Genomic DNA, 45,535 nt, shown 5'->3' with positions numbered 1-45,535 from the left:
CGCCCTTCAGGGGCGCGGGGAACTGCGCGAGCAACCACGACGGCGCCGCACTGGCTCACGACGGTGGCGCGCCCCTCGGGGGCGCGGGGAGCTGTGCGGGCAACCACGACGGCGCCGCAGCGGGTCATGGACGGCGGCGCGCCCCTCAGGGGCGCGGGGAACTGCGCGAAAGCCCACGACGGTGCCGCGCTCGCCCACGGCCGTCAGCCCCACCGTGCCCGGGCTCGACGCCCCCCGGCAGCGAGAAGGGCCGACCCGTCACCGAGTCGGCCCTCCTGAGCGGCACGCTCAGTCCGTGCCGAGTTCCATCGCCGCCCGGTCCAGCAACTCGTCCGCGTCCGGTGCGGCCTCCCCCCGGGAGGCAATCGCCTCGGCGCCCCCCTCCGGCATGCTGCCGATCAGCCCGGTCGCCGCCGCCTGCGCCGCACCGATCGCCGGGTTGGTGGAACCGATCAGCCCCAGCCCCGCGTACTGCTCCAGCTTGGCCCGCGAGTCCGCGATGTCGAGGTTGCGCATCGTGAGCTGGCCGATCCGGTCCACCGGACCGAACGCCGCGTCCTCGGTCCGCTCCATCGACAGCTTGTCGGGGTGGTAGCTGAACGCCGGCCCGGTCGTGTCGAGGATCGAGTAGTCCTCGCCGCGCCGCAGCCGCAGCGTCACCTCACCGGTGACCGCCGCGCCGACCCACCGCTGGAGCGACTCGCGGATCATCAGCGCCTGCGGGTCCAGCCACCGGCCCTCGTACATGAGCCGGCCGAGCCGCCGCCCCTCGTTGTGGTACTGCGCGACCGTGTCCTCGTTGTGGATCGCGTTGACCAGCCGCTCGTACGCGGCGTGCAGCAGCGCCATGCCCGGCGCCTCGTAGATGCCCCGGCTCTTCGCCTCGATGATCCGGTTCTCGATCTGGTCGGACATGCCGAGCCCGTGCCGGCCGCCGATCGCGTTGGCCTCCATGACCAGCTCGACGGCGGTCTCGAAGGTCTTGCCGTTGATCGTGACAGGGCGGCCCTGGTCGAAGCCGATCGTCACGTCCTCGGGGAGGATCTCGACCTCGGGGTCCCAGAACCGGACGCCCATGATCGGCTCGACGGTCTCGATGCCGTTGTCCAGGTGCTCCAGGGTCTTCGCCTCGTGCGTCGCGCCCCAGATGTTGGCGTCGGTCGAGTACGCCTTCTCGGTGCTGTCCCGGTACGGCAGCCCGTGGGCCACCAGCCACTCGGACATCTCCTTGCGGCCGCCGAGCTCGGTCACGAAGTCCGCGTCCAGCCAGGGCTTGTAGATCCGCAGGTGCGGGTTGGCGAGCAGGCCGTAGCGGTAGAACCGCTCGATGTCGTTGCCCTTGAAGGTCGAGCCGTCGCCCCAGATCTGGACGTCGTCCTCCAGCATGGCCCGCACCAGCAGCGTGCCGGTGACGGCACGGCCGAGCGGGGTGGTGTTGAAGTACGCCCGCCCGCCCGAGCGGATGTGGAACGCACCGCAGGTGAGCGCGGCCAGGCCCTCCTCGACCAGCGCGGCCCGGCAGTCGACCAGGCGCGCGATCTCGGCACCGTAGGTGTGCGCACGGCCCGGCACCGAGGCGATGTCGGGCTCGTCGTACTGGCCGATGTCGGCGGTGTAGGTGCACGGGACGGCGCCCTTGTCGCGCATCCACGCGACCGCGACCGAGGTGTCGAGGCCGCCGGAGAAGGCGATGCCGACGCGCTCGCCGGCGGGAAGGGAGGTGAGGACCTTGGACATAGGAAGATTATGCATGAGAACGCATGGTCATGCAACGCCCCTGTTGGACCCACCCCGATCCGGTGCGGCGCACAGGGCGTGGTCGATCAGGGCGCTGGCCGCGTTCTCCTGGCCCAGGATGTGCTCCAGGGTGTCGCCGCGTGCCTCGGACATGGAGACCACGGCGCTGCGTTCGCCGTCGTCGGTGACGCCGTTGAGCGTGATGTAGCCGCCGTCCCCGCCCTCGTGGCTCCAGTAGGTGCCGCCGCAGCTCAGCGGGCGTTCGGCGAGACCGAGCCCGTACCGGCCGCCGGGCCACAGCTGCTGCACCTCCGCGCTCACCGGGACGGTCTGCTTCATCTCGGCCAGCTGCCGGGCCGGCAGCAGGCGGCCCGCGAGCAGCGCGCGCAGGAAGCCGTTCTCGTCCCGGGTGGTCGTGACCCACGAGAGGTTCTCGTGGTCGACCGGTATCTGGTCGGTGACGTCCACCACGGAACCGGGGCCGAAGAGCTGGTAGGCCTCGGCGTGCGGTCGGGGCAGGGCGGGCGAGGTGCCGATCCACCGGGTCCGGTCGAGGCCGAGCGGACGCAGCACGCGGTCCTCGATCGCCCGGTGGGCGGGTTGGCCGGTGGCCTTCTGGATGATCATGTCGAGCAGGACGTAGCCGGTGTTGGAGTACTGCCAGCCCTCGCCGGGCGGGAAGTCCGGCGCGTGGGCCATGGCCCGGGCCACCAGTTCCTCGGAACCGTGGACGTCGTGGCGCTGCTGGTAGTACTCCTCCGGCGTGGTGTATCCGGGCAGGTCGTCGTGGATGCCGCTGGTGTGCCGGAGGAGCTGGCGGAGGGTGATCCGGCTCCCGTCGTTGCCGTTGCCCCGCACCACTCCGGGCAGCCAGTGGTCGACCGTGTCGTCCAGGGACAGCCTGCCCTCGGCCTCCAGTTGGAGGACCACGGTGGCGACCAGCGTCTTGGAGGTGCTGGCCATGCGGAAGTAGCCGTCGGGAGGGACCGGGCGGCCGGTGTCCAGGTCGGCGGTACCGCTGGTGGCGACCGACTGCCGGCCGTCGGGCCCGATCACGCGGGCCTGCACACCGCTGATGCCGAGGGCCTGGATCGCCGCGGTGTCCCGGCGCAACTGCTCCGCGGGGGAGAGGTGGGCGGGCTGGGCTACGGCGGTGGCCGTCTCGGCGGCGAGCAGCGTGGTGACCGCGAGTGCCATGGCGAGATGCTTGCGCAGTGTCGGCAGTGTCGAAGGCATGGCCGAACGCTAGTTTTCGCCCTCGACCGGGCGCGATCCGACGTACCCCAGGATCGGGAAGGGGGATATCCCCAGCGCGGGCTCCGGCGTCGAGCCCGTTGAACCCGGGCCGACAGGGTCATGCGGGCCGTTCCGCCGTGGTGCGGCGTGGGGTCAGCAGTGCGGTGGCCGCCGAGACGGCGACGCAGAGGGCGGCGAGGTCCGCGGTGATGCCGATGCCCGCCCGCTGGCCCAGGGCCGCGCCACCGAGCATCCCCGCCAGCGTGGCTGCCGCCTGGAGCATGCCGTAGGCGGAGCTGACGCGGCCGAGCAGGGCGTCCGGGGTGCGGCGGGCCAGGCAGGTGTCGACGGTGACCAGGAAGCACACGCCCGGCGGCCCGATGAGAACGAAGAGGACGACGGCCCAGGCCATGTCGTGGGTGTTGAAGGTGACGGCGAAGACCGCGCTCAGCCCGGCCAGGCTGCTGATCATGACAGTCCGGTCGGACAGGTGTGCGGCGGCGGCCCGGCTCAGCGGGGCTCCGGCCAGGTAGCCGGCGCCCAGTGCGGCGAACAGCAGGCCCAGCGTGCCGGATCCGGCATGCAGGACCGTGCCGGTGTAGGGCACGAGCAGCGCGGTCAGGGCCGCGTTGCCGAAGAGGAACACCGAGGCCGTGGCGAACACGGCGGGCAGGCCCGGGGTCGCCCGGAGATGCGCGGCGCCGGCTCGCAGATCGCCCGTGAACCGGCTCACCACCGTGCTTCCGTCGCGTTGCGCAGGCGCAGGCGCAGGCTCGGGGCGGTGCCGGACCGCGGTGATCAGGATGGCCGAGACGAGGTAGCTGGCGACGTCGAGAGCCACGACCGGGCCGAAGCCGGCCAGCGCATAGAGGGCGCCTCCGGCGGGACCGCCGACCAGCCGGACGGTACCGGAGACCAGGGCCGCCACGGAGTTCGCCGCGGCCAGGCGCGGACCGCGCCCGACCAGCGCCGGGACGAGGGCTCGCCGCGCGGGACCGAAGAACTGGCCGAGGCCGGACTCGCCGATCAACGCGGCGTAGATCAGCCAGACCTGGCCCTGATGGTGGACGAGGAGCATGAGCGCGACGGTCGCGGCCCGTAGGACGTCGATGGCGAGCATCGTGCGGCGACGGTCCCAGCGGTCGGCGAACACCCCGGCCACCGGGCCGAGGAGGAGCGCGGGAACCGTCTCGGCCGCCAACGTCAGACCGGTGGCCAGCGTGGATCCCGTCAGACGGAGCACGAAGTAGGGCGCGGCGACCAGCAGCAGCCAGTCTCCCAGGCTGGACAGCAGATCCGCGGCCGTCACCAGACGGAAGTCGCGCACGCGCAGGACGTCGAACACGGCAGTCCCTCCCGCCCCCTGGCGCCCTGGACTCTGCGGTGAAAGAGCAGCTCAGCGGCGCACCTGTTGGCACTCTCCATGCGAGAGTGCCAACAGGTGCTTATCAATCGCCCTTGTCGTCACGCAAGACCCGCGCCGCTGTCCTGTCTCGCGATCGCCTCTGCCACGGCCTGCGATCGGGGCGACATCACTCCATCGACTCCAGAATGCGGTCGAGTGTCCGGCGCCCCATTCCGCTCATCGCCGGATTGGTCTCGACGTAGTACCAGACAAGACCCAGCGCCTGTTCGAACGCCCATGCCTTGCCGCGCTCCCACTCCAGATCGTCACTGACCAGTGTCCGCCGGAGCACTTCCCGCGGGCCCGGCTGCAACAGGTGCCAGGCGCTGACCAGATCCAGCGCGGGGTCGGCCGGGCCGAAGCCTCCGGTGTCGAGTACGCCGCTGAGCCGGTCTCCCGCGACCAGTACATTGCCGGGAATCAGGTCACCATGGCTCATCACGTCGGCACCCGTGCGTGGCAACTCGCGGAAATGGCTCCACGCCTGGCGCAGCCGGGGCACGTCGAGCAGTCCCTTGCTCTCCTCGAAGCACTTCGCCATCCAATCGTCGTGGTCAGCGAGATCGCCGCCGCGATTTTCGCCGCTGAAGAGCCGCCCCCGCGTTTCGGCGTCCCGCAGGGCTGCGATGAAGGCCGCGAGGTCCTCGGCGAAAGCGTCCGATCCACTCGGGTCGGCATCAGAGGCGACCGTTCCCGGCAGCCATGTCTGGACCGACCACGGCATGGGGTAACCCGCTCCGGGCTTTCCCAACGCGACGGGTTCCGGGGCGGGGAACCGAGACACCTGTGCCAGCTCCGCGCTCGCCTGGGCTTCCTGTTCCAGAACCGCCAGCGCCTCGGCGGCATCGGCCAGACGCAGTGGGAAACGCGCGGAGAGGTCGTTCCCGATGCGGAAGACGGCGTTGACCGTCCCGGTCGACGACAGGAGCCGGATCGCCTTGCCGCTCCACTGAGGGAACTGCTCCTGGATCAAGGCCGCAACGATCTCGGTGGTCACGTCCACTTGGTCATCGTGCATGGTCATCTCTCGCAGGCTCTTCCACTAGTCGCATTCGAAACGCCGGAGGCAGACCAGATCAACTGAGACGACAGCCAGTATTCATGCGCCAGAGTCGAGATCAACTGAGATTTTTCGGCCACCCAGGTGTCTCAACCTCAACCGTTCCATCGCGGGTGATCCGGTCCGCCGATGACGCGGCGCGGCGCGGCCTGTCACCAGGAGCTCGACAGGTCATTGCGATTCGACGGCGAATGCCCGACTCCGGCCTCGCCCCGAGGCCCGCAAGCGGTAGTCGCCAGGGGTTTCGCCGGTGTGGTGCTTGAAGAACTTCGAGAACGTGGTCGGGGTGGGAAAGCCGAGGCGCTCGCCGACCGCCGAGATCGGCAGTTCGGTGTGGAAGAGGAAGCGCCTGGCTTCCAGGACTATCCGTTCATCCAGATACTGCTTCGCGGTGGCCCCCGTCGCCGCGATGCAGGCGCGGGTGAGCGTCCGCGGGCTGTACCCGAGCGCCCGGGCGTAGTCGGCGACCGTGTGACTCTCGGCGTAGTCGCGCTCGATCGCTGCGTGGAACGCGCGGAACGCCTCCCTGGCCTCGCCCTCGCCCCGCCCGCGTACGTACAGGTGTGAGAGCCGCAGCACCAGGGCCGACAGCAGATGCCGGATGAGTTCGATCTGCGCGTCCAGCCGCAGTGCGCCCGTCTCCTTGTACGCCTCCATGAGGAGTTCGAGCGTCCGCTCGATCGGCTCGGCCTCCTCCCGGGAGGGCAGCAGCGCGCCCCACGGAAAGGGGGGATCGACGCTCGCCGCGGCGACGGTGGCCGGGTCGAGCAGGCCGGACTGGAAGAGGATCAGCGTGCCCTGCGCATGCTCCAGCCCCTCGTCGAAGCGGTACACCTGTTCGGGCCGGATCCACAACCAGGCACTGGGCGGCACCGGCAGCGATTCCCCGTCCACGGTGAGCCGGACGATCCCTTCCTTGGCCGTCAGCAGGTGGTGGAAGTCGGCCCGCGCAGGCTTACGCGGATCCAACCCGTGCCCGGCGGCCCGTCGTGCGAGCCGGGACAGCGGCAGTACCTCCAGGCCGGGCAGCGCCCCGGCCGCCGGACGGAACGGAACCTCGGCAATCCCCAGCTGACCGATTTTGCACACCTCCTGTCCAGATGCTACCGCTGTTGACCTGCGAACGCGCCCTAGCGTGAAGAGCGGGACGAAATCCGCCTGACGTATGAAGGAGGGCAGCCATGCGGCTCATCGTGGGGATGACCGGGGCGACCGGGGCGCCGTTCGGAGTGCGGCTGCTGCAAGCACTGAAGCAGCTGCCGGAGGTGGAGACGCACCTGGTGCTGTCGCGTTGGGCGCGTACCACCATCGAGTTGGAGACCGGCTTCTCGGCCCGTCAGGTGGGCGCGCTCGCCGATGTGGTGCACGGCCCGGAGGACCAGGCCGCGACGATCTCCTCGGGCTCGTTCCGCACCGACGGCATGGTGATCGTGCCCTGCTCGATGAAGACGCTGGCCGGCATCCGGGCGGGCTACGCCGACGGGCTGGTGGGGCGCGCCGCGGACGTGGTCCTCAAGGAGCGCCGCAAGCTGGTGCTGGTGCCCCGGGAGACCCCGCTGAGCGAGATCCACCTGGACAACATGCTCGCCCTGGCCCGCCTCGGGGTGCAGATGGTGCCTCCGATGCCCGCTTTCTACAACCACCCGCAATCGGTCGACGACATCGTCGACCACGTCACCGCGCGCGTCCTCGACCAGTTCGGACTGCCCTTTCCGGCCGCCAGGCGCTGGGAGGGGATGCGCTCCGCACATGCACTCGCGTCCGATGCGGCTTCCGTTCCCGACGGCGTCGAAGCTTCCTGACATACCCGTCACCATCCTGGAGGAGAACAGACATGGCCTACGACGACCTTCGCAGCTTCCTTGACGCCCTGGACAAGGAGGGCCAACTGCTGCGCATCACCGAGGAGGTGATGCCGGAGCCGGACGTCGCCGCCGCCGCGAACGCCGCCGGCCGCATGGGTGAGGCGGCCCCGGCACTGTACTTCGACAACGTCGCCGGCTTCACCAACGCCCGGATCGCCATGAACGTCCACGGCTCCTGGGCCAACCACGCCCTGGCCCTGGAGCTGCCCAAGACCACCGGCACCAGGGAGCAGGTGGACGAGTTCATCAACCGGTGGGCGAAGTTCCCGGTCAGGCCGGAGTGGAGGGACAACCCGCTGTGGGCGCAGAACTCCGTCGAGGGCGACGACGTCAACATCTTCGACATCCTCCCCCTGGTCCGGCTCAACGACGGCGACGGCGGCTTCTACATCGACAAGGCCGGCATCGTCTCCAAGGACCCCGACGACCCGGAGAACTCCGGCAAGCAGAACGTCGGCATCTACCGCATCGAGGTCAAGGGCCCGCGCAAGCTCGCCATCCAGCCCGGCCCGGTGCACGACATCGGCCTGCACCTGCGCAAGGCCGAGGAGCGCGGCGAGGACCTGCCGATCGCCATCACGCTGGGCAACGATCCGGTGATCTCGATCGTGGCCTCCACGCCGATGGAGTACGACCAGAACGAGTACGAGATGGCAGGCGCCCTGCGCGGCGCCCCGGCCCCGATCGCCGAGGCGCCACTGACCGGCCTGCCGGTGCCGTGGGGCTCCGAAATCGTCATCGAGGGTGTGATCGAGGGCCGCAAGCGCGAGATCGAGGGCCCGTTCGGCGAGTTCACCGGGCACTACTCCGGCGGCCGCAACATGCCGGTGATCCGGATCGACAGGATCTCCTACCGCACCGACCCGATCTTCGAGCACCTCTACCTCGGGATGCCGTGGACCGAGATCGACTACCTGATGGCCCCCAACACCTGCGTCCCGCTGTACGAGCAGCTGAAGAAGGACTTCCCCGAGGTCCAGGCCGTCAACGCGATGTACACCCACGGGCTGGTCATCATCGTCTCCACCGAGAAGCGCTACGGCGGTTTCGCGAAGGCGGTCGGCATGCGGGTGCTGACCACCCCGCACGGCCTCGGCTACGCGGCGACGGTGATCGTGGTGGACGAGGACGTCGACCCGTTCAACCTCCCCCAGGTGATGTGGGCGCTGTCCACCAAGATGAACCCCAGCGACGACCTCATCGTCGTGCCGCACCTGTCGCTGATGGAGCTCGCTCCCCAGTCGGACAACCCCGGCACCGGCGCCAAGCTCATCATCGACGCCACCACCCCGGCCAGGCCGGACAACCGCGGCAACTACGGCAACCAGGTACACGACCTGCCCGAGACGGGCGAGTGGCTCACCAAGCTGCAGCAGCTCGCCAAGCAGTGACCACCCGCCGACCCCTCTGAAAGGAGACCCCATCGCCATGGCCACCGAGACCCCGCAGAACGCAACACCCGCCGAGTGCCCGCGCTGCGGCCACGACAAGCTGGACCAGATCCACGCCTCCCCCGTGGCAGGGGTCTGGGAGATCTACCACTGCCGGCAGTGCATGTACAGCTGGCGCACCTCCGAACCGGACCGCCGCACCCGGCGCGACGCCTACCCGGACAGCTTCAAGATGACCATCGACGACATCCGCAACGCGGTCGAGCTTCCCGTCATCCCCCCGCTCCGGCAGCCCTGAACACACCCTCGCGATTGACGGGCCGAGGTGTCACAAATAGACTTCCATGGAAGCTAACTTCTATGGAAGTCCGTGCCGGAGTCTGGTCAAGGAGAGTGGTTCTCGTGGTGCTGCGATCGGACAAGCATTCCCCGGCCGAGACGTCGGAGCTGGGCGAGATCGCTTACACCTGGACACGCGAACTGCCCGGTCTCGATCTCACGTCTTTTCTGGTTTCCGCCGGAATCCTGCGCCTCGCACAGCATGTCGAGCGAGCCTTCACGGATATTGCGCGAGACAGCGGCATCGGACCCGGTGATCTACGCGTACTCCTGGCGCTCCGCAGGTCGGGGCCGGGCTGTGCGATGAGTCCGACGGCACTGTTCAAGCGGCTGATGATCACCTCGGGAGCGGTCAGCAAGCAGGTCGACCGCCTCGCCGAGCTGGGGCTGGTCGAACGTGTGGCGGATCCCCAGGTTCTTCGCGGGGTGCTCATCGCCCTGCGGCCGAGCGGGCGCGCGATCGCGGAGGGCGCGATGCATCAGATTGCGACGTCCTTCTGCGGCCTGGAGAGCCTGAGCGCCGCCGACGCGGACCAGGCACTCGACCTGCTCCGCAGATTGCAGCGGACGATGGATGCGGCCGAAGCCGCGAAGCAGAGATGACGGGCGAGAGGCGGAGGTCATGATGTCACTCGCCGTTCCCTATGCCGTCAACGCGACCTCGATGCCGCACTCGAGCGTCTGGGAGGACATCGCGAACGTGGCCGCGACCGGCACCCGGGGCCTGGGGCTCTGGGAGCGCAAGCTGGCCGGCGTCCCGGACGAAGAGGTCGCGCGGGAGATGCGTGCGGCAGGGCTGACCGCAACCTTCTGCGTACCGACCGTGAACTGCATCCTTCCCTCCCAGATCGACCCTCCCGGCGCGCCCCAGGACATCCGGGACAGACGTGACCTCATCTGCGCGAGTATCGAGCGGCTCGCCGCATTCGCGCCGGAGGTGGTCACCATCGCTCCTGGCGCGTCCGGAGACCCCGATATGCCGGCGGGCCCGCTGGACGCCGTTCTCGATGTCCTGCCCGACATCGCGGACACCGCGGCCGCCTGCGGCGTCCGTATCGGGCTGGAGTTGCTGGCGCGGCGCCGAGGCTCGGCGGTGCCGTCGATGCGCCAGTTGATCGACGTCCTCGACGCCGTGGGCCGGGACAACGTGGGGATCATGTTCAGCGTCTTCCACAGCTGGTCCGATGCCGGGCTGCACGAGGACCTGCGCAAGTACGCCTCGCGGATCAACAGCGTCCAGGTGTGCGACATCCGCGATCCGGAGCGCTGCGCATTCGATCGTGAGCTTCCGGGACGGGGGCGAGGAGTCGCGCCGGAGATCATGGCCACTCTCATCGAGGCCGGGTATCGCGGATGGTGGGAGCTGGAGATCTTCTCGGACGACGGAACCTACGGCACGGCACTCCCGGACTCGTACTGGGCCATGCCGCCGGACCGGTTTCTGCGGAGGGCGCGAGAAGCCTTCGACCTGGCCCACGCCGCGGCGCTCGACATCGTGGCGACCCGAGCAGCACGGTGAGCACGATGGGCATGACGGAGGACGGTCCCGCACGGTCGCTGCCACGCCGTATCTTCGGTCTGCTCGACATCGTCGGTACGGCTTCGCGGCCTCTGACGCTGAGCGAGATCGCGCGCAGCGCCGGTCTCCCGGTCTCCACGGCGCACCGCCTGCTGAGCGAACTGCTTCGGTGTGACGCGCTGGTTCGCACCGCGTCCGGCCGGTACCAGCTCGGCGAGCACATCTGGCGCCTCGGTGCCGCTGCGCCCTGGGAGCGGGAGCTGCGCCGGGCCGCGGCGGTGCACCTGCACGCCTTGGCACGGAACGCCGGCGCCGGGGTGGCCCTGGCCGCCCTCAGCGGCGACCGCCTGGTGTGCCTGGACACCATTGCCGCGCCCGGGGCCGACCTGAAGCTCGCCGTTTCCGGAGACGAACTCCCCCTGACGGCCACGAGCGCCGGGAAAATGCTCCTGGCGACCACGGCACGGGACCGGCTGACGACCGTACTGAGCAGACCACTGCCGCGCCTCACTCCTTTCACCCTCGTGGCGCCGCACCTGCTTGCGGCACAGGTCGAACGCACCCGTCAGCACGGCTACGCGACGGCGTACGACGAAGCAGCTGTCGGCCAGGCCTCCATCTCGGTCGCGGTGGGTACCGAACCGGGGCGCACGCCCATGGCGCTGACCGCGTTGTCGCCCGTGCCTCACCGCGACCTCACGCGGATGCTGCCCGCCCTTCGCTCGGCCGCCACCGCCATCTCGACTGCCGTGGCGGCTCTGCGTCCCCAGGCATGACACGGACGGCCGCTCTGAGCGCCGTGCGGGCCGCACCCCCGTAGTGGATCTGCGGCACCGCCCTACTGGAACCGCCGTTGGCAGGGGTCGCTGGGAAGCCAGGGGCGCCACGGGTTCCCGGCAGTCGCCGGGGAGCCGGTGTGGAGGAAACGGGACCATGCCTGCTGCAACGCGGACGACAAGTCCGGCGCCCGGGCGTCGAGTCCGTAGAGCGCAGCGAATTCGGAAGCGGCGAAGGTTCCGAAGAGCAGGGGGATGTCGATGGTGTGCGTCGCGCCGAGCCGGCCTTCCCAGGCAGGGCTGGGATGTGCGTACTGGGCGCGGAACACCGCCGAACCAGCCGCTGCTGCCCGCCCGGCCCACTGGTCGGCCGGGCGGGTGTACAGCTGCTCGGTGATCGCCGCCGCCGCGGCAGTCGGTGCGTCCGCGGGCAGGACCGCCTCCGCATGCCGCTTTGCGGCACCCGGTCCCAGCATCGCGGTGAGCACGGAGACCGCCTTGTCGCGGCTGACGTCCTGGGGCCAAGCGTCATCCACGAAGAAGAAGGTTCCCTCGTCGGCCGTGGCCGAGATCAGAGTCGGCCGTACGGGTGCGACCGACTGCAGGCTGGCGAGCGGGCTCGCCAGCCGTCCGGTGGCGGTCGGCCAGAAGCGGTGGTGTGGGGCGATGTCCCGGGTCGCGGAGACGATGAGCGCGCCCGGCACGGATTGCAGCTCGGGTACCCGGACGCCGAGACGGGCCGCCAGCGCCTCGACCGCCTGCCCCGAAGCCTCCGGTGACTGCAGGGACGGCACCCCGCTGTGCAGCGCCACCTGGGCAAAAAGGTGCCGGTGGGCGGACGGCAGGGACAGCAGGGCGACGCACATCGCTCCCGCGGATTCACCGGCCAGCGTGACCCGCCCGGGATCGCCGCCGAACGCCGCGACGTTCTCGTGCACCCATTCGAGCGCGGCCACGAGATCGTGCAGGCCGAGGTTGGCCGCGTGGCGGCCCAGCCCGTCGTGGCAGGCGAAGCCCAGCGCTCCCAACCGGTAGTTGACGGTCACCACCACGGCCGACGCCGCTTCCGCGAGCAGTCCGCCGCGCAGCGCGGGTACGGAACCCGCTCCGTTCGTGAACGCGCCGCCGTGCACCCAGACCAGTACCGGAAGGCCGGACGGAGCGTCCGCAGGTGTCCACACGTTGAGGCTCAGGCAGTCCTCACCGGTGGCTCCGGGGTCGCCTTGGAGCAGGCGAGCTCGGGCGCTCCCGGGCTGGAGGGACGCCGCGCCGAATCGGGTGGCATCACGCACGCCGTCCCAGGCGGGGGCGGGCTCCGGCGGCCGAAACCTGCGCTGTCCGACGGGCGCCGCCGCATAGGGGACACCGAGGAACTCGGCGCCGGCTTTCGTACGACGGCCTCGCAGACGACCGGCCCGCACTGCGACCTCGATCGAATCCCCGGGCGCAACTTTCATGTCTCGACCCTCGACCGACGCCGAGCGGCACGACCGGCCACCACTCCTCCTCGAACAGACCGTCCGGTGTTCCGGCAGCCAGCCAACGCCTCGCCCTTCGGGCTTGGCAAGCAATGTTTTCCGCCTCACGGAAAGGAGCTGGAATTTCTTGCACCCGTTGACATCAGCCGCTTCCAATTCTAACTTCCAAGGAAGTCGACTTCCGTGGAAGTCCTCGTAATGGCCGTCAGAACTAGATGTTCATGACGAAAGGATCCCCGCATGCTCACCAAAGAGGAGAACGAGATCCTCACCCGTGTCGGACCCGACACCCCCATGGGCCGCATGATGCGCCGGTTCTGGTTCCCGATCTGCACCTCTGCCCAGCTCCCCGCACCCGACAGCGATCCCCTGCGTACCAGCCTGCTCGGCGAGGCGCTCGTCGTCTTCCGCGACACCGACGGCCAGGTGGGTGTACTCGAGGAGCTGTGCATGCACCGGGGCGTCTCACTGGCGCTCGGCAGGGTCGAGAAGGGCGGCATCCGCTGCCTCTACCACGGCTGGAAATTCGCCGCCGACGGCACCATCCTCGACACCCCCAACCATTGCAACGCCCGCTTCCGCCAGCGCATGAAGGCCCCCGCCCATCCCGTGCGCGAGGCCGGCGGACTGGTGTGGACCTACATCGGCCCCAAGGACCGGCAACCGCCCTTCCCCCGCTACGCGTTCATGGACGGCGCCGCCGAGCACCGCGCCGTGATCCGCCTCAACACCCCCGCCAACTACCTCCAGCTGTTCGAAGGCGGCGTCGACAGCTCACACGTCGGCATCCTGCACAGCAACCAGGCCAATCCGACCTGGATGGACGACCAGTTCACCGCCCGCGACGACGAGGATTTCAACCCCGGCGCCCTTGCCAGCGGCGACAACGCGCCCACCCTGGACGTCGAGGACACCGAGTTCGGCTTCCACTACGCGGCCAAGCGGCAAGGTCCCCCCGCCGCTGACGGCAGCCCCACCCACAGCATCCGCGTCACCCCGGCGATCCTGCCCGTCACCCGCGTCATCCCCGCCCCCGCCTTCCAGTTCTTCGTCTTCGAGGTCCCGCAGAGCGACACGGTCACCAGCACCTACATCATCGCGCACGGTGCCAAACCCATCGACCGCGACGAGATCATCCGCATCATGGGCCTGAAGGAGCCGTTCTGGAACGACAAGGACTGCGACTTCCGTGCCAGTTGGGCGAACGGACTCGGCCAGGACCGCTCCCGGATGACCACCAGCTGGACCGGCTTCGACGGCATCGAGCAGGAGGACGCCGTCCTCGCGATCAGCATGGGCCCGATCCTCGACCGCAGCAAGGAACACATGGTCGCCGCCGACCGCGCCGTCATCCACCTCCGCGCCCGCCTCCTCGAGTCCGTCCGCCGCCACGAAGAAGGCCAGGACCCGGTCGCCCACGGCATGGATCTCACCGACGTCCAATCCCTGCCGGACACCCTGATCGCCCACGAACAGCGCTGGCAGGACCTGGTGCCGGGCAACACCCGGCCTGGCACGACCGCCGTGGTGGAGGAGGCGCGCCCGTGATCGAGACCGTCGTAAGGGCCGCACGCCCGGTGGCCGCATCCGTGCGGCTCCTCGAACTGGCAGCCGTCGACGGCGGCCCGCTTCCCCGGTTCGCCGCCGGCGACCACATCGACCTCACGCTCGCCCCTGGGCTGACCCGCAGCTACTCCCTGGTCGGTGCCCCCGAACCCGAACCGTCGTCCTATCAGATCGCGGTGGCACTCGACGCGGCGAGCAGGGGAGGCTCACGCACCGTCCACGAATCCGTCCACCCCGGCTCCCACCTGGTGATCAGCGAACCGGTCAGCGACTTCCCCCTCACCGAAACCGCCCCGCACACCGTCCTGATCGCCGGCGGTATCGGCATCACCCCCATCCTGAGCATGGCCCGCCGCCTGACGCAGCTCGGGGCGTCCTGGGAGGTGCACTACGCGGCCGGCTCGCACCACGCCGCCGCCTTCCTCACCGAGTTGTCAGCCCTCGCCGACGCCGGCACCGGCCTCCTGCACACCTACCTCGCCGACGAGGACGGCCCACGCTCGCTCAAGATCGCCTCGATGCTGGCCGACGCCCCCGGCACAGCCCACTTCTACTGCTGCGGACCGGCATCGATGCTGGCCGACTTCGAGGAGGCGACCCGGGGACTCGACCCGGAACACGTGCACCTGGAACGGTTCCGTGGAGATCCACCGGCCGCCCTCGGGGGCCAGGGCTTCACCGTCGAGCTGGCGCGCTCCGGCAGGACCCTCCACGTGGCCCCGGAAGAGACCATCCTCGACGCCGTGCTCGACGCGGGTGTCGACACCGACTTCTCCTGCATGGAGGGCATCTGCGGCTCGTGCCGCACCGCCGTGCTCTCCGGCGAACCCGAGCACCACGACGCGGTCCTGACACCACAAGAACGCGCGGCCGCCGACACCATGATGATCTGCTGCTCCGGCACCAGAGGCACTCACCTCGTCCTCGACCTCTGACTCACCACCACTCCAGACAGCCACCGCGAGACAAGGGGAGCAGATGAACACCGACGGATGGATCTGCTCGGTACTCGACCACGCCAGCGCCCGACTGCTCGCCCTCGAGAACGACGGTTGCCACCCCGCTGAACTCCGCGTCAGCAGCCCCGTCTACCGCAGCTTCGTACAGCTGCGTCACCGCGAACTGACCGACGGCATCCCGCTCCTTGTGCTGGGCACGCCGGTCACCGAAGACCCCCGACTCGCCGCCGACGACTTCCTGATCCGGCCTTGAGCGGTCACTCCGGCATCTGAAAGAGCTGACGGCGGACAGGCTGAGGGCAGCAGTCTCCCCGGCGCCGAGCGAGGAGCCCGTCAGCCGGCGATCGCGCCCTCGTCCGTCGAGGGGCTTGTCATGCGAACGCTTCCGATATATCGTTGAGGCATCGCGAAAGATACGCGACAGATCAACGATGGAGTGGAGTGATTGTGATGCGTTCCCACGGATTCGAGCGTGGACATGGTCAGGGCGGCCCTCACCCGCACGGGCGGGGCGGCTTCGGTGGACGTGAAGGTCGGCGTGCGGCGTTCGGGCCCTTCGGTCCTGGTGGCCCCGGCTTCGGTCCCGGTGGGCCCGGTTTCGGACCGGGGCACTGGGGGCCGCGAGGGCGCGGTGGTCCCAGGGGGAGGGCGCGGCGCGGTGACGTACGGGCCTCGATCCTGGCCCTGCTGAAGGACCGTCCGATGCACGGTTACGAGATGATCCAGGAGATCGCCGAGCGCAGCGGCGGTGCGTGGAAGCCCAGCCCCGGCTCGGTCTACCCCACCCTCCAGCTGCTGGAGGACGAGGGCCTGATCGCCAGCGAGACCGAGGGCGGCAAGAAGCTGTTCTCCCTCACCGACAGCGGCCGCACCGCCGCCGACGAGGGACCGGACGCCCCCTGGGAAGAGGCTTCCCGCGGGGTCGACTTCGAGGCCCTGAGCGAGATCCGTCAGGCGGGCTTCGGCCTGATGGAGGCCTTCGGGCAGGTCTGGAAGACCGGCAGCAAGGAGCAGCGCGCGAAGGCGCTGGCCGTCATCAACGAGACCCGTAAGAAGCTGTACCTCATCCTCGCCGACGAGGACTGATCCTCGGACACGAGATGAGACCGGGCGCCCCGCGGAACACTCCGCGGGGCGCCCTTCCGCGTCCACCCCGCCGGGGAGCCGGACGGTGTCGCGGCCCGCGCGGTTCAGGCCACCAGCCCGCCCAGCTTGCGCAGCGACTCGTTCAGGGCCGCCGTCGCCGAGTCCTTGAGCTTGCCCGCCATCAGCGACACGGCCGCGCCCGTGAACTCGCCGTCGATCCGCACCTCCGTCGCCTCCCCGTCCGGGGCCGGGGTGAGCGTGTAGCGCGTGGCGACGGTCACCGCCATCGGGCCCTTGCCGCGGATCGCCAGCACCCGGGCCGGCTCCAGTTCCTCGATGGTCCACTCGACCTCCGCCGGGAAGCCCATCAGCTTCATGTTCTCCTGGAAGGTGCCGCCCACCGCCAGGTTCTCGGGGCCGCCCTTGGGAAAGTTGGTGTGGGTCGCGTTCCACTCGCCGTACGCCGACCAGTCGGTGAGCTGTGCCCACACCTTCTCGGCCGGTGCCTGGATGCGTGCCTCCGCGCTGACTTCGGCCATCGGGCCACCCCTTCGTGTCGGGCTACGGTGTCGCGGAACGTAGCCGCAGGGCCTCGAACATTCAATACTGATGAACCGTCAGGAAATGTGCGGATCCGGAGCCGCGACGGCCGTCCCGGCCGCTCAGCCGACCCGCCGTATCAGTGCCGCGTCGAACAGGTCCCACGCGCGCGGGAACGCGCTCTCGTCGTGGCAGTGCCAGGCGTCCCAGAACAGGTCCGCGAGCAGCGCGTCCGCCGGGGCGTACACCCGGTACACGTACTGCCTGCCGTCCACCGCCGGCAGGGCGACCAGCCAGCAACAGGACGCGCTCTCCACGTCACTGAGGGACGTACGACGGGTGCGCGACGGTTGCGCGTGGGGCGCGCGGCAAGTCGGCGCGCGCCGCGGTGGCCGGAATCGGTCTGATCTCATCCGTAAGGAGGAGATTCCGGCCATCCGCGTCCACTCTGCGTGGGACGCGAAAATGCTCCCCCTCGCCGATGACTCGGGGCCCTGGGGTTGATGAGGTAGAGGGTGTGCAACCCCGTATTCCCCGCCAGCCGGCCCAGGACCAGGGCAGTATCCACGCGGACGACGATGCCGGGCTCGGCGCCGAGTCGGCAGCGGTGGTCGCCGGTGCCCGCCGCCGGGCCGTACGGGACGGGGACCGCCAGGTCGACACCGCCCATCTGCTGCACTCGCTGATCGAGTACGACCCCGAGGTGCGCGCCGCCCTCGGTGACGCCCCCCAACTCGCCCGCCTGCTCGGCTACCTCGTGCAGCGCAGCATCGGTTACGGCCTGCGCTGGCAGGGCGGGGTCGAGGACTCCGGCGCGCTGCCCGCGCTTCCGCAGGCGGCGGGAAGAGCCGAGGGCAGGGGTGACGGCGCCTGGTCGCCGGTGGCCGCGGCCGCCCTGGAGTACGCCCGCAGCCGCGCCCGGCGCCGCGGCCGGCCGCACGCCGACGGCATCGACCTGCTCGCCGGCCTGGTCCTCGACCCTCAGTCGCGGGCCGTGGAGGTGCTGGAGCGGGCCGGGGTGGCCGCCCGTGAGCTGGCCGTGCGGATAGACGGGGACGGGGCGGTCGGCGCGGTTCGGGAGGCCGAGGAGGAGCGCCGCACGTCCGGCCGCTGAGACAGGTGCCATAGGGGGTGAAGCTCATGTCACCTCCTGGCATCATGTCCCGGTGCACACCACTGACAGCAGCCATGGAAAGGGCCTCGGGCTCTCCCTCGCCATAGGGTCGGCGCTCGCCTTCGGCGGCTCCGGCGTCGCGGCCAAACCCCTGATCGAGGCCGGGCTCGAGCCGCTGCACGTGGTGTGGCTGAGGGTGGCGGGCGCCGCCCTGGTGATGCTTCCGCTCGCCGTCCGCCATCGCGACCTGCCGCGCCGCCGTCCGGCGCTGCTCGCCGGGTTCGGGCTGCTCGCCGTGGCCGGCGTCCAGGCCTGCTACTTCGCCGCCATCTCCCGGATACCGGTGGGGGTGGCGCTGCTCGTGGAGTACCTCGCTCCCGCACTGGTGCTCGGCTGGGTCCGGTTCGTGCAGCGACGGCCGGTCACCCGCGCCGCCGCGCTCGGTGTGGTCCTCGCGGCGGGCGGCCTCGCGTGTGTGGTGGAGGTGTGGTCGGGGCTGCGGTTCGACGCGCTCGGGCTGCTGCTGGCGCTCGCCGCGGCCTGCTGCCAGGTGGGGTACTTCGTGCTCGCCGACCACGGCGGGGGCGAGGGGGCGGATCCGCTGGGCGTGATCGCCTACGGGCTGCTGGTCGGGGCGGGCCTGCTCACCGTGGTGGCCCGGCCGTGGGAGATGGACTGGTCGGTGCTGGCCGGCTCCGCGCGGATGAACGGGGTGGCCGTGCCGGCGCTGGTCCTGCTGGGGTGGATCGTGCTGGTCGCGACGGTCGTCGCGTACGTCACCGGTGTGGTGTCGGTACGGCGGCTGTCTCCGCAGGTGGCGGGCGTGGTGGCCTGCCTGGAGGCGGTGGTGGCGACCGTGCTGGCGTGGGTGCTGCTGGGGGAGCGGCTGGGGGTGCCGCAGGTGGTCGGTGGGGTCGTCGTACTGGCCGGGGCGTTCATCGCGCAGTCATCTGCGCCTGCCAAGGGCTCCGCCGAGCCCTTGGCGCGTGGTGAGGGTGTCGTGCGGGAACCGGCAGTCTGAGCGTCGTCGGCCGTCGGCCAGGGGTGGCCGGCCGCGCCCGCGTGGCGGAGCCGCACATCGGATACGGCCCCGCCCCCCGAGGGGGCGCTGCACATCAGCGGGTCTTCATGTACTGCGGCACCGCGACGTCCGCCGCCAGGTCACCGTTGGCGATCGGAGTGTCGTACCCCTTCCGCAGCGGCAGCACGCCCGCCCAGTACGGGAGGTCCATGTCCTCGGGTTCGTCGTTCGCGTCGCCCGTGCGGGTCTTGGCGGAGACCTCGGTGAGGTCGAGGCGGATCACCGCGGTCGCGGCCAGTTCCTTCTTGCTGGCGGGGCGGGAGTCGGCGGCCCGGCCCGGTACCACGTGGTCGACCAGGGCGTCCAGCGCGCGGCACTTCTCCTCGGGGTCGGTGACCTGGTGGGCGATGCCGTGCACCACCACGGAGCGGTAGTTGACCGAGTGGTGGAACGCCGAGCGGGCCAGCACGAGGCCGTCGACATGGGTGACCGTCACGCACACCGCGAGCCCGGGATCGGCCTGACCGGTCATCCGCAGCGGCCGCGAGCCCGTCGAGCCGTGCAGGTACAGGACCTCGCCGACCCGGCCGTACAGCGTCGGCAGCACCACGGGCGCGCCGTCGCGCACGAAGCCGAGGTGGCAGAGGTAGCCCTCGTCGAGGATGGCGTGCACCAGTTCCTTGTCGTACGACGCCCGCTCGGCGGAGCGGGTGGGGACCGTGCGTCCGGTCTTTTCGTACGCGGCGGGCTGGGCCGGCACGGTTCCCTGTACGGCTGTCTCCATTGCATTCCTCCATTGCACTAGTGCATAATGCTGTTTGTGCTAGGAGAATATCCGATCGAAGGTCGCGGCGCAGCAGAGATTGCGGCCAGCGTCGAGCGCGCGGTGGGTTCCGGGGAGCTGGAGCCGGGGCAACTGCTTCCCCCGATGCGGGAGTTGGCGAGCCGGCTCGGGGTGAATCCCAATACCGTCGCGGCCGCGTACCGCACCCTGCGCGAGCGCGGGGTCATCGAGACCGCCGGCCGGCGGGGCAGCCGGGTCCGGCCGAAGCCGGCCACCACCGGGCGGGAGAGCATCTGCGTCGACGTCCCGGCCGGGGTGCGTGACCTGTCCTCCGGCAACCCCGATCCCGCACTGCTCCCCGCCCTCGCGCCGGCCCTGGCGGCGGTGGCCGCCGAGTGCGACCGGGATCCGGTCCTCTACGGCGTGGACCCCGTCGAGCCGGACCTGGAGCGGATTGCGCGCACCGAGCTGGCCGCCGACGGCGTTCCCGACGGGCCGCTCACCGTCACCTCGGGCTCCCTGGACGCCGCCGAACGCGTCCTGCTGGCGCACCTCAAGCCCGGCGACGCGGTCGCCGTCGAGGACCCCGGCTGGAGCCGCACCCTCGACCTGATCCCCGCGCTGGGGCTGCGCACGGTTCCGGTGGCCGTCGACGACGAGGGGCCGCGTGCCGACGCCCTGCGCCGGGCGCTGGAGTCGGGGGCGCGCGCCGTGATCGTCACGGCCCGGGCGCACAACCCCACCGGCGCCGCGGTGAGCGCCGCACGCGCGCGTGCCCTGCGGGCCGTCCTGCGCGCCCACCCGCACACCCTGCTGATCGAGGACGACCACGGCCACGGCATCGTCGACCTCCCCCTGCACTCCTTGGCGGGCGTCACCCGCCAGTGGGCCTTCGTCCGCTCGGTCGCCAAGGCCTACGGCCCCGACCTGCGCCTGGCCACCCTGACCGGCGACGAGGTCACGGTCGACCGGGTGCGGGGGCGCCAGCGCCTGGGCCCGGGCTGGGTGAGCCGCCTGCTCCAGCGCACGGTGGTCCGGATGTGGGCCGACGGCACGGTGAACGGCCCGGAGGTGGCGGCGGCCTACCGGGCCCGCCGTGACCTCCTCGCCGACGCGCTGGCGGACCACGGCATCGAGGCCCACGGCCGCAGCGGCATGAACATCTGGGTCCCGGTCCCGGACGAGACGGGTGCGGTCTCCCGGCTGCTGCACGCGGGGTGGGCGGTGGCCCCGGGCGCCCGCTACCGCCTGGCGACCCCACCGGGCATCCGCATCACCGTCTCGACGCTCACGCCACAGGAGGCCGGTCCGTTGGCGGAGGCGGTGGCGACGGCGGTGACACCGGCGAAGGGCCGGATCCAGGCCTGAGCGCTCCGCCGGTCATGCCGTTCCTTCACCGCGGGCCGGTGGGGGCTGGTCGCGCAGTTCCCCGCGCCCCTTCGGGGGCGCTTGACTGTCCCCGGGCCGCGCCCTCCCGGGGGCGAGGCTTCGCCTGGGTGAGCGCTGCTCCCGCGAGGACGATCACCGCTCCCACCGGCGTGCTCCAGCGCAGCGACTCGCCCAGTACCGCGACCCCGGCCGCGGCGGCGATGACCGGGATGAAGTACGTGACCATCTGGGCGGTGGTCGGCCCGACCTCCGCCACCAGCCCGTACTGGATGAGTACCGCCAGTCCCGTCCCCAGGGTGCCCAGCGCGGCGACCGCCAGCAGCGGGACCAGTGCGAAGTGCGCCGGGAAGGACGTGAACAACGGTGTCACCACGGCCAGTTGCACCGTCGCCAGCAGCAACTGCGCCCCGGTCATCGCCAGGTGCGGGTCACCCGTCCCGGCCAGCGTCCGCCGGACGTAGATCCACCCGATCGGATAGCTCAGCGAAGCCAGCAGCGCCATCGCGGTCCCCGTGACGTCCAGGCCGTGGAACCCCTGCCAGGCCCCCAGCACCGTCAGCACCCCGATGAACCCCAGGCCGAGCCCGGCGAACCGCACCCGCGTCGGCCGGTCCTCCGACAGCGCCACCAGCGACAGCACCATCCCCCACAGCGGTGAGGTCGCGTTGCAGATCCCGGCCAGCGTGGACGGAATCGTCAGCTCCGAGTAGGCGAAGAGGGAGAACGGCAGCGCGTTGAGCAGGAACGCGGCGACCGTCAGATGCCCCCAGGTGCGGGCCCCGCGCGGCAGCCGCTGCCGCTTCACGGCCATCGCCGCCGCCAGGACCGCCGTACCGAACGCCAGCCTGCCCAGGGTGATCTGGAACGGGGCGTAGCCCTCCGTCCCCACCTTGATGAAAAGGAAGCTGAACCCCCAGATCAGCGACAGGGCGCCGAAGCGCAGGCGCCAGTCGAGGCGGGGGCGGGAGGGGGCGGCGGCAAGCGTCGGCTCGCCGGTCGCAGCAGTGGTCACGGTGCTCATGGCCTCCACCATGAGGGAGCCCACTTCGTAGCACAATCGAGATTTGTCACCTGGCACCTCTTAGAATCGCTTACATGTTGAATCTGGAGCGCCTGCGCACCCTGGACGCCCTCGCCCGGCACGGCTCGGTCAGCGGGGCCGCCGAGGCCCTGCACGTCACGACGTCCGCGGTCTCGCAGCAGATGGGCAAACTGGAGCGCGAGGTGGACCAGCAGCTCCTCGCGAAGAACGGCCGGGGCATCCGGCTCACCGACGCCGGACGGCTGCTCGCCGAGCACGCGGCCCGGATCCTCTCCCAGGTCGAGCTGGCCCAGTCCGACCTGGAGGCACACCGGGGCCAGGTCGTCGGCGAACTCCGGCTGTCCGCCTTCCCGACGGCCGCCCGCGGCCTGTTCCCGGCCGCACTGTCCGCCCTGCGCACCCGGCACCCGGCACTGCGCGTCCGCTCCAGCGAACTGGAACCGGAGAACGGCATCGCCGGGGTCGTCCGCGGCGACCTCGATCTCGCCGTCGTCCTGGACTGGTACAACAAGCCGATGCCACTGCCCGACGGGCTGGTCAAGGCACCCCTGCTGGACGACCCCGCCGAGGTGGCCCTGCCGGTCGGGCACCGGCTCGCCGACCGCGAGGAGGTCGACCTGGGGGAGTTCGCCGAGGACGAGTGGATCACCTGGGGCGAGGGCGAGTTCTGCCACGAATGGCTGATGTTCACGCTGCGCTCGCGCGGCATCGAGCCCATCGTCGGGCACCGCGCGGCCGAGACGCACACGCAACTCAACCTGGTCGCGGCCGGGTTGGGAGTCTGCATCGCCCCGCTGCTGGGGCGGCACCCGGTACCGGAGGGCGTTCTCATGGTGCCGCTGAAACAGCGGGTGCGCCGCCATGTGTACGTGGTCTGGCGGGCCGACGCCGACCGCCGCCCCTCGATCAGGGCGGCGGTGCAGGCCCTGCGCGGCGCGGCCGAGGCGATCGCCTGAGCCGGCCGCCCCGAACTGCCTTACGCCGAACCCAGCTTGCGGAAGTCCCAGGAGGCGGTCTTCGCCGGGGTCAGCCGCGCCCAGGCGTGCCGGCCGTCGTGCGGCATCTCGTCCAGGCCGAAGTTCTTGCGGGCGAACACCGTCTCGATGTAGTCGAGTTCGGCGACCAGTTCGCCGGTGCGCGGGACCTCGCCCACGAACTCGACGGTCCCTCTCAGCTCGACGCCGCGCAACTGGTCGTACTCCTCACCGGAGTCGACGACGACCGCCACGCGCGGGTCGCGGGTGAGGTCCTTCCAGCGCTGGCTGCGCACCACCGAGTAGAGCCACAGCGACGTGCCGTCCCAGGCGAACCACAGGGCGCTGACGTGTGGAGCGCCGGACGCCGAGACGGTCGCGACCCGGCAGGTGCGCTGTGTGGTGAGGAACTCGTCCAGCTCACCGGGCGTCATCATGATCTTCCGGCCCCGGCGCTGAGTGACGGTCATGCGGCCCCCCTCTTGTCTTCTTCCGTTCCCGCGCGATGGCGGTTAGTGTCACCCGCCCCGCACCAAGGCGGAAGGGGGCGTCATGCCGTCGTCGTACGAACGGCTCATGGAACTCATCGACCCGGTGAGCACCGTGCTGCTCACCGTCGAGTGCCAGCAGGGCGTGGTGGGCCCGGAGAGCGCGCTGCCCGAACTCGCCCATGAGGCACGGGCGTCCGGGGCTCTCGACAACATCGCCCGCCTGGTCGCCGCCGCGCACGACACCGGTGTCCAGGTGATCCACGCGATCGCCGAACGCCGCCCGGACGGCCGCGGCGCGAACCGCAACGCCCGCCTGTTCCGCGCCGCCGAACGGCTCCCCGTCCAGCAGCTCTCCGGCACGGCGGCGGTCCGCGTCGCGCCCCCCGTCGAGGTCTCGGAGGAGGACCTCGTCGTACGACGGCTGCACGGCCTGTCGCCGATCCAGGGCACCGACGTCGACGCACTGCTGCGCAATCTCGGCTGCCGCACCCTGGTCGTCACCGGTGTCTCGGCCAACGTGGCCATTCCGAACACGGTGTTCGACGCGGTCAACCGGGGCTACACGGTCGTCGTCCCGGCCGACGCCGTCGCGGGAGTGCCCTCCGAATACACCCCCGCGATGGTCCGCAACACCCTCGCCTTGGTCGCCACGGTCGCGACCACGGACGAGGTGCTCGGCTGCCTCAAACGACCGCGCCGGCGGTCCTGAGGATCAGGCCAGCGATATCTGGTCGCCGGCGACCGTGATGTTCGCGGCCGTCAGACCGGTGGTCGCCGGACCCTGCTTCACGCTGCCGTCCGCGATGGCGAACTTGCTGCCGTGACAGGGGCAGACGATCTCGCCGTTGGCGATGCTCGTCACCGCGCAGCCGGCGTGCGGGCACTTCGTCGAGAACGCCTTGTACGTGCCCGACGTCGGCTGGGTGACGACCACGGACTGGTCCTTGTAGATCGTGCCACCGCCCTCGGGGATGTCCGTGGTCTTGGCGAGCGCGGTGCCACCGGCCGCTGCGGTGGAGCCGCCGGCCGAGCCGTTGCTGTCCTGGGTGGTGGAGCCACCCGCCGCGTTGCTGTTCGTGGTGGTGGTGCTCGACGAGTCGTCGGACGACCCGCAGGCGGTCAGCGCGGCGGCGAGCCCCGCCGCTCCGGCCGCCGCCATCACGGTGCGGCGAGCCGGGTTGGCCGAGGGGTTGAGCGGTGCGCTGGTCATGTGAGGGGTTCCCTTCCGCGGAGCTTCTCGTTGATCCGTCCAGGGGTACGGTCTTCGGGCACCACCTGTTCAGACGGCATCCAGATAGTGGCCCCCTAAACATGAGGCTTCGGTAAAACAGCGCTGTCGGTTCGCTGTCGGCTTGGACGTGCCTGGTCAGGACGGGTGCGTGGGCGCCGCGGGATCCCCAGTAACCTGGGGCGATGCTCAAGGAAGTCACCGCGACCCGCTACATCACGCCCCTGCGTGAGGGGGGCTCGCTGCCGGGGCTCGTCGAGGCCGACGACTTCGGGATGTACGTCATGAAGTTCACGGGCGCGGGGCAGGGCCGCAAGACACTGGTCGCCGAGGTCGTCTGCGGGGAACTCGCGCGCCGGCTCGGGTTCCGGATGCCCGGGCTGGTCACCGTCGAACTGGACCCGGTGCTGGGGCTCGGCGAACCCGAGCAGCAGGTGCAGGACCTGCTGCGGGGCAGCGGCGGCACCAACCTCGGCATGGACTTCCTGTCCGGTGCCCTCGGCTTCGACCCGCTGGCCTTCCCGGTGAGCCCCGAGGAGGCCGGGCGGATCGTCTGGTTCGACGCGCTGGTCAACAACGTCGACCGCTCCTGGCGCAACCCCAACCTGCTGGTCCACCACGGCGACCTGTGGCTCATCGACCACGGCGCCACGATGATCTGGCAGCACAACTGGCCGTCGGCAGAAACGTCCGCCGCCCGCCCGTACGACGCCGCCGACCACGCGCTGAGCGGGTTCCGCCCCGATGTCCGGGCGGCCGCAGCCGAGTTGGCGCCCCGGGTCACCGAGGACCTGCTCGCCGAGGTCACCGCCGGGATCCCGGACGTCTGGCTCGCGGACGAGCCCGGCTTCGACACCCCCGACGACCTGCGGCGCACCTACGCACGGCCGCTGCTCGCCCGGGCCGCCGTCATCCACGAGCGCATCACCGGCATCGAGGGGGCCAAGTGAGCGAGACCCACATCAACGTGGCCGGACAGATGACCGAGCGCCACATCACCCGGGCCGGTCAGGGCGGCGACCGGGACGTCTTCGAATACGCCCTGCTGCGCGTCGTACCCCGGGTGGAGCGCGGCGAGTGCATCAACGCCGGCGTGCTCGTGTACTGCCGGGCCAAGGCCTACGTCGGCGCCCGTACCCACCTGGACGAGGCCCGGCTGCTGGCCCTGGACCCGGACGCCGACCCGGCCGGGGTGCGGGCCGCGCTCGCGGCGGTGGAGGGCGTCTGCGCGGGCGGGGCGGCGGCGGGGCGCGCGGCCGGCGACGATCCGGGGCGGCGCTTCCGCTGGCTGGTCGCGCCCCGCTCCGCCGTCGTGCAGCCGGGCCCCGTGCACACCGGGCTCACCCTCGACCCGGCCGCCGAGACGGAGCGGTTGCTGGACCTCCTGGTGAGGTAATGGATCACACCGCGCTGTGTGACGTTGACACCGCGTGCCAGGGCTTCTAGCGTCACGTCTGTCGAAGGTACTAAGCGGTCGCTCACTGTCCGGCCGGGTTCTCGATCAGGTGTTCTCAAGGGCGAGGAGAAACAGCAATGTCCAGCACTGAGCAGCGGGTAGCCGTCGTCACCGGTGCCGCGCGCGGTATCGGCGCCGCCACCGCCGTACGACTGGCCGCCGAGGGCCGTGCGGTCGCCGTGATCGACCTCGACGAGGCCGCCTGCAAGGACACCGTCGAGAAGATCACCGCGGCCGGCGGCAAGGCGATCGCGGTCGGCGCCGACGTCTCCGACGAGGCCCAGGTCGCCGCCGCGATCGCGCGGGTCGTCGAGGAGCTGGGTGCCCCGACCATCCTGGTCAACAACGCCGGCGTGCTCCGCGACAACCTGCTGTTCAAGATGTCCGCGTCCGACTGGGACACGGTCCTCAACGTGCACCTGCGCGGCTCCTTCCTGATGACCAAGGCCGTCCAGCAGCACATGGTCGAGGCCGGCTGGGGACGCGTGGTCAACCTGTCCTCCTCCTCGGCGCTCGGCAACCGCGGCCAGGCCAACTACTCCGCCGCCAAGGCCGGTCTCCAGGGCTTCACCAAGACCCTCGCCATCGAGCTCGGCAAGTTCGGCATCACCGCCAACGCCGTCGCCCCCGGCTTCATCGCCACCGAGATGACCAAGGCCACCGCCGAGCGGGTCAAGATGGGCTTCGAGGAGTTCAAGGCCGCCGCGGCCACCCAGATCCCCGTGCAGCGCGTCGGCGAGCCCGAGGACATCGCCAACGCCATCGCCTTCTTCACCGACGAGGCCGCGGGCTTCGTCTCCGGCCAGGTGCTGTACGTGGCCGGCGGACCGCTCGACTAGATGACCACCGGGGAACCTGGGGAACACTGACATGACTGAACTGCCCGAGCTGTCCGGCAAGGTCGCCGTCATCACCGGCGCGAGCCGCGGCATCGGCTACGGCGTCGCCGAGGCGCTGGTCGCCCGCGGTGACCGCGTCGCCATCACCGGCCGCAACGAGGACGCCCTCAAGGCGGCCGTCGAGAGCCTCGGCGCCGAGCGCGTCATCGGCATCGCCGGCAAGGCGCACGACCTGGCCCACCAGAGCGAGGTCGTCGAGCGCACCATGGCGGCCTTCGGCCGCGTCGACTACCTGGTCAACAACGCCGGCACCAACCCGGTGTTCGGCCCGATCGCCGACGTCGACCTGGACGTGGCCCGCAAGGTGTTCGAGACCAACGTGGTCTCGGCCCTCGGCTTCGCCCAGAAGACCTGGCACGCCTGGCAGAAGGACAACGGCGGCGCCATCGTCAACATCGCCTCCGTCGCCGGCCTGTCGGCCTCGCCGTTCATCGGCGCGTACGGCATCAGCAAGGCCGCGATGATCAACCTGACCCAGCAGCTGGCGCACGAGTTCGCCCCCGGCGTCCGGGTCAACGCGATCGCCCCCGCGGTCGTCAAGACCAAGTTCGCCGAGGCCCTGTACGAGGGCCGGGAGGCCGAGGCCGCCGCGGGCTACCCGCTCAAGCGGCTCGGCGTGCCCTCCGACATCGGCGGCGCCGCCGCGTTCCTCACCTCGGAGCAGTCCGACTGGATCACCGGCCAGACGCTCGTCGTCGACGGCGGCGTCTTCCTGAACGCCGGGATGGCCTGACGGACCGTCGGGCGTCGTTTTCGTCACAGATATTTGCCGCAAGTGTGAGGAAATCGGCGCCCGGACGGTCGTACAGGATCTGCACAGCCACATGACAACGTCGTCATAGCACATTCGATCAACGCCCGTGTTTCCGGGGTGCTTCAAGGCGCGCAACGCTGCGGTAAGGTCTGCCGCCGACCCCTGGTATGGCGGATCGAGGAGTGCGCGCGTGTTCAACCGGAACCGAGGCCTGCGAAGAGTCGCCGCGGTCGCGTCCATATCCCTGGTGGCCGGGTGCGGTGTGTTCTCCAGCAGCAGCGAGGCCAACAGCGGGCCGATCGTCGTCGGGACGACCAGCGCCCCCAGCACCCTTGACCCGGCGGGCTCGTGGGACGGCTCCTGGGAGCTGTTCCGGAACATCTACCAGACGCTGCTCGCCTACCCCGACGGCGCCACCACCCCGCAGCCCGACGCCGCGCAGAACTGCGCCTTCACGGGCTCCGGCGACCGCACCTACCGCTGCGTACTGCGCTCAGGACTGAAGTTCGCCGACGGCGACAAGCTCGACGCCCAGGCAGTCAAGTACTCCATCGACCGGATCCGGACCATCAACGCGCCCAGCGGCCCCGCCGGACTGCTCGGCAGCCTCGACCGGGTGCAGGCCATCGGCGACCGCGAGGTGGTCTTCCACCTCAACAAGGCCGACACCACCTTCCCGTTCGTGCTCGCCACCCCGGCCATGTCGATCGTCGACCCCGACGACTACCCCGCCCACGCGCTGCGCAAGGACGACTCCGTGCAGGGCTCGGGGCCGTACACCCTCAAGTCCTACGACGAGGGCAAGCGGGCCGAGCTGGTCCGCAACGACAACTACCTGGGCTTCGCCAAACGGCAGAACGACGCGGTGACCATCCGCTACTTCCAGGACTCGGCCACCATGGTCAAGGCCCTGCGGTCCGGGGACATCGACGTCACCTACCGCGGCCTCGCCGCCTCCGACATCGTCGCCCTGCAGGCGCACTCCAGCACGGACCTGCAGCTGATCGACGGCACCGGCACCGACATCAGTTACCTGGTGTTCAACCCCAAGGACCCGTGGGCCAAGCTGCCCGCCGTGCGCAAGGCCGTCGCCCAGCTCGTCGACCGTGCCGCGATCGCCCACACGGTCTACAAGGACACCGTCGACCCGCTGTACTCCATGGTCCCGGCGGGCCTGACCGGCCACACCACCGGCTTCTTCGACGACTACGGCGACCCCAGCACCTCCAGGGCCCACCAGATCCTCGCCGACGCCGGCATCACCCAGCGCGTCCCGCTCACCTTCTGGTACACCACCGACCGCTACGGCTCCGAGACCGCTCAGATGTTCAAGGAGCTCAAGCAACAACTCGACGACTCGGGGCTGTTCTCCATCACCCTCAGGAGCCGGCCCTGGAAGACGTACGTCGTCGGCTACCAGAAGGGCGAGTACCCGGTGTTCGGCCGCGGCTGGTTCCCGGACTTCCCCGACGCCGACAACTTCATCGCCCCCTTCGTCGGTGAGCAGAACGCCCTCGGCACGCCCTACCCGTCACCCGTGATCACCGGCAAGCTGCTGCCCGAGACGCGCAGCGAGAGCGACCGCAGCGAGGCCGTCAAGGACTTCGAGGAGGCCCAGCAGATCCTCGTCAACGACGCCCGGCTGATCCCGCTGTGGCAGGGGCGGCAGTACATCGCGGCCAGCGACGACATCTCCGGCGGCGAACAGGCTCTCGACCCGTCGACGATCATGATGATGTGGGAGCTGCACCGCAAGACCAGCTGGTGAAACCGCCGTCCGGCACCGGTTGTCAGTGGTCGCCTGTAGGTTTTTCGGTATCAGCAGGATCTGCAAGTGACCGCAATTCGTGAGGACGTTGACGTGACCGACATCGCCATGCTGCCCGAGTCCTGGCGCGGGGTTCTGGGTGACGAGCTTCAGCAGCCCTACTTCAAGGAGCTGACCGAGTTCGTCGAGGAGGAGCGGGCGAAGGGCCCCGTCTATCCGCCGCGCGAGGAGGTCTTCGCCGCGCTGGAGGCGACGCCGTACGACCAGGTCAAGGTGTTCATCCTCGGTCAGGACCCGTACCACGGCGAGGGCCAGGGCCACGGCCTGTGCTTCTCCGTGCGTCCCGGGGTGCGGATCCCGCCGTCCCTGCGGAACATCTACAAGGAGATGCGCGAGGAACTGGGCTGGGAGAAGGCGCCGGACAACGGCTACCTGATGCCGTGGGCCCGGCAGGGCGTGCTGCTGCTCAACGCGGTCCTGACGGTCCGCGCCGGTGAGGCCAACTCGCACAAGAACAAGGGCTGGGAGAAGTTCACGGACGCGGTGATCCGGGCCGTCGCCGAGCGGTCCGACCCGGCGGTCTTCGTCCTCTGGGGCGGCTACGCGCAGAAGAAGGCCCGGCTGATCGACGAGACCCGGCACGTGGTGATCCAGAGCGCGCACCCGTCCCCGCTCTCCGCCGCGAAGTTCTTCGGCACCCGCCCGTTCACCAAGATCAACGAGGCGGTCGCGGCCCAGGGCCATGAGGCGATCGACTGGCGGATTCCCGACCTGGGCTGAGCAAGTACAGAGGGCGCCTCGAAGCCGACCGGGGGACAACCCCTTGGGGGCGCGGGGCTGTGCCGATGTGCGGCTCCGCCGCGTGGGCGCGACCAGCCACCGCCGGCCCGCGGTCCCACGGCGCCGCCTGACGATGAAAACAGGCGGCGCCGTCTAGCGTCGGCAGCACACAACGGCTTACAGCCCGGAGGGCCCCGTGGCGGAGCGACAGGAGCGTACGGCACCCGATGCCGTGCTCACGCGGATCGGGCAGGTCGTGATGCTGCACCACGCCGGGGACCGGGAGGAGGCCCGCCGGCGCCTGCTCGACCTGTGGACGGAGATCGGCGCGCACGGCCAGCCGCTGCACCGCTGCACCCTGGCCCACTACCTGGCCGACACCCAGGACGACCCGTCCGACGAACTCGCCTGGGACCTGCGGGCGTTGTCGGCGGCGGACGAGGCGGAGGGAGCCGTGGGGCTGCGCGGCTTCTACCCCTCCCTGCACCTGAACCTCGCCGCCGACTACGTGAAGCTCGGCCGCACCGAGGCCGCCCGCAGCCACCTGCACCGGGCCCGCGGCGCGGCCGCCGTGCTCGGCGACGACGGGTACGGCGACGGCGTCCGGGCCGCGATCACCCGCCTGGAACTGCGACTCGGCGACGACGACGGCGGCCCGGGCGGCGAGTCCTGGGGCCCACCGCGGCAGCGGCCGAGCTGAGCGCTCCGCCGGAAGCGCCGCGCTGTGCTGTGCTGTGCCGTGCCGTCTGCTGTCCAAGCGCCCGTCCTGCCGTCTGCCGGCTCAGTGCCCGTACGTCTGTTTGCAGACGCGTGCCTGTGTGCTGTCCGCGGCCCAGCCGCCGTACTGCTCGCCGAGGGCGCACACGTCCGGGGGCTTCGGGGCGGAACGGGAGAAGTCCGGGTGCTCGGCCTGCGGGCTGTGCGACCGGTGGGCGGTGTGCGGGTGGGCGTGAGGGTGGGCAGTGGCGGCGCGCGGGGCCGCCGGCGGGCGGTGGTGGTGGGCCGGCGGAAGGGGCGCGGGGGCGCGGGGGACGGCCGGTGCGGACCGGTGGGCCGGACGGGACGGGCCGACCATCTCCAGGGCCTCCTTGACCGGCGCCTGTACCACCCTCGGCTCGGCACTGCCGTCCGGGCGGGGCACCGACGGCAGCGAGGGCGCCGTACCCGGAGGCGGACCGGGCGCCACGGGGCGCTGGACCGTCACACAGCCGGAGAGGGCCGAGACGGCCACGGTGACCAGGAGCGCTGCGGTGGTCGTCGTTCGATGCACCCGGGCAACTCTGCTGGGTCGGCACGGGTGTTGACACCGTCGACAGGACTTTGGTGCCCCGCACGGGTGATCTCGTGCCCCGTACGAGGGACGGGCGGGTGCGAGGCTGACGTCAGTCGCCGGTCGCGCCGTCGATCCGCTCCCGGATCAGATCGGCGTGGCCGTTGTGCCGGGCGTACTCCTCGATCATGTGGGTGTGGATCCAGCGCAGGCTGATCTGCTTGCCGGTGCGGCGGTGGCGGCCCTTGGAGAGGTCGTCAAGACCGAAGCCGGCCGCGGCCTGCCGGGCGGCCCCGATCTCGGCCTGCCAGGCCGTGTACGCCTCCTGCCAGGTGTCCGCCTCGGTGAGCCGGAACTCGCCGTCCACGTCCTCCTCGCTCCAGTACAGCGGCGGCGCCGCCTCGTCGCCCAGGACCCTGCGGTACCAGGACCGCTCCACGTCCGCCATGTGCCGCACCAGCCCCATCAGGGACAGCGGGGAGGGCTCCACGGAGGCGGTCCGCAGCTGGGCGTCGGTCAGGCCCTCGCACTTCACGGCGAGGGTCTGCCGGTGGAACTCCAACCAGCCCTCCAGCATGGTGCGTTCGCCGGCGTCGACGGCGGGCATACGGCGTTCGGTCGTCATGCCCGGCATCCTGGCCCACCCCGGCCGATCCCACCACGGATTATCGGGCCGTATGCTGCCGCACAGGACACGTGGACCACCGCGAGGAGAACGCCAGTGAAGGTCGGCTGCATCGGACTCGGCGACATCGCGCAGAAGGCGTACCTGCCGGTGCTGGCCACGCAGCCGGGGCTCGAACTCCACCTCCAGACCCGCACCCCCGCCACCCTCGCCAGGGTCGCCGACAGCCTCCGCCTGCCCGCCGGCCGCCGGCACACGACCCTCGACGACCTCCTCGCCCAGGACCTCGACGCAGCCTTCGTGCACGCGGCCACCGTCGCCCACCCCGAGATCGTCACCCGGCTGCTGGAGGCGGGCGTACCCACGTACGTCGACAAGCCCCTGGCCTACCGGCTCGCCGACTCCGAGCGGCTCGTCGCGCTCGCCGAGGCGCGGGACGTGTCGCTGTTCGTCGGCTTCAACCGGCGCCACGCCCCCGGCTACGTGCAGTGCGCCGACCACCCGCGCGAGCTGATCCTGATGCAGAAGAACCGCATCGGGCTGCCCGAGGAGCCCCGCACGATGATCCTCGACGACTTCATCCACGTCGTCGACACCCTGCGCTTCCTCGCCCCCGGCCCGGTCGAGGACGTGACCGTCCGCGCCCGGGTCGCCGACGGCCTGCTGCACCACGTGGTGCTCCAGCTCGCCGGGGAGGGCTTCACCGCGCTCGGTGTGATGAACAGGCTCAGCGGCTCGGCGGAGGAGATCCTGGAGGTCTCCGGGCAGGACACCAAGCGCCAGGTCCTCAACCTCGCCGAGGTGATCGACCACAAGGGGCAGCCGACGGTCCGGCGGCGCGGCGACTGGGTGCCGGTCGCCCGGCAGCGCGGCATCGAACAGGCCGTCCTCGCCTTCCTGGACGCGGTCCGCGCCGGGAAGGTGCTCAGCGCCCGGGACGCACTGGCGACTCACGAACTGTGCGAGCAGGTGGTACGAGAGGTTCGGCGGCACCCCGGCGCAGCCTGACCGTCCGCAGCCCCTCGGCCAGGAAGTAGGCGGACAGCACCAGCAGCGCGCCGCCCACCGGCCAGTCGCCGTACCGCACGAACGGGGTGACGCCGCGGGCGATCGGCACCTCGTAGACCCGGGCGGTGCTCGCGTCGGTGCCCAGCCACGGGCCGATGCGCTCGCCGCCCGGGCTGTAGACGGCGGAGACCCCGGTCAGCGTGGCGTGCACCATCGTGCGGCCGGTCTCGGCGGCCCGGAGCGCGGCCAGCGAGGCGTGCTGCTCGGGGGCCCAGCTGTCCTGGAAGGTGGACGTCGACGACTGGCCGATCAGCACCTGCGCGCCGTCCTGGGCCAGATGCCGGCTCATGTCGGGGAAGGCCGTCTCGAAACAGATCATCGGGCCGATCCGCAGCCCGTGGCCGACGTTCATCACCACCTGCTCGGTGCCGCGCCGCCGGTCCTCGCCGGCCGCCTTGCCGACCGAGGTGGCCCAGCCGAGCAGCGAGCGGGCCGGTATGTACTCGCCGAACGGCACCAGGCGCATCTTGTCGTACCGCTCGTCGGTCGGGCCGTCGGCGCCCACCAGGATGGAGCTCTTGTAGATGCCGGGCCGGTCGGAGCGCCGGGCGTCGACGTTGACCAGGATGTCCGCGCCGGTCGCCCGGGAGAGGGCGGCGATCCGGCGCGCGAGATCGGGCCGGTCACCGAGGTCGTACCCGACACTGCTCTCGCCCCAGACGATCAGGTCCGGATGCTGTCCGGCCAGTTGCCGGGTCAGCTGCTCCTCCCTGTCGAACCGCCGGTCGCCGCTGTCGGTGCCGTCGACGATGCCCGGCTGGACGACGGCGATGCGGACATGCCCGTCGACGTCCGGGTGCGGTGCCCACACCCAGGCCGCGGAGGTCGCGGCGGCCGTCGCCACCAGCGAGGCCACCGCGGGCACGCGTGCCTCCCGCACGGATATGAGCACGGTGACCGCGACATTGACGGCCACCACCAGGAAGCTCAGCAGCCACACCCCGCCGACCGAGGCCAGCCGCAGCGCCGGTGTCACCTGCCACTGGGTCGCGCCCAGCATGCCCCACGGCCCGCCGAGCCCCTGCCAGGACCGCGCCAGCTCCACCATCAGCCAGCCCGACGGCAGCACCAGCACCGCGACCGCGGCCCGCCCCGGCGACGGCACCCCGCCCAGCAGCCGGCGCGTCACCCAGCCCCAGGGCGCCCAGAGCACGCTCAGCAGCCCGGCGATCAGGAAGATGAAGACGCTCAGGCTCGGCAGCAGCCAGTGGTGCACGGCGACCATGAACCCGAACCCGCCGCACCAGCCGTCGTACGCCGCCCGCCGCCCGGTCGGCGCCGACCGGGCCAGCAGCAGCCAGGGGACCAGCGCGACATAGGCGAACCACCACAGCGACGGCGCCGGGAAGGCCAGCACCGGCAGGGCGCCGGCCAGCGCCCCGACGCAGGAACGCCGCCACGGGGAGGTGAGCCAGCGCTCGACGGTCCTCATCCATCGCCTCCTGCCTGCGGGTCCTTCCAGTGTGCGGGACCGGACGGGATCTCCGACAGGGGGCATGGGAGCGGGCTCAGTCGGGAACGGCGAGCACGCGCGGCTCGGGCAGCCGGCGCCACCTCTCCTCGACGACCACCTGGCGCAGCCGCCAGCCGTCCCCGGTGCGCACGAAAGCGAAGGAGTAGCGGCCGCCGCACACGAAGTCCGGCGCGGTGGAGGCGGCGTCGCCGCCGGCGAACCGCATGGGGTTGACGTAGTCGGCCCGGAGGTGGGCGGTGTCGCCGGTGTCGTGGTCCAGGATCCCGAACCGCACCAGGCGGTTGACGATCAGATGCTGCCGCATCGAGAAGAGGGTCAGGTTCTCCGCGAGCCACCCGGCGACCTGCCCGGCATCGCCCTCGATCCCGCCGGCGGAGCGGTAGTCGGCCCGCCCGTCCGCCGCGAACAGCCTCCGGTACGCCGTCCAGTCACCGTCGTCGACGGCCGCCGCGTACTCGGTGACCATCTCGTCCACGGCCAGCCGGTCCATCACGGTCGCGAGCTCCACGCGCTGCGTCATCGGCTCAGTGTTGGGCACGGGGCGGGCGGAGCCAAGGGGCCCGGGCGATATTCGGTGATGTTCGAACCAAAGCACCCCCGACCCCGGGCATACGAACGGCCACCCGGTCGAACAAGAACCCAGGTTCCGTACCCCTGCCCGCCCCACAGCCTCCACGATCACCGCCAGGCCCTGCCACCCCGGTACCTGGGACACACGGCGAGCAACGCGGCCCACCACGGTGACTGCGACACCCGCTACGACTTCCGCATCGGCCCAGACAGAAGAAGCCCGCTCACGAGGGTGGAGGAGCTGTGGGTCAGGGCGGGGTCTGCAGCGATGAAGAAGGTTTCGACTCCGGCCAGTTCGTGTTTCATGCGGGCCATCGGCATTTCGTGGTCCAGGTCGGCGACGCCGCGGACTCCGCGGATGACGACGTCGATTCCGCAGGCCGCCGGTGTGGGAGTCGACCGTGACGTTGCTCAAGTCGGTTGTTGCCGCGCGGAGCCGGTCCAGCCGTTCCGTGACGGGAAAGCGGCCGGTCTTGTTCGCATTGGACATCACGCACACGACGACTTCGTCGAACAGGAGGGCTGCGCGCCGGTGTACGTCCTGGTGCCCTTGAGTGACCGGGTCGAAGGATCCTGGGAAGAGTAATGGGAGTATCGGGTTCACAGGATTCGTTGGAGTGCTCGGGGTGGTACTGGCCGGCGAAGTGCTGAGGGCTGTCCATGTCTCCGGAGGTCTTCCCTGCGGATGCGTCATACGTCTCGCGAGCCGACCAGGTGACCTGGCTTCGACGTCGCCCCGACAGCATGTTGATCGTTCGCTTGCAGTCCGGCAAGTCCCTTGACGTAGCCACGATGCTTGCTGAGGGTCACCAGCGGTAGGCGACTGCGAGTGTGCCCGCGGCGCCGATCGCTGCCACCACGATCTCGGTCAGCACGTCTCCCCTTCGCGCGCCCGAGTCATGGGCTGCCACATCCGTCAACACCGCTGGCAGAAGCTCAAGATGCCGATCCTCCGACGGCGAGTACGCGAGTTCTGGTGGCACTCATACCTGGCGTCGGCGTCTGACACAGCGGGTCGCAGGGCACCGAGATCCCCGTTTCCCACTCCGGCGGTCGACCGAAAACAAGTAGCCGCCCGGCCGGGGCGACCTCAGGCTGTACGCCATGGAAGAACCGCAACGCAGGATCCGTGCGGCCCACTCGGAATCCACGATCACCGTCTACCAGGCGTACTCTCCGGAGATCGGCCTGCCCGCCGTCCGCGACGGCCGTTTCCCCGACGCGTGGAAGCGGGACCGGATGACCTGGATCAAGCCGTCGTTCCTGTGGATGATGTACCGCTGCGGCTGGGGCACCAAGGAGGGGCAGGAGACCGTCCTGGCTGTGGAGATCAGCCGTGACGGCTTCGACTGGGCGCTGCGCAACGCATGTCTGTCGAGCTACGCCCGCGAGGTGCACTCCGATCGGGCCGCCTGGCAGCGTCAGTTGAAGCGCGCACCCGCTCGCGTGCAGTGGGACCCCGAGCGGAACCTGCGCCTCCAGCCCCTGCCCTACCGGTCTCTGCAACTCGGCCTCAGCGGTGAGGCCGCGCGACGCTACGCGGACGAGTGGACGGTCACCATCCGCGACGTGACCCCGCTCGCTCACGAGATCCACGCCGTTGTCCGCAGTGGTGACCTGGACTCCGCCGCCCGCCTGCTGCCCCAGGAACGCCCCTGTCCCTTCGGAGACGCGGGACTTGCCCACCTCCACGGATGAAGGGGCGATCCGCCCGACAGCCGTCTTTGGCCCATGGGTCATACGACAGCCCCGGCTCGGCGGGACTGGTGTCTCGTGCCCGACTGGGCCTGAGGCCCAGGGTTGACGTAACCGCTCCACGGCCGACTCGACGCCCCGGGGAGCGGCGGCTCCGTTCGGAAAGCTGCAGGTAGTATCCGCGAGCGCTTTGGCCTCCTCAGGCTGCTGAACCAGGTGGGTGGGAGATTCCTCGATGACGTTTGGACTGCGCGCTGTCCGCGCTTTCGCTCTGCTGGTCGGCTTCTTTCTGATGGGCGCGGTTCTGCTGTCGGCCATGGCGGTGCTCGACTGGCTGCTGATGACACGCCTGTTCACCGCGCGGGCGGCCTGGTTGGAAGGCACGGTTGTGACCGTCACCGTTCTGCTGGCGGCGGCGATTGTGCGGGGCATGTTCGCCTTTTTGCGGGCCGGGCGCCTCGGCCCGGTGCCAGACGCGGTTCCGGTCACTCCTGAGGACCAGCCCGAGCTGTGGGAACAGATACGGATCGCAGCCGAAGCGGCGGGGCAGCGGCCTCCGGACGAGCTCTACCTGGACGCCGAGGTCAACGCGGGAGTTGCCGAACACAGTCGCCTGCTGGGACTGCTGCCCGGACGCCGCCGCATGCTCCTCGGTCTGCCGCTGCTCGCCGGGCTGACCGTCCCGCAGTTGCGCGCCGTCCTCGCCCACGAGTTCGGCCACTACGCAAACCTCGACACCCGGCTCGGCGGTGTCACGATGCGCGGCCGGAAAGCAGTGGTGCACACGGTGGAGGCCTTCCAGCAGGGCGGAACCAGGCTGCACTTCGTGATCGGCACCCTGTACGTCGGTTACGCCCGGATGTTCCTGCGTACCTCGCAGTCCGTCGCCCGCCACCAGGAGTTCGCCGCCGACCGGATGGCCGCCCGGTACGCGGGGCGTGACACGACGGCCGCCGCCCTGCGCACCCTTCCGGTGCTCAATGGTGCGTACGCCCACTACCTGGAGACGTACGCCGGGATGGGCAGGTCGCAGGGAGCGCTTCCGCCTGTGGGCGAGGTGCACGGCGGTTTCCGCCGGTTGCTCGCCGCCCGTACCGGGGAGCGGCTCGCTGAGCTCTCCGCCGGGCAGCGTCCACCGCGGCCGCACCCGTACGATTCGCACCCGCCGACAGCCGAACGGATCGCCCTGATCGAGAAGCTGCCCACCGGCGACCGGCCCTCCGAGCCGGCCGATGAGTCGGCCGCGCTGACCCTGCTGCGGGACACGGACCGGGTGTTCGCCGCACTGGAGGAACGCACGCTGTCGCAGGAGGCGGCGCTCCTGCGGCGGAGGAGTTGGGACGACCTCGTCATGGCCCGCGCGGTCGAGGACGCCGACGGTTGGTCCCGGCCGCTGCGGGTCGCCGTGGCCAGGGCGCTTCGCTCATCGGCGCAAGGTGCTGGGGGAACGGTGCCTGTACGCCGAGATGCCACGGCCGAGGAGGCGGCGAACGACCTCCTGCCCGGCTTGGAGGAGATACTCGACGTGATCGACCGCGGCCTGCTGTGGATGGCTGTCGCCGACCGCATGCCCAAGCCGTACCAGGCGTCACGACTGACAGGGCCGTCCGCCCGCAACTTCATCCGGCCCAAGATCTTCGACGGGCTCGCGGGCCTGGTCCACCTGCGACTCGTCGAGTCGGGACACGCCAGACCGGACATCGCCTGGTCGGGACAGCCTGGACTCTTTCTGCCCGAGCGGTGGGAGAAGGGCATGGACGACGCCATCGACGCGGCCGTCGCCGACACACCCGACACCGCCCCGCTGCGCGCCCTGCTCACCGGCCCCGACCGCGTGCCCGCGTAGCCGGGGTGCGGCCAGGGTGCGAAAGCGGGGCAAAAGGCCGTCCTCGCTGTGGAGATGAGCCGTGACGGCTTCGCGTGGGCGCTGCGCCATGCTTGTCTGTCGAGTTACGTTGGCGGGGTGCACCCCGACCGAGCCACCTGGCAGCGTCAGCTGCGGCGTTCGCGTGCTCGCGTGCAGTGGGACCCCGAGCGGGACCTGCGCCTCCGGCCCCTGCCGTACCGGTCCTTGCAACTGGGTCTCTCCGGTGAGGCCCTACGGCGCTGCGCGGACGAGTGGACCGTCGCCGTCCGCGACGTGACCCCGCTCGCCCGCGAGGTCCACGCCCTCGTCAGCGGTGGTGACTTGACCTCCGCGACCCGGCCGCTGCCACCGGAACGCCCTTGTCCCGCTGGAGGCGAATCTCTTGCCCGCCTCCTGGGGTGACGGGCCGGCCCGGCCGTCGAGTCAACCGCAGCCGACGGTTGACATGGCAGCACACCGTCTGTCCGCGCTGTGGCAGCACCGGTTTCCGAAGGGGCCTCCCATCGCCCATGAACTGCGCACCGCCTACAGCGACCGCTGGGTGCGCTTCCACAGCCTGCCGGGCTCGAAACGCTATCCGGAGACCGAGGACGAGTACGCCGTCGTCCTCCACCGCTACAACACGGTCCTGGACGAACTGTTCGAAGGCAGCGAGGTCCACGTCATCACCGTGGCCTGGTCCTGGGAACCGAACGGACCGGAACTCCCGCCACGGCGGCACGAGGTACACCCCGAAGGCACCCGCTGGACGACATTGGCGTACGACGACGATCCCGACCCCGAACTCCACAGTTACACGCACCTCTACGCCGACCGCCGCCCCTGGCGACCGGGCACCGCCGACGGCATCCTCCGCGAGGTCGCGGACGACGTGCTCAGCGGAGTGATCATCACCGACGTCGGACTCGCACGTCTCCACCACCCCTACGACGGCGGCGCCGACGTCATCGCGACGAGCCCCGAGGAACGGGACCGCCTACGCGACAGCCACCGCGACTGGCTGCCACGCAACCCGGCCGGCCTCTGAGGTGGTATCGGGACTGTTGAGGGGTGGTCGCCGTGTCGCCCCCCCCCGGCGAAGGCGCCGGGGTCAGCCCGGGCGCTAGGCCGGATGCCGTCTTCTGGATGCGTGCCCAGGCGGTCCGCCGCAGGATCCTGATCATGCGGACATCTACTGAGATACGGCCCTGGTCTCTTCCGGCGCGGCGCGGCGGTGCGCGTCATGCCATATCCGCGGTTCTTGCCTGCGGTGTGCTGCTGGCCGGCACCGCGGCGTGCGCCGGAGCCGACGGGCACATGAGTCACGTCGGCGCCCCGGGCGTCAACAACCCTGCCGCGCCCGGGTCGCCCGGCCCGGAATCGGGCCCGCGCCTACCCGGCGTCGGAAGCCGCATGGGCAAGCGCGTACCGGCCGGCGCCCAGCAGGCCGTGGTCGTCTACGGCGACGACACGGACTCCGCCGAGAGCACCGTCGTGCTCTACCAGAAACAGGGCACCGCCTGGAAGAGCAAGGGCAGCTGGCCCGCGCACAACGGCAGGCTGGGCTGGACGACCGACCATCGCATGGACGACGAGCGCAGTCCCGTCGGCGTGTTCTCGCTGACGGATGCGGGAGGGTCGCTCGAGGATCCGGGCAGCCGCCTGCGCTACTGGTACGACGACAACGCCTTCGCCTCCATGATCGAGGACGGCGACGACCACGTCCACGACTTCGACTACGTCATCGCCATCGACTACAACCGGCTCACGGGTGTCCCGCCGTTCGACTGGAGCCGTCCCGACGGAGTGGAGAAGGGCGGCGGCATATGGCTGCACCTGGACCACGGCGACGGCACGTCCGCCTGTGTCACCGTTCCCGAGTCCGGCATGAAGACCCTGCTGCACACTCTCGACCCCCGCCTTCACCCGGTGGTGGTGATGGGCGACCGGCAGCGGCTGAGCACCTGACGACCGGCCCGGGCCCCGGTCCGCGCGCGGCGTGCGCGCGGCATGAGATGCAGCCCGGGCCCGGCGGACCCGGGGCAGGCCTGGCCTCCGGCGGACCGTCACGACTGCGGACGGCCGCCCGCTCGTCCCGTGCTGCTGCGGAGCGCGGTAGGACGACCGCGTGTGCGAGACTCGGCGATCAGCTCGCCGAGGCAGGAGGGTCGCCCGTCTTGTCGGACGTCATGCCGGTGCCGGTTCACCTCGACAAGGTGGTGGAGGGGCTCGCGGGGAACCCCGCGTTGCCGCCCGAGCTCGTGCGCCGCCTCCTCGCCTGCCGCGGGGGTTTCGGCAGCGTGGCCAAGCGGCCGGACCTGACCGAGGAAATGATCGCCGAGATCATCGCCGCCGACGATGACCGGCTCATGCATTCACTCGCGCTCAACCCCGGCCTCCCGCATGCCTTCCGGATGCGACTTGCCGAGCACCCCGATCCTGCGGTGCGCGCCGCCCTGGTGGTCGCCGCGGAGGACGCACCGCGAGAACTCTTCGAGCGGCTGCTCCGCGACCCCGACCTGCGGGGGCGTGAACACCTGGCGAAGAGCGATCACGTGCCGGCGGATCTGCGCGCACGGCTGGCGGCCGACCCGGAGCCGGAAATCCGGGCGACGCTTGCCCAGTGGTGGACGCGGGCCCCGGAACCGGTGCGCCGGCTCCTGCTGACGGATCCCGAGGACGCCGTACGCGCGGGAGCCTGCGCGACCTACTACCGACGGCTTCCCCATCCCGTACCGCCCGCCGACCTGCTTCCGGCGCTGCTGGCCGATCCGATCACGCGCGCCGGCGCGGTGCGCCACTGCACGCCGGATGCCGACACCGCCCGCCGGCTGGCCGATGATCCGGACGAGGGGGTGCGCCAGGAACTCGCCGAGCACCCCGACCTGCCACCGCCGCTGCGCGACGTGCTTGCCGAGGATCCCAGCCTGCGGGTCAGGCTCCGGATCTTCGCCCGTCAGGACACCCCCGAGTCGATGCGCGCCGCGATCCACGCACAGGTCCTGTCCGACGCGCCTCTGGCGGACTGGCTCACCGATCCCCGGACCCTGGACGACGACGCGCTTGAACGGCAGTTCATGAACAAGCTGGCGCGTCTGGAGCTTTCGGCACTGCGGCTGCCCTGGGTGACCGCCGACCCCTTGCCGTACGTGGCCTCGCCCTACGCCTGCTTCCGGGCCTCCGCCGCGCAGTCCGGCCGCCTGCCCGCGCCGGTCGTGACGCGGCTCCTGAACGACGAGGAGAGCGGTGTTCGTACGACGATGGCACTGCACGCCCGTGACCGGATCGACCCCGCCACCGCCGAACGCATCGATCGCAGCTACCGCCCGGGGAAGAAGACCCGGTGGCGTCCGGCCGATGAGTTCCCTCTCCCGGCGGACGTCCTTCGGCGTCTGGCCACCGACGACGATCCGAGAATGCGGCAGTTGGCCCCACGCGACCCCGACCTTCCGGTGGAACTCGTACGTCGGCTGGCCGGCGATCCCGATCAGCGGGTGCGCCGCGCGATCGCGACCCATCCCCGGCTTCCGACCGGTGACCTGACGCAGCTGCTGGCCGACTCGTCGGAATCGGTCGCCGCCGCGGCAGCCGGCCATCCCGGACTGCCGCCCCGGCACATGCACCGGATCCTCGCCCTGGCAGGACTGTGACACCAGCGCAGGCTCTGCGCAGCGGCCCACGCCTGTCGGCAGCCGGGGTGACAGCGGCACCGCTCTCCCCGGCACACGCCTACCTCTGTGAGTCGACGTGCCTGTCGTTCGAGGGGACGCGAGGGACGGCGGAGCCTGGCTCGAAGCCTGCGAAGGCCAGGCCGATGACGAAACCCGCCACCTCCTCCAACTGGCGGGCGCGATCCAACGTACCCACGGTGGCCGGGACTCCTCCGACGTCACGGACCAGTTCGCCGACGACGTGCAGTGCCGTCGCATCGTCACCGCACATCGCCACCGTCACACGGGACTTGCCGTCACCGGGCGGACTCGTCCACTGGCCGGAGGGAAAGAGATGGAATGCCTTCACCACCCCAGCTCCCGGGGCAAGGCGGGCGACCCGCTGCGCCATCGACTCACCGTGTTCGACCAGCAGAGTGCCGACACCGTGCGTGACGGCGTTCGTGGGATCGATCAGCGGCATCCCTTCGAGTACCCCGTCGGACGCTCCCACCGATCCCAGCATGTCCCCGACGCCGTCCCAGGACACGGCGAGGAGCACCGCGTCGCACCCGGTGACCGCTTCGCGTGGCGTGACGGCGAGCACGTCGTGGCGCAGTCGGTCGGCGAGCCTCTCCGCCTTGACCTGCGATCGTCCGCCGATCACCACCTCGTGTCCCGCACGTGCCCAGCCCTCGCCCAGGGCCGCGGCCAGTGTCCCTGTTCCCAGGATCCCGATACGCATCTGTCCGTGCCTTTCCCGCAGCGGTCGGTCGGATGGTCACGGTAGGCGAGGCGTCACGCACCGATCAGTGCGTGACCGATGGGCGATGATGGGCGGCGAGATGACTGATCGCGACGCCCACGGCCATGAGTTGGTCGCCGACTGCCGCCTGCGTGCGGCCACCGATCTCTTCGCCCATACCTGGGATCCCGTTGTGCTGGCGGCGCTTCGCCCCGGACCGTGCCGACGCCGCGAGCTGCGCGCTGTCATCGGCGGCATCAGCGACAAGGTGCTGACCGACTCCCTGCACCGTCTGCTCGCGGGCGGACTGGTGGAGCGCCACGCACATGCCGAGGCGCCGCCGCGCGTCGACTACGCCCTGACCGAGCTGGGACAGAGCCTGGTCGAGGGCCCGATGAAGGCACTCGGGCGCTGGGCGATCGAGCACGGCGACGAACTTCTCGAAGCACAGGAGAGCAGTGCCGCCAGAGGTCTGTGAGCAAGGTTCGACGTGGGGGACCCCGCTCGGGATCAGTCAAAGCGGCCGACGCGGGGTCCTCTTCGGCTCCTGGTTCAGTCGGTGCCGTGCTTGCCGACCGGCTGGAAGTAGTGGTCCAGCGCCCAGGCGGCCACGTGGGTGCCGACCCGGCGGCCGGCTACGTCCGCCGTACGGGAGTGGACGCCGCCCCACACGCGGGCGTCGACGACGTCCTGGTCGAGGTCGTCGGCGGACCCGTAGTACCGCGTGGTGCCGGTGACCTCGGAGGGGAGGCGGAGGTCGATGCGCGAGGTGCCGAGGACGCCGGTCAGGGCGCGTGCCACGGCAGCGGCGACGGTCGTGTGGCCGGCGACGTAGTCCGGGTGCGGTGGGGTGAGGAGCAGCGGCTCCCAGGCCGGGTCCGCCGTCGTCGCGGGGTTGCCGTCGGTGTCGGCGAGGCGGATGGCGGTGATCGGCCGCCAGGAGCCGTAGTGGAGCTTGGCGTCCCATGCCGTGATGGCGGCGTCGGTCGCCGACGCGTTGACCGCGGCGAACAGCCGGGCCGTCTCGGCGATGCCGAGCCGGTGCCGGGCGGCGTGGTCGCGTACGGCTGCCTGAACCTGTTCGACCAGGTTGCCGCTGAAGAAGAGGGCGGTCTCGGTCTGCTGCGCGCTCCTGCCCGAGCCGGTCTTCCCGCCCATGGCCTTCAGCTCCTGGAAATCCTCGGCGTAAGCGGCCGAGGAGATGGCGGGTGGCCCGCCGGGGCGAAACTGCCGCGGGGAGGCGAGCAGGAGAGGGCGGAGCCTCGCGAGCCAGGTGTCGATGAAGGGCTGGAACGCGGGCGGGGTGGGCCGCCAGACCCCCGGTGCCGGGGCGGCGGTGAAAGGAACGTCCGCGAACCGTCCGTCCCCTTCCCGGAGTTCGACGATGCGGGCGGCGGCGCGCTTTCCGTAGTCGACGCCCCGGTCTCTGGCCTGACCGGCCGGAAGAGCGGCGAGCGAGTCAGCGTAGGCGGTGTCGAGCCGCTCCCTGAAGGCAGGGAAGTAGGTGAGCAGCACGTTGTGGGCCGCAGTGGCGGCGGCCGCCGCGGAGGATGCCCTGGCCGGACCGCGCTCGCGCCATTTGTACAGGGTGTAGCCGCCTTCGATCCCCACCACGGCGTTGTACACGGCGACGGAGACGAACCCCTCCCAGATCGCTGCCTGCCCGGAGGGGCGTGGGCCGAGACTGGTCTTGATCGTGTCGGTGGCGATGGCGTTCCACTCGCGGACCACGGCTGCCGGGTCCGCCGCGGTCCGGGTGCCCGCGGTGGAGGGACTGGTCGCGGCGGTGAGCGTCACGAGGGCGAGGGCCGCGACGGCGCAGATGAATCCCCGGGCACGTGAACGCCGGGGAACGGGAGGAGGGGGCTCTTGATACACGTCGTCCTCACTGGAGTTGAGTGTCAAAGGCTTAGCAACGGCCCACTTGGCGATCAA

47 protein-coding genes and 2 pseudogenes are annotated in these 45,535 nt (G+C 70.8%); 30 read left to right on the top strand and 19 right to left on the bottom strand.

The genetic code is table 11. The features are described 5' to 3' along the window. Nucleotides 1–288 precede the first annotated feature (288 nt). From argG to ACWGKQ_RS15820, 5 genes are all read right to left on the bottom strand, one after another. A complete protein-coding gene (gene argG, locus ACWGKQ_RS15840) occupies nucleotides 289–1,737 on the bottom strand; it encodes an argininosuccinate synthase (RefSeq protein ID WP_453292495.1) in 1,449 nt (482 codons plus the stop codon). A 27-nt stretch (nucleotides 1,738–1,764) separates the two neighbouring features. Continuing rightward, nucleotides 1,765–2,973 carry a serine hydrolase domain-containing protein gene (locus ACWGKQ_RS15835; RefSeq protein WP_453292494.1) on the bottom strand — a complete coding sequence of 403 codons (1,209 nt, stop codon included), beginning with the start codon at nucleotides 2,971–2,973 and terminating at the stop codon, nucleotides 1,765–1,767. 118 nt (nucleotides 2,974–3,091) lie between these two features. After that, on the bottom strand, nucleotides 3,092–4,318 hold the full coding sequence (locus ACWGKQ_RS15830; protein ID WP_453292493.1) for an MFS transporter: 1,227 nt from the start codon (nucleotides 4,316–4,318) through the stop codon (nucleotides 3,092–3,094). A 187-nt stretch (nucleotides 4,319–4,505) separates the two neighbouring features. Next, nucleotides 4,506–5,402, bottom strand: a complete 897-nt coding sequence (locus ACWGKQ_RS15825; protein ID WP_453292492.1) for an aminoglycoside phosphotransferase family protein — start codon at nucleotides 5,400–5,402, stop codon at nucleotides 4,506–4,508. Between the two features lie 207 nt (nucleotides 5,403–5,609). Next, a complete protein-coding gene (locus ACWGKQ_RS15820; protein WP_453292491.1) occupies nucleotides 5,610–6,527 on the bottom strand; it encodes a helix-turn-helix transcriptional regulator in 918 nt (305 codons plus the stop codon). Between the two features lie 92 nt (nucleotides 6,528–6,619). Here ACWGKQ_RS15820 and ACWGKQ_RS15815 point away from each other — a divergent pair, with 92 nt between their 5' ends. From ACWGKQ_RS15815 to ACWGKQ_RS15790, 6 genes are all read left to right on the top strand, one after another. Next, nucleotides 6,620–7,240 carry a non-oxidative hydroxyarylic acid decarboxylases subunit B gene (locus ACWGKQ_RS15815; RefSeq protein ID WP_453292490.1) on the top strand — a complete coding sequence of 207 codons (621 nt, stop codon included), beginning with the start codon at nucleotides 6,620–6,622 and terminating at the stop codon, nucleotides 7,238–7,240. A 32-nt stretch (nucleotides 7,241–7,272) separates the two neighbouring features. Further along, nucleotides 7,273–8,694, top strand: coding sequence for a non-oxidative hydroxyarylic acid decarboxylases subunit C (locus ACWGKQ_RS15810; RefSeq protein WP_453292489.1), 1,422 nt, complete (start codon nucleotides 7,273–7,275; stop codon nucleotides 8,692–8,694). A gap of 37 nt (nucleotides 8,695–8,731) precedes the next feature. Beyond that, nucleotides 8,732–8,992: a non-oxidative hydroxyarylic acid decarboxylases subunit D gene (locus ACWGKQ_RS15805; protein WP_453292488.1), complete on the top strand. Its 261-nt coding sequence runs from the start codon at nucleotides 8,732–8,734 to the stop codon at nucleotides 8,990–8,992. 104 nt (nucleotides 8,993–9,096) lie between these two features. Then, a complete protein-coding gene (locus tag ACWGKQ_RS15800; RefSeq protein ID WP_453292487.1) occupies nucleotides 9,097–9,636 on the top strand; it encodes a MarR family winged helix-turn-helix transcriptional regulator in 540 nt (179 codons plus the stop codon). Nucleotides 9,637–9,655: 19 nt separating this feature from the next. Continuing rightward, the gene (locus ACWGKQ_RS15795) at nucleotides 9,656–10,552 is read left to right on the top strand and encodes a sugar phosphate isomerase/epimerase family protein (protein ID WP_453292486.1); all 897 of its coding nucleotides are present in this window, start codon (nucleotides 9,656–9,658) and stop codon (nucleotides 10,550–10,552) included. A gap of 5 nt (nucleotides 10,553–10,557) precedes the next feature. Beyond that, on the top strand, nucleotides 10,558–11,328 hold the full coding sequence (locus tag ACWGKQ_RS15790) for an IclR family transcriptional regulator (RefSeq protein ID WP_453292485.1): 771 nt from the start codon (nucleotides 10,558–10,560) through the stop codon (nucleotides 11,326–11,328). A gap of 62 nt (nucleotides 11,329–11,390) precedes the next feature. Here the strand turns inward: ACWGKQ_RS15790 and ACWGKQ_RS15785 are convergent, their stop codons facing one another. Continuing rightward, complete coding sequence (locus tag ACWGKQ_RS15785; RefSeq protein WP_453292484.1) at nucleotides 11,391–12,785, bottom strand: carboxylesterase/lipase family protein; 1,395 nt, start codon at nucleotides 12,783–12,785, stop codon at nucleotides 11,391–11,393. A gap of 261 nt (nucleotides 12,786–13,046) precedes the next feature. On the opposite strand from ACWGKQ_RS15785, the gene ACWGKQ_RS15780 reads away from it, so the two are divergent. From ACWGKQ_RS15780 to ACWGKQ_RS15765, 4 genes are all read left to right on the top strand, one after another. Continuing rightward, the gene (locus ACWGKQ_RS15780) at nucleotides 13,047–14,354 is read left to right on the top strand and encodes a Rieske 2Fe-2S domain-containing protein (protein ID WP_453292483.1); all 1,308 of its coding nucleotides are present in this window, start codon (nucleotides 13,047–13,049) and stop codon (nucleotides 14,352–14,354) included. Further along, entirely contained in the window at nucleotides 14,351–15,307 is a 957-nt protein-coding gene (locus tag ACWGKQ_RS15775) for a PDR/VanB family oxidoreductase (protein ID WP_453292482.1), read from the top strand. Before ACWGKQ_RS15780 ends, ACWGKQ_RS15775 begins: the two co-directional genes overlap by 4 nt. Nucleotides 15,308–15,350: 43 nt before the next feature. Next, nucleotides 15,351–15,584 (top strand): hypothetical protein, encoded by a 234-nt coding sequence (locus ACWGKQ_RS15770; RefSeq protein WP_453292481.1) that lies wholly within the window; start codon nucleotides 15,351–15,353, stop codon nucleotides 15,582–15,584. A 197-nt stretch (nucleotides 15,585–15,781) separates the two neighbouring features. After that, nucleotides 15,782–16,417: a PadR family transcriptional regulator gene (locus ACWGKQ_RS15765; protein ID WP_453292480.1), complete on the top strand. Its 636-nt coding sequence runs from the start codon at nucleotides 15,782–15,784 to the stop codon at nucleotides 16,415–16,417. A gap of 104 nt (nucleotides 16,418–16,521) precedes the next feature. Here the strand turns inward: ACWGKQ_RS15765 and ACWGKQ_RS15760 are convergent, their stop codons facing one another. Further along, entirely contained in the window at nucleotides 16,522–16,956 is a 435-nt protein-coding gene (locus tag ACWGKQ_RS15760) for a type II toxin-antitoxin system Rv0910 family toxin (RefSeq protein ID WP_453292479.1), read from the bottom strand. A 123-nt stretch (nucleotides 16,957–17,079) separates the two neighbouring features. Further along, nucleotides 17,080–17,274: a hypothetical protein gene (locus ACWGKQ_RS15755; protein ID WP_453292478.1), complete on the bottom strand. Its 195-nt coding sequence runs from the start codon at nucleotides 17,272–17,274 to the stop codon at nucleotides 17,080–17,082. 200 nt (nucleotides 17,275–17,474) lie between these two features. On the opposite strand from ACWGKQ_RS15755, the gene ACWGKQ_RS15750 reads away from it, so the two are divergent. Next, nucleotides 17,475–18,071 (top strand): Clp protease N-terminal domain-containing protein, encoded by a 597-nt coding sequence (locus ACWGKQ_RS15750; protein ID WP_453292477.1) that lies wholly within the window; start codon nucleotides 17,475–17,477, stop codon nucleotides 18,069–18,071. A gap of 52 nt (nucleotides 18,072–18,123) precedes the next feature. Next, entirely contained in the window at nucleotides 18,124–19,092 is a 969-nt protein-coding gene (locus tag ACWGKQ_RS15745) for an EamA family transporter (protein WP_453292476.1), read from the top strand. Between the two features lie 94 nt (nucleotides 19,093–19,186). On the opposite strand, the gene ACWGKQ_RS15740 is transcribed toward ACWGKQ_RS15745, so the two are convergent. Continuing rightward, nucleotides 19,187–19,876 carry a pyridoxamine 5'-phosphate oxidase family protein gene (locus ACWGKQ_RS15740; protein WP_453292475.1) on the bottom strand — a complete coding sequence of 230 codons (690 nt, stop codon included), beginning with the start codon at nucleotides 19,874–19,876 and terminating at the stop codon, nucleotides 19,187–19,189. Nucleotides 19,877–19,912: 36 nt separating this feature from the next. On the opposite strand from ACWGKQ_RS15740, the gene ACWGKQ_RS15735 reads away from it, so the two are divergent. Further along, entirely contained in the window at nucleotides 19,913–21,244 is a 1,332-nt protein-coding gene (locus ACWGKQ_RS15735; protein ID WP_453292474.1) for an aminotransferase class I/II-fold pyridoxal phosphate-dependent enzyme, read from the top strand. Nucleotides 21,245–21,269: 25 nt separating this feature from the next. Here the strand turns inward: ACWGKQ_RS15735 and ACWGKQ_RS15730 are convergent, their stop codons facing one another. Next, nucleotides 21,270–22,286 (bottom strand): DMT family transporter, encoded by a 1,017-nt coding sequence (locus ACWGKQ_RS15730; protein ID WP_453292473.1) that lies wholly within the window; start codon nucleotides 22,284–22,286, stop codon nucleotides 21,270–21,272. Nucleotides 22,287–22,360: 74 nt separating this feature from the next. Between ACWGKQ_RS15730 and ACWGKQ_RS15725 the strand changes: the two genes are divergently transcribed. Next, a complete protein-coding gene (locus ACWGKQ_RS15725; protein WP_453292472.1) occupies nucleotides 22,361–23,263 on the top strand; it encodes a LysR family transcriptional regulator in 903 nt (300 codons plus the stop codon). A 20-nt stretch (nucleotides 23,264–23,283) separates the two neighbouring features. Here the strand turns inward: ACWGKQ_RS15725 and ACWGKQ_RS15720 are convergent, their stop codons facing one another. Beyond that, on the bottom strand, nucleotides 23,284–23,751 hold the full coding sequence (locus ACWGKQ_RS15720) for a pyridoxamine 5'-phosphate oxidase family protein (RefSeq protein ID WP_453292471.1): 468 nt from the start codon (nucleotides 23,749–23,751) through the stop codon (nucleotides 23,284–23,286). 82 nt (nucleotides 23,752–23,833) lie between these two features. On the opposite strand from ACWGKQ_RS15720, the gene ACWGKQ_RS15715 reads away from it, so the two are divergent. Then, nucleotides 23,834–24,481 (top strand): cysteine hydrolase, encoded by a 648-nt coding sequence (locus tag ACWGKQ_RS15715; RefSeq protein WP_453292470.1) that lies wholly within the window; start codon nucleotides 23,834–23,836, stop codon nucleotides 24,479–24,481. Between the two features lie 3 nt (nucleotides 24,482–24,484). Here the strand turns inward: ACWGKQ_RS15715 and ACWGKQ_RS15710 are convergent, their stop codons facing one another. Beyond that, on the bottom strand, nucleotides 24,485–24,982 hold the full coding sequence (locus ACWGKQ_RS15710; protein WP_453292469.1) for a Rieske (2Fe-2S) protein: 498 nt from the start codon (nucleotides 24,980–24,982) through the stop codon (nucleotides 24,485–24,487). 203 nt (nucleotides 24,983–25,185) lie between these two features. On the opposite strand from ACWGKQ_RS15710, the gene ACWGKQ_RS15705 reads away from it, so the two are divergent. From ACWGKQ_RS15705 to ACWGKQ_RS15675, 7 genes are all read left to right on the top strand, one after another. Beyond that, nucleotides 25,186–25,950, top strand: a complete 765-nt coding sequence (locus tag ACWGKQ_RS15705) for a HipA family kinase (RefSeq protein WP_453292468.1) — start codon at nucleotides 25,186–25,188, stop codon at nucleotides 25,948–25,950. Nucleotides 25,951–25,979: 29 nt separating this feature from the next. Next, nucleotides 25,980–26,396 (top strand): DUF3037 domain-containing protein, encoded by a 417-nt coding sequence (locus ACWGKQ_RS15700; protein WP_453292501.1) that lies wholly within the window; start codon nucleotides 25,980–25,982, stop codon nucleotides 26,394–26,396. 137 nt (nucleotides 26,397–26,533) lie between these two features. Further along, a complete protein-coding gene (fabG, locus tag ACWGKQ_RS15695; RefSeq protein ID WP_453292467.1) occupies nucleotides 26,534–27,295 on the top strand; it encodes a 3-oxoacyl-ACP reductase FabG in 762 nt (253 codons plus the stop codon). 31 nt (nucleotides 27,296–27,326) lie between these two features. Then, nucleotides 27,327–28,088 (top strand): SDR family oxidoreductase, encoded by a 762-nt coding sequence (locus ACWGKQ_RS15690; RefSeq protein ID WP_453292466.1) that lies wholly within the window; start codon nucleotides 27,327–27,329, stop codon nucleotides 28,086–28,088. Nucleotides 28,089–28,299: 211 nt separating this feature from the next. Further along, nucleotides 28,300–29,877, top strand: coding sequence for an ABC transporter substrate-binding protein (locus ACWGKQ_RS15685; RefSeq protein WP_453292465.1), 1,578 nt, complete (start codon nucleotides 28,300–28,302; stop codon nucleotides 29,875–29,877). 93 nt (nucleotides 29,878–29,970) lie between these two features. Beyond that, on the top strand, nucleotides 29,971–30,657 hold the full coding sequence (gene ung / locus ACWGKQ_RS15680) for a uracil-DNA glycosylase (protein ID WP_453292500.1): 687 nt from the start codon (nucleotides 29,971–29,973) through the stop codon (nucleotides 30,655–30,657). 196 nt (nucleotides 30,658–30,853) lie between these two features. Further along, nucleotides 30,854–31,357, top strand: coding sequence for a hypothetical protein (locus ACWGKQ_RS15675; protein ID WP_453292464.1), 504 nt, complete (start codon nucleotides 30,854–30,856; stop codon nucleotides 31,355–31,357). Between the two features lie 81 nt (nucleotides 31,358–31,438). On the opposite strand, the gene ACWGKQ_RS15670 is transcribed toward ACWGKQ_RS15675, so the two are convergent. Next, entirely contained in the window at nucleotides 31,439–31,927 is a 489-nt protein-coding gene (locus ACWGKQ_RS15670) for a hypothetical protein (protein WP_453292463.1), read from the bottom strand. 112 nt (nucleotides 31,928–32,039) lie between these two features. After that, on the bottom strand, nucleotides 32,040–32,552 hold the full coding sequence (locus ACWGKQ_RS15665; protein WP_453292462.1) for a DinB family protein: 513 nt from the start codon (nucleotides 32,550–32,552) through the stop codon (nucleotides 32,040–32,042). A gap of 96 nt (nucleotides 32,553–32,648) precedes the next feature. Between ACWGKQ_RS15665 and ACWGKQ_RS15660 the strand changes: the two genes are divergently transcribed. Then, nucleotides 32,649–33,560, top strand: a complete 912-nt coding sequence (locus ACWGKQ_RS15660) for a Gfo/Idh/MocA family protein (RefSeq protein ID WP_453292461.1) — start codon at nucleotides 32,649–32,651, stop codon at nucleotides 33,558–33,560. On the opposite strand, the gene lnt is transcribed toward ACWGKQ_RS15660, so the two are convergent. The 3 genes and pseudogenes from lnt to ACWGKQ_RS15645 form a co-directional block, all read right to left on the bottom strand. Next, nucleotides 33,478–35,052, bottom strand: coding sequence for an apolipoprotein N-acyltransferase (gene lnt, locus ACWGKQ_RS15655; protein ID WP_453292460.1), 1,575 nt, complete (start codon nucleotides 35,050–35,052; stop codon nucleotides 33,478–33,480). The two genes, ACWGKQ_RS15660 and lnt, sit on opposite strands and share 83 nt — an antisense overlap. Nucleotides 35,053–35,128: 76 nt before the next feature. Further along, on the bottom strand, nucleotides 35,129–35,614 hold the full coding sequence (locus ACWGKQ_RS15650) for a nuclear transport factor 2 family protein (protein ID WP_453292499.1): 486 nt from the start codon (nucleotides 35,612–35,614) through the stop codon (nucleotides 35,129–35,131). A gap of 486 nt (nucleotides 35,615–36,100) precedes the next feature. Next, nucleotides 36,101–36,358 (bottom strand): annotated as a pseudogene (locus ACWGKQ_RS15645) (adenylyltransferase/cytidyltransferase family protein); the annotation flags it as partial. A gap of 410 nt (nucleotides 36,359–36,768) precedes the next feature. Here ACWGKQ_RS15645 and ACWGKQ_RS15640 point away from each other — a divergent pair. The 6 genes and pseudogenes from ACWGKQ_RS15640 to ACWGKQ_RS15615 all read left to right on the top strand — a co-directional run bounded on the left by ACWGKQ_RS15640 (nucleotide 36,769) and on the right by ACWGKQ_RS15615 (nucleotide 42,855). Then, complete coding sequence (locus tag ACWGKQ_RS15640; RefSeq protein ID WP_453292459.1) at nucleotides 36,769–37,362, top strand: DUF4291 domain-containing protein; 594 nt, start codon at nucleotides 36,769–36,771, stop codon at nucleotides 37,360–37,362. A gap of 232 nt (nucleotides 37,363–37,594) precedes the next feature. Continuing rightward, nucleotides 37,595–39,205: a M48 family metallopeptidase gene (locus ACWGKQ_RS15635; RefSeq protein ID WP_453292458.1), complete on the top strand. Its 1,611-nt coding sequence runs from the start codon at nucleotides 37,595–37,597 to the stop codon at nucleotides 39,203–39,205. Nucleotides 39,206–39,211: 6 nt separating this feature from the next. Beyond that, nucleotides 39,212–39,628 (top strand): annotated as a pseudogene (locus ACWGKQ_RS15630) (DUF4291 family protein); the annotation flags it as partial. A 43-nt stretch (nucleotides 39,629–39,671) separates the two neighbouring features. Continuing rightward, nucleotides 39,672–40,253 carry a DUF3885 domain-containing protein gene (locus tag ACWGKQ_RS15625; protein WP_453292457.1) on the top strand — a complete coding sequence of 194 codons (582 nt, stop codon included), beginning with the start codon at nucleotides 39,672–39,674 and terminating at the stop codon, nucleotides 40,251–40,253. Between the two features lie 365 nt (nucleotides 40,254–40,618). Beyond that, nucleotides 40,619–41,173, top strand: a complete 555-nt coding sequence (locus ACWGKQ_RS15620) for a hypothetical protein (RefSeq protein WP_453292456.1) — start codon at nucleotides 40,619–40,621, stop codon at nucleotides 41,171–41,173. A 209-nt stretch (nucleotides 41,174–41,382) separates the two neighbouring features. Further along, nucleotides 41,383–42,855 (top strand): hypothetical protein, encoded by a 1,473-nt coding sequence (locus ACWGKQ_RS15615; protein WP_453292455.1) that lies wholly within the window; start codon nucleotides 41,383–41,385, stop codon nucleotides 42,853–42,855. A gap of 79 nt (nucleotides 42,856–42,934) precedes the next feature. Here the strand turns inward: ACWGKQ_RS15615 and ACWGKQ_RS15610 are convergent, their stop codons facing one another. After that, on the bottom strand, nucleotides 42,935–43,600 hold the full coding sequence (locus tag ACWGKQ_RS15610; protein WP_453292454.1) for an NADPH-dependent F420 reductase: 666 nt from the start codon (nucleotides 43,598–43,600) through the stop codon (nucleotides 42,935–42,937). A 100-nt stretch (nucleotides 43,601–43,700) separates the two neighbouring features. Here ACWGKQ_RS15610 and ACWGKQ_RS15605 point away from each other — a divergent pair, with 100 nt between their 5' ends. Further along, nucleotides 43,701–44,078, top strand: a complete 378-nt coding sequence (locus ACWGKQ_RS15605) for a winged helix-turn-helix transcriptional regulator (RefSeq protein WP_453292453.1) — start codon at nucleotides 43,701–43,703, stop codon at nucleotides 44,076–44,078. A 74-nt stretch (nucleotides 44,079–44,152) separates the two neighbouring features. Here ACWGKQ_RS15605 and ACWGKQ_RS15600 read toward each other — a convergent pair whose 3' ends face one another. Beyond that, on the bottom strand, nucleotides 44,153–45,397 hold the full coding sequence (locus ACWGKQ_RS15600) for a vanadium-dependent haloperoxidase (RefSeq protein WP_453292452.1): 1,245 nt from the start codon (nucleotides 45,395–45,397) through the stop codon (nucleotides 44,153–44,155). Nucleotides 45,398–45,535 lie beyond the last annotated feature (138 nt).

The organism is Streptomyces sp. NPDC054770 (genome assembly GCF_053611985.1).
Note: the sequence above shows the minus strand (reverse complement) of the source record. Positions and strands in the feature narration are given on the sequence as shown.

Excerpts from the sequence above, each read along its gene's own strand:
- ACWGKQ_RS15760 (WP_453292479.1), bottom strand. The coding sequence starts at position 16,956 with ATGGCCGAAGTCAGCGCGGAGGCACGCATCCAGGCACCGGCCGAGAAG.
- ACWGKQ_RS15640 (WP_453292459.1), top strand. The coding sequence starts at position 36,769 with ATGGAAGAACCGCAACGCAGGATCCGTGCGGCCCACTCGGAATCCACG.
- ACWGKQ_RS15710 (WP_453292469.1), bottom strand. The coding sequence starts at position 24,982 with ATGACCAGCGCACCGCTCAACCCCTCGGCCAACCCGGCTCGCCGCACC.
- ACWGKQ_RS15610 (WP_453292454.1), bottom strand. The coding sequence starts at position 43,600 with ATGCGTATCGGGATCCTGGGAACAGGGACACTGGCCGCGGCCCTGGGC.
- ACWGKQ_RS15605 (WP_453292453.1), top strand. The coding sequence starts at position 43,701 with ATGACTGATCGCGACGCCCACGGCCATGAGTTGGTCGCCGACTGCCGC.
- ACWGKQ_RS15835 (WP_453292494.1), bottom strand. The coding sequence starts at position 2,973 with ATGCCTTCGACACTGCCGACACTGCGCAAGCATCTCGCCATGGCACTC.
- ACWGKQ_RS15690 (WP_453292466.1), top strand. The coding sequence starts at position 27,327 with ATGACTGAACTGCCCGAGCTGTCCGGCAAGGTCGCCGTCATCACCGGC.
- fabG (WP_453292467.1), top strand. The coding sequence starts at position 26,534 with ATGTCCAGCACTGAGCAGCGGGTAGCCGTCGTCACCGGTGCCGCGCGC.
- ACWGKQ_RS15700 (WP_453292501.1), top strand. The coding sequence starts at position 25,980 with ATGACCGAGCGCCACATCACCCGGGCCGGTCAGGGCGGCGACCGGGAC.
- ACWGKQ_RS15770 (WP_453292481.1), top strand. The coding sequence starts at position 15,351 with ATGAACACCGACGGATGGATCTGCTCGGTACTCGACCACGCCAGCGCC.
- ACWGKQ_RS15665 (WP_453292462.1), bottom strand. The coding sequence starts at position 32,552 with ATGACGACCGAACGCCGTATGCCCGCCGTCGACGCCGGCGAACGCACC.
- ACWGKQ_RS15720 (WP_453292471.1), bottom strand. The coding sequence starts at position 23,751 with ATGACCGTCACTCAGCGCCGGGGCCGGAAGATCATGATGACGCCCGGT.
- ACWGKQ_RS15780 (WP_453292483.1), top strand. The coding sequence starts at position 13,047 with ATGCTCACCAAAGAGGAGAACGAGATCCTCACCCGTGTCGGACCCGAC.
- ACWGKQ_RS15825 (WP_453292492.1), bottom strand. The coding sequence starts at position 5,402 with ATGACCATGCACGATGACCAAGTGGACGTGACCACCGAGATCGTTGCG.
- argG (WP_453292495.1), bottom strand. The coding sequence starts at position 1,737 with ATGTCCAAGGTCCTCACCTCCCTTCCCGCCGGCGAGCGCGTCGGCATC.
- ACWGKQ_RS15620 (WP_453292456.1), top strand. The coding sequence starts at position 40,619 with ATGGGCAAGCGCGTACCGGCCGGCGCCCAGCAGGCCGTGGTCGTCTAC.
- ACWGKQ_RS15805 (WP_453292488.1), top strand. The coding sequence starts at position 8,732 with ATGGCCACCGAGACCCCGCAGAACGCAACACCCGCCGAGTGCCCGCGC.
- ACWGKQ_RS15810 (WP_453292489.1), top strand. The coding sequence starts at position 7,273 with ATGGCCTACGACGACCTTCGCAGCTTCCTTGACGCCCTGGACAAGGAG.
- ACWGKQ_RS15765 (WP_453292480.1), top strand. The coding sequence starts at position 15,782 with ATGCGTTCCCACGGATTCGAGCGTGGACATGGTCAGGGCGGCCCTCAC.
- ACWGKQ_RS15740 (WP_453292475.1), bottom strand. The coding sequence starts at position 19,876 with ATGGAGACAGCCGTACAGGGAACCGTGCCGGCCCAGCCCGCCGCGTAC.
- ACWGKQ_RS15785 (WP_453292484.1), bottom strand. The coding sequence starts at position 12,785 with ATGAAAGTTGCGCCCGGGGATTCGATCGAGGTCGCAGTGCGGGCCGGT.
- lnt (WP_453292460.1), bottom strand. The coding sequence starts at position 35,052 with ATGAGGACCGTCGAGCGCTGGCTCACCTCCCCGTGGCGGCGTTCCTGC.
- ACWGKQ_RS15815 (WP_453292490.1), top strand. The coding sequence starts at position 6,620 with ATGCGGCTCATCGTGGGGATGACCGGGGCGACCGGGGCGCCGTTCGGA.
- ACWGKQ_RS15705 (WP_453292468.1), top strand. The coding sequence starts at position 25,186 with ATGCTCAAGGAAGTCACCGCGACCCGCTACATCACGCCCCTGCGTGAG.
- ACWGKQ_RS15730 (WP_453292473.1), bottom strand. The coding sequence starts at position 22,286 with ATGAGCACCGTGACCACTGCTGCGACCGGCGAGCCGACGCTTGCCGCC.
- ACWGKQ_RS15790 (WP_453292485.1), top strand. The coding sequence starts at position 10,558 with ATGGGCATGACGGAGGACGGTCCCGCACGGTCGCTGCCACGCCGTATC.
- ACWGKQ_RS15725 (WP_453292472.1), top strand. The coding sequence starts at position 22,361 with ATGTTGAATCTGGAGCGCCTGCGCACCCTGGACGCCCTCGCCCGGCAC.
- ACWGKQ_RS15635 (WP_453292458.1), top strand. The coding sequence starts at position 37,595 with ATGACGTTTGGACTGCGCGCTGTCCGCGCTTTCGCTCTGCTGGTCGGC.
- ACWGKQ_RS15650 (WP_453292499.1), bottom strand. The coding sequence starts at position 35,614 with ATGACGCAGCGCGTGGAGCTCGCGACCGTGATGGACCGGCTGGCCGTG.
- ACWGKQ_RS15795 (WP_453292486.1), top strand. The coding sequence starts at position 9,656 with ATGATGTCACTCGCCGTTCCCTATGCCGTCAACGCGACCTCGATGCCG.
- ACWGKQ_RS15625 (WP_453292457.1), top strand. The coding sequence starts at position 39,672 with ATGGCAGCACACCGTCTGTCCGCGCTGTGGCAGCACCGGTTTCCGAAG.
- ACWGKQ_RS15715 (WP_453292470.1), top strand. The coding sequence starts at position 23,834 with ATGCCGTCGTCGTACGAACGGCTCATGGAACTCATCGACCCGGTGAGC.